This is a genomic window from Methylobacterium sp. C33D (assembly GCF_053345825.1).
The window spans coordinates 1-55,236 of the sequence record NZ_JBKFAV010000023.1; the positions used below are offsets into that span (position 1 = coordinate 1).

Annotated in this window: 51 protein-coding genes (1 of these 51 only partly in view); 26 read left to right on the plus strand and 25 right to left on the minus strand. The window is 71.6% G+C overall.

Translation table 11 applies throughout. The features are described 5' to 3' along the window. From ACLBXO_RS18780 to ACLBXO_RS18790, 3 genes are all read left to right on the plus strand, one after another. On the plus strand, positions 1-1,847 hold a 1,847-nt coding region (locus tag ACLBXO_RS18780; RefSeq protein WP_447686288.1), incomplete at its 5' end, for an OmpA family protein. Between the two features lie 91 nt (positions 1,848-1,938). Further along, complete coding sequence (locus ACLBXO_RS18785; protein ID WP_447686356.1) at positions 1,939-3,147, plus strand: MFS transporter; 1,209 nt, start codon at positions 1,939-1,941, stop codon at positions 3,145-3,147. A gap of 16 nt (positions 3,148-3,163) precedes the next feature. Then, positions 3,164-3,940 (plus strand): class I SAM-dependent methyltransferase, encoded by a 777-nt coding sequence (locus ACLBXO_RS18790; protein ID WP_447686289.1) that lies wholly within the window; start codon positions 3,164-3,166, stop codon positions 3,938-3,940. Positions 3,941-3,944: 4 nt separating this feature from the next. Here ACLBXO_RS18790 and ACLBXO_RS18795 read toward each other — a convergent pair whose 3' ends face one another. Beyond that, positions 3,945-5,285 carry a glutamate--tRNA ligase gene (locus ACLBXO_RS18795; RefSeq protein ID WP_447686290.1) on the minus strand — a complete coding sequence of 447 codons (1,341 nt, stop codon included), beginning with the start codon at positions 5,283-5,285 and terminating at the stop codon, positions 3,945-3,947. A gap of 147 nt (positions 5,286-5,432) precedes the next feature. Here ACLBXO_RS18795 and ACLBXO_RS18800 point away from each other — a divergent pair, with 147 nt between their 5' ends. Continuing rightward, positions 5,433-6,710, plus strand: a complete 1,278-nt coding sequence (locus ACLBXO_RS18800; protein WP_447686291.1) for an NAD(P)/FAD-dependent oxidoreductase — start codon at positions 5,433-5,435, stop codon at positions 6,708-6,710. 35 nt (positions 6,711-6,745) lie between these two features. Here the strand turns inward: ACLBXO_RS18800 and ACLBXO_RS18805 are convergent, their stop codons facing one another. After that, positions 6,746-7,216 carry a hypothetical protein gene (locus ACLBXO_RS18805; protein ID WP_447686292.1) on the minus strand — a complete coding sequence of 157 codons (471 nt, stop codon included), beginning with the start codon at positions 7,214-7,216 and terminating at the stop codon, positions 6,746-6,748. Further along, positions 7,213-7,623, minus strand: a complete 411-nt coding sequence (locus ACLBXO_RS18810; protein ID WP_447686293.1) for a hypothetical protein — start codon at positions 7,621-7,623, stop codon at positions 7,213-7,215. The genes ACLBXO_RS18805 and ACLBXO_RS18810 overlap by 4 nt, the downstream gene beginning before the upstream one ends. Positions 7,624-7,825: 202 nt before the next feature. Between ACLBXO_RS18810 and ACLBXO_RS18815 the strand changes: the two genes are divergently transcribed. From ACLBXO_RS18815 to ACLBXO_RS18825, 3 genes are read left to right on the plus strand one after another with little or no spacing between them, the layout of a single operon-like run. Beyond that, entirely contained in the window at positions 7,826-8,473 is a 648-nt protein-coding gene (locus ACLBXO_RS18815) for a TadE/TadG family type IV pilus assembly protein (RefSeq protein ID WP_447686294.1), read from the plus strand. After that, on the plus strand, positions 8,452-9,117 hold the full coding sequence (locus ACLBXO_RS18820; protein ID WP_331313030.1) for a TadE/TadG family type IV pilus assembly protein: 666 nt from the start codon (positions 8,452-8,454) through the stop codon (positions 9,115-9,117). The genes ACLBXO_RS18815 and ACLBXO_RS18820 overlap by 22 nt, the downstream gene beginning before the upstream one ends. Further along, positions 9,089-10,795: a TadE/TadG family type IV pilus assembly protein gene (locus ACLBXO_RS18825; RefSeq protein ID WP_331313029.1), complete on the plus strand. Its 1,707-nt coding sequence runs from the start codon at positions 9,089-9,091 to the stop codon at positions 10,793-10,795. Before ACLBXO_RS18820 ends, ACLBXO_RS18825 begins: the two co-directional genes overlap by 29 nt. A 47-nt stretch (positions 10,796-10,842) precedes the next feature. Here the strand turns inward: ACLBXO_RS18825 and dksA are convergent, their stop codons facing one another. From dksA to ACLBXO_RS18845, 4 genes are all read right to left on the minus strand, one after another. After that, positions 10,843-11,262 carry an RNA polymerase-binding protein DksA gene (gene dksA / locus ACLBXO_RS18830; RefSeq protein WP_012322444.1) on the minus strand — a complete coding sequence of 140 codons (420 nt, stop codon included), beginning with the start codon at positions 11,260-11,262 and terminating at the stop codon, positions 10,843-10,845. Positions 11,263-11,444: 182 nt separating this feature from the next. Then, positions 11,445-12,452: a hypothetical protein gene (locus tag ACLBXO_RS18835; protein WP_447686295.1), complete on the minus strand. Its 1,008-nt coding sequence runs from the start codon at positions 12,450-12,452 to the stop codon at positions 11,445-11,447. Positions 12,453-12,454: 2 nt separating this feature from the next. Then, positions 12,455-13,828, minus strand: coding sequence for an MBOAT family O-acyltransferase (locus ACLBXO_RS18840; protein ID WP_447686296.1), 1,374 nt, complete (start codon positions 13,826-13,828; stop codon positions 12,455-12,457). Positions 13,829-13,977: 149 nt separating this feature from the next. Next, positions 13,978-15,225, minus strand: a complete 1,248-nt coding sequence (locus ACLBXO_RS18845) for an Hsp70 family protein (RefSeq protein ID WP_331313026.1) — start codon at positions 15,223-15,225, stop codon at positions 13,978-13,980. A 309-nt stretch (positions 15,226-15,534) separates the two neighbouring features. Here ACLBXO_RS18845 and ACLBXO_RS18850 point away from each other — a divergent pair, with 309 nt between their 5' ends. Further along, positions 15,535-17,031, plus strand: coding sequence for a helicase HerA domain-containing protein (locus ACLBXO_RS18850; protein ID WP_447686297.1), 1,497 nt, complete (start codon positions 15,535-15,537; stop codon positions 17,029-17,031). Positions 17,032-17,094: 63 nt separating this feature from the next. On the opposite strand, the gene ACLBXO_RS18855 is transcribed toward ACLBXO_RS18850, so the two are convergent. Continuing rightward, the gene (locus tag ACLBXO_RS18855; protein ID WP_447686298.1) at positions 17,095-17,523 is read right to left on the minus strand and encodes a flagellar assembly protein FliX; all 429 of its coding nucleotides are present in this window, start codon (positions 17,521-17,523) and stop codon (positions 17,095-17,097) included. Positions 17,524-17,763: 240 nt separating this feature from the next. Here ACLBXO_RS18855 and ACLBXO_RS18860 point away from each other — a divergent pair, with 240 nt between their 5' ends. From ACLBXO_RS18860 to ACLBXO_RS18870, 3 genes are read left to right on the plus strand one after another with little or no spacing between them, the layout of a single operon-like run. After that, positions 17,764-18,900, plus strand: coding sequence for a flagellar basal body P-ring protein FlgI (locus ACLBXO_RS18860; RefSeq protein WP_447686299.1), 1,137 nt, complete (start codon positions 17,764-17,766; stop codon positions 18,898-18,900). A 25-nt stretch (positions 18,901-18,925) separates the two neighbouring features. After that, entirely contained in the window at positions 18,926-19,285 is a 360-nt protein-coding gene (locus tag ACLBXO_RS18865) for a rod-binding protein (RefSeq protein ID WP_447686300.1), read from the plus strand. Then, positions 19,272-19,745, plus strand: coding sequence for a hypothetical protein (locus ACLBXO_RS18870; protein ID WP_447686301.1), 474 nt, complete (start codon positions 19,272-19,274; stop codon positions 19,743-19,745). The genes ACLBXO_RS18865 and ACLBXO_RS18870 overlap by 14 nt, the downstream gene beginning before the upstream one ends. On the opposite strand, the gene ACLBXO_RS18875 is transcribed toward ACLBXO_RS18870, so the two are convergent. From ACLBXO_RS18875 to ACLBXO_RS18895, 5 genes are all read right to left on the minus strand, one after another. Next, on the minus strand, positions 19,742-20,077 hold the full coding sequence (locus ACLBXO_RS18875; protein ID WP_447686302.1) for a hypothetical protein: 336 nt from the start codon (positions 20,075-20,077) through the stop codon (positions 19,742-19,744). The genes ACLBXO_RS18870 and ACLBXO_RS18875 overlap by 4 nt on opposite strands. A 1-nt stretch (position 20,078) precedes the next feature. Continuing rightward, entirely contained in the window at positions 20,079-20,339 is a 261-nt protein-coding gene (locus tag ACLBXO_RS18880; RefSeq protein WP_447686303.1) for a hypothetical protein, read from the minus strand. 147 nt (positions 20,340-20,486) lie between these two features. Then, on the minus strand, positions 20,487-22,085 hold the full coding sequence (locus ACLBXO_RS18885; protein ID WP_331313017.1) for a flagellin: 1,599 nt from the start codon (positions 22,083-22,085) through the stop codon (positions 20,487-20,489). Between the two features lie 2 nt (positions 22,086-22,087). Further along, positions 22,088-23,971, minus strand: coding sequence for a flagellar hook-associated protein FlgK (flgK, locus tag ACLBXO_RS18890; protein WP_447686304.1), 1,884 nt, complete (start codon positions 23,969-23,971; stop codon positions 22,088-22,090). Between the two features lie 34 nt (positions 23,972-24,005). Next, on the minus strand, positions 24,006-25,391 hold the full coding sequence (locus ACLBXO_RS18895; RefSeq protein ID WP_447686357.1) for a flagellar hook protein FlgE: 1,386 nt from the start codon (positions 25,389-25,391) through the stop codon (positions 24,006-24,008). A gap of 310 nt (positions 25,392-25,701) precedes the next feature. Between ACLBXO_RS18895 and ACLBXO_RS18900 the strand changes: the two genes are divergently transcribed. Both ACLBXO_RS18900 and ACLBXO_RS18905 read left to right on the plus strand, forming a co-directional pair. Further along, positions 25,702-26,169, plus strand: a complete 468-nt coding sequence (locus ACLBXO_RS18900) for a BLUF domain-containing protein (RefSeq protein ID WP_331313014.1) — start codon at positions 25,702-25,704, stop codon at positions 26,167-26,169. A 7-nt stretch (positions 26,170-26,176) separates the two neighbouring features. Continuing rightward, positions 26,177-26,635 carry a response regulator gene (locus tag ACLBXO_RS18905; RefSeq protein ID WP_331313013.1) on the plus strand — a complete coding sequence of 153 codons (459 nt, stop codon included), beginning with the start codon at positions 26,177-26,179 and terminating at the stop codon, positions 26,633-26,635. Positions 26,636-26,645: 10 nt separating this feature from the next. Here the strand turns inward: ACLBXO_RS18905 and ACLBXO_RS18910 are convergent, their stop codons facing one another. Beyond that, complete coding sequence (locus ACLBXO_RS18910) at positions 26,646-28,259, minus strand: peptide chain release factor 3 (RefSeq protein ID WP_331313012.1); 1,614 nt, start codon at positions 28,257-28,259, stop codon at positions 26,646-26,648. Between the two features lie 181 nt (positions 28,260-28,440). Here ACLBXO_RS18910 and ACLBXO_RS18915 point away from each other — a divergent pair, with 181 nt between their 5' ends. Both ACLBXO_RS18915 and ACLBXO_RS18920 read left to right on the plus strand, forming a co-directional pair. Further along, entirely contained in the window at positions 28,441-29,970 is a 1,530-nt protein-coding gene (locus ACLBXO_RS18915) for a DUF1800 domain-containing protein (RefSeq protein ID WP_447686305.1), read from the plus strand. Next, the gene (locus ACLBXO_RS18920; RefSeq protein WP_447686306.1) at positions 29,967-31,154 is read left to right on the plus strand and encodes a DUF1501 domain-containing protein; all 1,188 of its coding nucleotides are present in this window, start codon (positions 29,967-29,969) and stop codon (positions 31,152-31,154) included. The genes ACLBXO_RS18915 and ACLBXO_RS18920 overlap by 4 nt, the downstream gene beginning before the upstream one ends. A 253-nt stretch (positions 31,155-31,407) precedes the next feature. On the opposite strand, the gene ACLBXO_RS18925 is transcribed toward ACLBXO_RS18920, so the two are convergent. Next, a complete protein-coding gene (locus tag ACLBXO_RS18925) occupies positions 31,408-32,454 on the minus strand; it encodes a threonine aldolase family protein (protein WP_331313009.1) in 1,047 nt (348 codons plus the stop codon). A 222-nt stretch (positions 32,455-32,676) separates the two neighbouring features. Between ACLBXO_RS18925 and rpsU the strand changes: the two genes are divergently transcribed. Further along, the gene (rpsU, locus tag ACLBXO_RS18930; protein WP_012322424.1) at positions 32,677-33,012 is read left to right on the plus strand and encodes a 30S ribosomal protein S21; all 336 of its coding nucleotides are present in this window, start codon (positions 32,677-32,679) and stop codon (positions 33,010-33,012) included. A gap of 366 nt (positions 33,013-33,378) precedes the next feature. On the opposite strand, the gene ACLBXO_RS18935 is transcribed toward rpsU, so the two are convergent. Next, positions 33,379-33,771 carry a response regulator gene (locus ACLBXO_RS18935; protein WP_331313008.1) on the minus strand — a complete coding sequence of 131 codons (393 nt, stop codon included), beginning with the start codon at positions 33,769-33,771 and terminating at the stop codon, positions 33,379-33,381. A gap of 320 nt (positions 33,772-34,091) precedes the next feature. Here ACLBXO_RS18935 and ACLBXO_RS18940 point away from each other — a divergent pair, with 320 nt between their 5' ends. Together ACLBXO_RS18940 and ACLBXO_RS18945 are read left to right on the plus strand one after the other, a co-directional pair. Beyond that, positions 34,092-34,877, plus strand: coding sequence for a class II glutamine amidotransferase (locus ACLBXO_RS18940; RefSeq protein ID WP_447686307.1), 786 nt, complete (start codon positions 34,092-34,094; stop codon positions 34,875-34,877). Between the two features lie 101 nt (positions 34,878-34,978). Next, the gene (locus tag ACLBXO_RS18945; RefSeq protein ID WP_447686308.1) at positions 34,979-36,412 is read left to right on the plus strand and encodes an NAD-dependent succinate-semialdehyde dehydrogenase; all 1,434 of its coding nucleotides are present in this window, start codon (positions 34,979-34,981) and stop codon (positions 36,410-36,412) included. Between the two features lie 39 nt (positions 36,413-36,451). On the opposite strand, the gene ACLBXO_RS18950 is transcribed toward ACLBXO_RS18945, so the two are convergent. Continuing rightward, entirely contained in the window at positions 36,452-36,658 is a 207-nt protein-coding gene (locus ACLBXO_RS18950; RefSeq protein WP_020092944.1) for a SlyX family protein, read from the minus strand. A 368-nt stretch (positions 36,659-37,026) separates the two neighbouring features. Here ACLBXO_RS18950 and ACLBXO_RS18955 point away from each other — a divergent pair, with 368 nt between their 5' ends. Then, entirely contained in the window at positions 37,027-38,502 is a 1,476-nt protein-coding gene (locus ACLBXO_RS18955; protein ID WP_447686309.1) for a methyl-accepting chemotaxis protein, read from the plus strand. A gap of 14 nt (positions 38,503-38,516) precedes the next feature. On the opposite strand, the gene ACLBXO_RS18960 is transcribed toward ACLBXO_RS18955, so the two are convergent. From ACLBXO_RS18960 to ACLBXO_RS18970, 3 genes are all read right to left on the minus strand, one after another. Further along, complete coding sequence (locus tag ACLBXO_RS18960; RefSeq protein WP_447686310.1) at positions 38,517-39,671, minus strand: diguanylate cyclase domain-containing protein; 1,155 nt, start codon at positions 39,669-39,671, stop codon at positions 38,517-38,519. 367 nt (positions 39,672-40,038) lie between these two features. Continuing rightward, a complete protein-coding gene (locus ACLBXO_RS18965) occupies positions 40,039-44,109 on the minus strand; it encodes a Pls/PosA family non-ribosomal peptide synthetase (protein WP_447686311.1) in 4,071 nt (1,356 codons plus the stop codon). A gap of 111 nt (positions 44,110-44,220) precedes the next feature. Then, positions 44,221-44,808 (minus strand): histidine phosphatase family protein, encoded by a 588-nt coding sequence (locus ACLBXO_RS18970; RefSeq protein WP_331313002.1) that lies wholly within the window; start codon positions 44,806-44,808, stop codon positions 44,221-44,223. 96 nt (positions 44,809-44,904) lie between these two features. On the opposite strand from ACLBXO_RS18970, the gene ACLBXO_RS18975 reads away from it, so the two are divergent. Together ACLBXO_RS18975 and ACLBXO_RS18980 are read left to right on the plus strand one after the other, a co-directional pair. Next, the gene (locus ACLBXO_RS18975) at positions 44,905-45,897 is read left to right on the plus strand and encodes a polyphosphate kinase 2 family protein (RefSeq protein ID WP_447686312.1); all 993 of its coding nucleotides are present in this window, start codon (positions 44,905-44,907) and stop codon (positions 45,895-45,897) included. A 16-nt stretch (positions 45,898-45,913) separates the two neighbouring features. Then, positions 45,914-47,068, plus strand: a complete 1,155-nt coding sequence (locus tag ACLBXO_RS18980; RefSeq protein WP_447686313.1) for an AAA family ATPase — start codon at positions 45,914-45,916, stop codon at positions 47,066-47,068. A gap of 54 nt (positions 47,069-47,122) precedes the next feature. On the opposite strand, the gene fabI is transcribed toward ACLBXO_RS18980, so the two are convergent. Then, positions 47,123-47,947: an enoyl-ACP reductase FabI gene (fabI, locus tag ACLBXO_RS18985; RefSeq protein ID WP_012322413.1), complete on the minus strand. Its 825-nt coding sequence runs from the start codon at positions 47,945-47,947 to the stop codon at positions 47,123-47,125. Positions 47,948-48,074: 127 nt separating this feature from the next. Next, positions 48,075-49,001, minus strand: coding sequence for a J domain-containing protein (locus ACLBXO_RS18990; RefSeq protein WP_331312999.1), 927 nt, complete (start codon positions 48,999-49,001; stop codon positions 48,075-48,077). 240 nt (positions 49,002-49,241) lie between these two features. On the opposite strand from ACLBXO_RS18990, the gene ACLBXO_RS18995 reads away from it, so the two are divergent. The 4 genes from ACLBXO_RS18995 to ACLBXO_RS19010 are packed head-to-tail and all read left to right on the plus strand — an operon-like array spanning position 49,242 to position 52,523. Beyond that, positions 49,242-49,625, plus strand: a complete 384-nt coding sequence (locus ACLBXO_RS18995; protein WP_447686314.1) for a VOC family protein — start codon at positions 49,242-49,244, stop codon at positions 49,623-49,625. Further along, entirely contained in the window at positions 49,625-50,689 is a 1,065-nt protein-coding gene (locus ACLBXO_RS19000; protein ID WP_447686315.1) for an iron ABC transporter substrate-binding protein, read from the plus strand. Before ACLBXO_RS18995 ends, ACLBXO_RS19000 begins: the two co-directional genes overlap by 1 nt. Then, positions 50,686-51,738: a FecCD family ABC transporter permease gene (locus ACLBXO_RS19005; RefSeq protein ID WP_331312996.1), complete on the plus strand. Its 1,053-nt coding sequence runs from the start codon at positions 50,686-50,688 to the stop codon at positions 51,736-51,738. Before ACLBXO_RS19000 ends, ACLBXO_RS19005 begins: the two co-directional genes overlap by 4 nt. Next, positions 51,738-52,523 carry an ABC transporter ATP-binding protein gene (locus tag ACLBXO_RS19010; RefSeq protein WP_447686316.1) on the plus strand — a complete coding sequence of 262 codons (786 nt, stop codon included), beginning with the start codon at positions 51,738-51,740 and terminating at the stop codon, positions 52,521-52,523. The genes ACLBXO_RS19005 and ACLBXO_RS19010 overlap by 1 nt, the downstream gene beginning before the upstream one ends. A 15-nt stretch (positions 52,524-52,538) precedes the next feature. Here ACLBXO_RS19010 and ACLBXO_RS19015 read toward each other — a convergent pair whose 3' ends face one another. Together ACLBXO_RS19015 and ACLBXO_RS19020 are read right to left on the minus strand one after the other, a co-directional pair. Then, positions 52,539-53,312, minus strand: coding sequence for a Crp/Fnr family transcriptional regulator (locus tag ACLBXO_RS19015; RefSeq protein WP_447686317.1), 774 nt, complete (start codon positions 53,310-53,312; stop codon positions 52,539-52,541). Positions 53,313-53,445: 133 nt separating this feature from the next. After that, positions 53,446-54,330 (minus strand): glycoside hydrolase family 25 protein, encoded by an 885-nt coding sequence (locus ACLBXO_RS19020; RefSeq protein ID WP_447686318.1) that lies wholly within the window; start codon positions 54,328-54,330, stop codon positions 53,446-53,448. Positions 54,331-54,532: 202 nt separating this feature from the next. Between ACLBXO_RS19020 and ACLBXO_RS19025 the strand changes: the two genes are divergently transcribed. After that, the gene (locus ACLBXO_RS19025; protein WP_447686319.1) at positions 54,533-54,967 is read left to right on the plus strand and encodes a DUF488 domain-containing protein; all 435 of its coding nucleotides are present in this window, start codon (positions 54,533-54,535) and stop codon (positions 54,965-54,967) included. 7 nt (positions 54,968-54,974) lie between these two features. Here ACLBXO_RS19025 and ACLBXO_RS19030 read toward each other — a convergent pair whose 3' ends face one another. Continuing rightward, a protein-coding gene (locus ACLBXO_RS19030) for a DUF6894 family protein (protein WP_447686320.1) crosses the window boundary here: on the minus strand, positions 54,975-55,236 show its 3' portion. It continues 116 nt past the right edge of the window; the window shows 262 of its 378 coding nt (coding positions 117-378); its start codon lies beyond the right edge, outside the window; its stop codon occupies positions 54,975-54,977.

Sequence of the window (55,236 nt, forward strand, 5' to 3'; positions counted from 1 at the left end):
CCCAGCGCCAGCCGCAGGCCGAACCGCCCCAGCGGGAGCGCGCGCCGGAGCGCCGGCCGGAGCCGCCGGCGGCCCGTCCGCCGGCGCCGGATCGGCCGGACCGCCAGCCGGACCGCCAGCAGGACCGGCGGGATCAGCAGCCGGATCGTCCGGATCGCGGGCCGCAGGAGCGGCCGCCCACCGGGCGGCCCGCGCCCGAGCGTCAGCAGGCGCCGGATCGCGATCAGGCCGCGCCGCCTCAGGGGCGGCCCGGGTCAGAACGTCCGCCGGCCCCGCCGCAGCAGCGCCAGGCCCCCGACCGCGAGCGCCCAGGCCCCGGTGACCAGCCGAACCGTCCCGCGCAGCGCGACGCGGCCCCCGATCGGTCCGCGCCGGATCGCGGACCGCCCGGCCAGCGCCCGGGTGGCCCGGTCGCCCCGGGCGATCGCCCGCAACAGACGAGCACGCCTCCCGGCGCGCCCGGTCGGCCGGCCCAGCGCCTCGACGCGCCGCCCGAGAATCGCCAGCCCGACAATCGCCAGCCCGACAATCGCGCCCAGCCGAATGGCACCCCGGGCGCCGGTCCCGGCGCCGAGCCTGGACGGCCGCCGGCGCCCAACGCGGCCCCGGGGGTTCCGGGACGGCCGTTCCAGCCGCAGGGGGCCCAGCCCGAAGGGCGGGCGCCGGCCCAGCCGAACGCCACTCCCGGCGCGGAGCCTGGACGGCCGGTCCCGCCCAACATGGCACCCGGGATTCCGGGCCGGCCGTTCGTGCCGCCCGGGCAGGCGCCGGCTCCCGGCCAGGCCCCGCCGCCCGGCGGGGCGCAGCCGGGAATGCCGCCGGGACGGCCTGGCCAGCCGCCCGCGGCCGACCCGAACGCCTTCAACCGGCCGGGGCAGCCGGGCTACGTCCCCGGCGGCTTCCGTCAGAACGACGGTGTGCGCGACTTCGAGCAGGTCCGCACCGACCGGCGCGAGTTCCGCGAGGATGGCCGGACCTATTACCGTGAGCCGGGCCGCATCATCGTGCAGGACCGCGACACCTACCTGATCCGTCACGACGAGAACGAGCGCCTCCGCGCGCTCGACCCGCGCGGCTACCGGTTCGAGCGGCAGGGTGGGGACTTCTACAGCTACGTCGACCGGCCCGGCGGCGCGCAGATCGTCACCGTGACCAACGACGACGGACGGATGCTGCGCCGCTATCTCCGGTATCGCGACGGCCGCGAGCTCGTGCTGATCGACAACAGCTATGGCGGCCCGCTCCGTCCGATCTACGAGGACGTGGTGGTCCTGCCGCCTCCGGAGATCCGCATCCCGCGGGACCGGTACGTCGTGGATTACGCCCAGGCCGACGAGTCGGAGGTCTACGAGGCGCTGACGGCGCCGCCCGTGGTGCAGGTCGATCGCCGGTACACGCTCGATCAGATCCGCTACAGCCCGGATCTCCGCGCCCGCCTGCGCTCCGTCGACATCAACACGATCACCTTCGACACCGGCTCGTTCACCGTCACGCCCGACCAGGCGGCCAAGCTGTCGGTCATCGCCGCCGCGATGAACCGCGCCATCCAGGCCAACCCGCGGGAGGTGTTCCTGATCGAGGGCTTCACCGACGCCGTCGGCTCCGCGCTCGACAATCTGTCCCTGTCGGACCGGCGTGCCCAGTCGGTGGCGACCGTGCTGACCGAGCAGTTCCGCGTGCCGCCGGAGAACCTGACCACCCAGGGCTACGGCGAGCAGTACCTCAAGGTGAACACGCAGGGCCCGTCGCGGGAGAACCGCCGCGTCGTCGTCCAGCGGATCACGCCCCTGCTGCAGCAGGGGCAGGATCAGGGACAGGCAGCGCCTCCACCGCCTCCGCCGCGTTGAGGCGGCCGCCGCGCGGGCATGTCCTGCGCGGCAGTTGACCGTGCGGCCGCTGCGCCTCACCACCGGTTGAGGACAGCGGCACGGAGCGATGATGGACAGCGAGGCGGATGGCGGGCTCATCCGGTCGGGCACACCGGTCTTCCGCCGCACGGCCCTGGCTCTGGCGGCGGCCGGATTCTCGACCTTCGCGGTGCTCTACGCGGTCCAGCCGCTGCTGCCGATCTACGCGGAGGATTTCGGCGTCTCGCCGGCCGTCAGCAGCCTCGCGCTGTCGCTGCCCTGCGGTCTACTGGCGGTGGCGCTGCTGGTGGTCAGCCCGCTCTCGGAGATCTGGGGCCGGAAGCCGGTGATGCTGGCCTCGCTCGTCGCCTCGGCGCTGCTCACGGTCGTGGCCGCCCTGGTCCCTGGCTGGTACGGCTTCCTGGCGCTGCGCGCGCTCACGGGGCTGACGGCCAGCGGCCTCCCGGCCGTCGCCATGGCGTATCTCGCCGAGGAGATGGACGCCAAGGCCATCGGCCTGTCGATGGGCCTGCTCGTCGGCGGCAACGCGCTGGGCGGCATGTCGGGCCGCCTGATCAGCGGCGTGATGGCGGATTTCGTGAGCTGGCGCGCCGGGCTCGCGGTGATCGGCGGCCTCGCGCTCGCCGCCGCGCTGGCGTTCTGGCGGTGGCTGCCGCCCTCGCGCCGCTTCGTGCCGCGCCGGCTGCGCTGGGCCGAGGTGCCGGGCAGCTTCACCCACCATTTCCGCGACGCCGGCCTGCCCTGGCTCTTCGCCGAGGCGTTCCTGCTGATGGGCGGCTTCGTCTGCATCTACAACTACATCGGCTTCCGCCTGCTCGATCCGCCCTACGGGCTGAGCCAGGCGGTGATCGGGCTGATCTTCTCCGTCTATCTCGCCGGCATGGTCAGCAGCCCGGTCACCGGCGAGCTGGCGAGCCGCTTCGGCCGCCGCCGCGTCCTCTGGATCGCCACGGCCGTCGGCCTCACGGGCATCGTGATGACGCTGGCGGACAACCTGCTGCTGATCCTGGCCGGCATCGTGGTGACGACGGTGGGGTTCTTCGGCGCCCACGCGGTCGCGAGCAGCTGGGTCGGGCGGCGGGCGCTGCGTGACCGGGCCCAGGCCTCGGCGATCTATCTCGGCCTCTACTATCTGGGCTCGTCGGTCCTCGGGACGGCGGGCGGCTGGTTCTTCGCCCATTCCGGGTGGAACGGCGTGGTGCTGTTCGTGGGCGGGCTGTACGGTCTGGCGCTGATGATCGCTCTGCGGCTGTCCCGCCTGAAGCCGCTCGCGACCTGACCCGGGAGATCCGCCGATGAACGCCCGCAGCCACGCCCACCACGTCGTCGACCAGTTCGGCGCGCAGGCCTCCGCCTACGTGACCAGCGCCGTCCACGCCGCCGGCGCCGACCTCGACCGGATCGGCGCGCGGGTCCGCGCGCGGCCGGGTCTGCGGGTGCTCGATCTCGGCTGCGGCGGCGGCCACGTCGCCTTCGCGGCGGCGGCGGCCGGGGCCGCCGTCACGGCCTACGACCTGTCGGCCGAGATGCTGGCGGCCGTCGCCGCCGAGGCGGCGCGGCGGGGTCTCGACCGGATCGGAACCCGGCAGGGCGGCGCCGAGGCCCTGCCCTTCCCGGACGCGAGCTTCGACGCGGTCCTGACCCGCTACAGCGCCCACCACTGGCGCGACGTGCCGGCGGCCCTGGCGGAGGCGCGGCGGGTGCTGCGGGCGGACGGGTTCCTCATCGTCAGCGACATCGTCGCGCCCGAGGATCCGCTGCTCGACACGCACCTTCAGGCGGTCGAGTTGCTGCGCGACCCCTCGCACGTGCGCGACTACCGCGTCTCCGAGTGGCGGACCCTGCTGGAAGCGGCCGGCTTCGCGCCCGGCGACGCGACGGCGAGCCGGCCGCGCATGGAGTTCGCGAGCTGGATCGCCCGGATGCGGACGCCGGAGACCCACGTCGCGGCGATCCGGGCGTTGCAGGTCGCCGCGCCCGCGGAGGTCGCGGCGCATTTCGGCATCGAGGCCGACGGCAGCTTCCTGCTCGACGCCGCGCTGATCGAGGCGCGCCCGAAGCCCGGCCGCTGATCGCTCAGGCGGCCGCGCCGGAGAGCCGGCGCGCCGCCCGCTCCCGCCCGATCAGCGGCAGCAGGCCGGCGAGGTCCGGGCCGTGCTCCAGGCCGGTGAGGGCGAGCCGGAGCGGCATGAACAGGCCGCGGCCCTTGGCGCCCGTGCGGGTCCGGATCTCGGTCGTCCACGCCTTCCAGGTCTCCGGGCCGAAGGGCTCGGGCGGCAGGGTCTCCCGGGCGGCCGCGATCACGGCCGGCTCGGTGAGCACCGGCTCGACCGGGCCGGTCACGACCCGCCACCAATCGGCCGCCTCCGCGACGCGCCCGAGATTGGCCCGCACCGCGAGCCAGAACGCCTCGGCCCGGTCCTCCGGGATCCCGAGTGCCGCGAGGCGCGCGGCCGCCTCCGGGTACGGCATGGCGTGGATCAGGCGGGCGTTGAGGCCGTCGAGTTCCGCCGGATCGAACCGCGCCGGCGCCCGCGAGATCTCGCCGAGGTCGACGAGGCCCGCGAGGGTGTCGAGGTCGGGCACCGCCCGAATTGACTCGGCCGAGCCGGTCAGCACCGCCAGCGAGCGCACCGCCGCGGGCTCGTAGCCGGCCTCGCGCAGGCCGCGCAGCGACAGGTGGCCGAGGCGCTTCGATAGCCCCTCCCCGTCGGCCGTCGTCAGCAGGTTGTGGTGGCCGAAGACCGGAACGGCCTTGCCCAGGGCCTCGAAGATCTGCACCTGCACGCCGGTGTTGGTGACGTGGTCCTCGCCGCGGATCACGTGGGTGATGCCGAGATCGGCGTCGTCCACAACCGACGGCAGCGTGTAGAGGTAGCTGCCGTCGGCGCGGATCAGCACCGGGTCCGACAGGGACGCGCAGTCGACATGGGCCGGCCCGCGGACGAGGTCGTCCCAGCCGACGGTCCGTGCCTCCAGCAGGAACCGCCAGTGCGGCCGGCGGCCCTCGGCCTCCAGCGCCGCCCGCTCCGCGGCGGTGAGCCGCAGCGCCGCCCGGTCGTAGATCGGCGGCTGGCCGCGGCCGAGCTGGCGCCTGCGGCGGCGCTCCAGCTCCTCCGGCGTCTCGTAGCAGGGGTAGAGCCTTCCCGCGGCGCGCAGGCGGTCGGCGGCGGCGTCGTGCTGCGCCGTGCGGTCGCTCTGCCGGGCGAACAGGTCGGGCACGATGCCGAGCCACGCGAGATCCTCGCCGATCGCCTCGGCGAAGGCCGACGTGGAGCGCTCCGCGTCGGTGTCGTCGAGGCGCAGCAGGAAGCGGCCGCCGGTCCGACGGGCGAACAGGGCGTTGAGCAGGGCCGGCCGGGCGTTGCCGATATGAAGGTAGCCTGTCGGCGAGGGAGCGAAGCGGACGAGAGTCATGGACCGCTCTCTAACCGATCTCCGCGGGAATGTGCGCGGGACTTCGCGAGCGCACCGACCGGATGCGCGACCCCGCGAAGACCGCTACCCAGGACATCGGAAACCGGCCAGAAGGGCGCGCGTGGTGCGGTGCGGGACGTGAGCGGCATGGCGACGGACGAGACGGCCGACATCGTGGTGGTCGGCGGCGGGATGGTCGGCCTCGCCAGCGCCGTCGCGCTGAGGGACCGCGGGCTCGACGTGGTCCTGCTGGATCCCGGCGAGGCGCGGGCCCGGACCTCCTACGGCAATGCCGGCGTGGTCAGCCGCGGCTCGATCCTGCCGATGTCGAGCCCGGCCCTGTGGGGCAAGCTCCCGGCCTACCTGCGCAACGCCGATCGCGGCCTGCGGCTGCACTACGCGCATCTCCCGCGGATCGTACCCTACACGGCGCACTTCCTCGCCGCCGCGCGCGCCTCGCGCTGGCGCCGCACCGCGGCGGCGCTGCTGCCGCTGACCAGCGCCGCCTATCCGGCCCACGAGCGCCTCGCGGCCCGGGCCGGGACCGGCGGCCGGCTGCAGCGGACGGGCTGGATCAAGGCCTACCGGACGGAGGCGGCCTTCGCGTCCGCCGCCCTGGAGCGCGAGATCCTGGCCTCGCACGGCGTCGCCTTCGACATCCTCGACACTGCGGCGCTGCGGGCCCTTGAGCCGGCGCTGGTTCGGCCCTACGCGCGGGCCATGCTGCTCACCGAGACCGGATCGGTCCGCGAGCCCGGCCGGCTGATCGAGGCGTGCGAGACCCTGTTCACCGGTCTCGGCGGCCGCCGCCTGCGGGGCAGCGTCGCCCGGATGGAGCCCGAGGCGGGCGGCTGGCGCGTCGATCACGACAGCGGCACCGTCCGGGGCCGCCAGGTCGTCCTCGCGGCCGGCGCCGCCTCCGGGGCGATCGCCCGGACCCTCGGCTACCGCTTCGCGGTGGCGGCCGAGCGCGGCTACCATCGCCACTACGCGCTGCATCCGGACAGCCCGCCGCTGACCCGTCCGGTCCTCGACACCGGCGCGGGCTCGATCCTGTCGCCGATGGGCGAGCACCGGGTCCGGGTCCTGTCCGGTGTCGAGCTCAACGCCCGCGCCGCTACTCCCGACCACACCCAGATCGAGGCGGCGTCCCGGGAGGCGGCCGGAACCCTGCGGCTCGGCGGGCCTCTGGACAACGCGCCCTGGCTCGGCTCCCGCCCGTCGACGCCCGACGGGATGCCGGTGATCGGCCGGGCGCCCCGGCACGACGGCCTGCTCTTCGCGTTCGGCCACGGGCATATCGGCCTGTCCACCGGCCCGGTCACCGGCGAGATCGTCGCCGACCTCGCCACCGGCCGGACCCCGGCGGTGCCGGTCGCGGCCTTCGCGCCGGAACGGCTCCTGCGCTGGCCGCGGCTGCTCTGACGGCTGTTGTCCCGTGCCCCGAAGGGTGTCCGCCCTCAGCGCCAGTCGTAGGGGTTGTAGGGCTCGAGCGCGGCCTCGACCTTGCGCAGGAACTCCGGCTGGCGCTGGAGATCGGCTTCCCGGGCGAGCGCCCGGAGGAACGCCTGCGGGCCGTGCTCCAAGTCGCGCGTCAGACCGTTGTAGCGGTCGGCCGGCTCGACATGGGCGGGATCGACCGCGACGCGGTAGGCGAGGCCACAGGTCGGCGGATCGATCCCCAATCGATAGCAGATCCGCACCCGGGCGAAGGGGACGTCCGGGCGGAAATCGACACGATAGCCGCCGAACCGGAAGGCGCCGCCGGTCGCGCGCTCGGCATAGGCGAGTGTCCGCGCCACGGTGGTGAAGCCGGCGGTGCGCCGGTCGCGCACGAGTTCGATCGCCGCCCGCTCGGTGGGCACGAAAGTTTGCGCGCAGGCGGGGCCGGACGCCAGCGCGGCCAGAAGAGCGGGGACGACGGATCTCATGGCTTCTTCATGCAGACCGCGACGGGCTGGGCATCCTTGGCAGCCTTGGCGGTCATGTCGAGGCAGCCGACCGTGGACACACCGTCCGTGACGGTCACGGACGGCACAACCGCCATGCCGCGGCAGTAAGCGCCAATCAATTCCTCGTCACGGCGGCACGCCACGTCGAGGCGGACTTGGCTGTTCAGCGACGGTCCCGGCGGACCGGCGGGCCCGGCAGGGCCCGTCTCACCCGCGGGTCCGCGTGCCCCGGTCGCGCCGTTGACTCCGGCCGGCCCGGCCGGCCCGGGCGGTCCGCGGTCCCCCTTCGCACCAGGTGGCCCGGCAGGCCCCGGCTTCGGCGCGTCGCAGGCGGCGAGCACGAGCGCCAACGCACCGGCCACGAGCGCGATCAGGGATGATCTCATGCGGTTCTCCGGCCACGCCTGCGCGCGGTGAACTGGTGCGCCCCCGCGGGGCGTCAACCGCGCATCGCCGAGCAGGCCACACCAGCGCAACCCAAAGTAGCAGCCGCTTGATAAGTCTGTTCTAGTCGATCGAGTTAAGAGTTTCGCAAAAGCTTGGCGTCACATCGAACGTGATGGCTACTTCCGACTGATCTGCTCGCCCATGAACGGCCAAGGACTTTCAAGCGCGCAGTATAGAGTGACGCCGGGGTGTCTCCTGGAGCGCCTCCGGCGCGACACCGGCGGCGCGGCCGCGGTGGAGTTCGCCCTGGTAGCCCTGCCCTTCCTGGCGCTGTGCGGCGCGATCATCCAGATCGTCTTCCAGATGTGGGCGGCGCAGAACTTCGATCGCGCGCTCCAGAACGCGGTCCGGACGATCTTCACCGGCCAGTTCCAGCTCGACACCGCGGGGCAGACCGATCCGGCGACCGTGCTGGCGACCCTGAAGGCACGGATGTGCGGACCGGCCAGCAGCCCCGTCGCCACCGTCTTCAACTGCCAGAACGTCAAGATCGACGTGTCGACCGCGAGCAGCTTCTCCGGCGCCGCCGCGGCCAAGCCGATCGACACCGCCACCGGCACGTGGAGCACGAGTTTCGGCTCCAATTACAAGTGCGCGTCGCCCGGGACGATCGTGGTCGTCACGGCAGCGGTGCCGTTCCCGACCTTCTTCAACCTGATGGGCACGAAGACGAAGCAGTTCACCAGCGGGCCCGCCGAGGGATCGAGCCTGCTGACCTCCACCGCGGTATTCCGCACCGAGCCCTATCAGATCGTCGGAGCGAGCCCGTGCCCGTCCTCGCCGTCCTGACCCGGCGGGCGGTGCGGCTCCGGCACGACCGGCGCGGCGGCGCGGCGGTCGAGTTCGCCGTCATCCTGCCGATCCTGCTCGCGATCTGGGCGGGCATGACCGAGGTGGCGCACGCCATCGACGAGTGGCGCAAGCTGACCCAGCTCGGCCGCACCGTAGCGGACCTGACGGCGCAGGGCGACACGCAGAACCCGATCAGCACCGCCGTGATGACCGACATCCTCGCCTCCGCCACGGCGGTGATGCGCCCGTTCGACACGTCGAGGGTCAAGATCGTGGTCAGCGCCATGGGCATCGACGGGAAGAACCCCAACGGCCCTCCGGTGGTCTGCTCCAGCGTCGCCAACGCCAGCGGGACCGCGCGGAGTCCGGGCTCCGCGGCCGGCCTGGCAGTGCCGGACGGCTACCGGATGCCGGGCATGCGCTACGTCCTGGCCGAGGTCAGCATCAGCTACACGCCGATGGTCGGGAGCGCCCTGGTCAAGCTCGCCAGCGGCGTGAGCAACGCGATCACGTTCACCAGCAGCGCGCCGTGGCCGACCCGCGGCGGGCAAGCCTACGGCACCAGCACCTACACGGAAGTCGTCCTGCCGGACGACCAGCACGCGAATTGCGATGGCACGAAAATCGACCGCAAGTCCTGACGGCCGTCCCGGGCGCCGCCGCGACGTCCTGCGCGACCGCGGCGGCAACGTCGCCCTGCTGTTCGCTTTCCTCAGCGTCCCGATGGTGATGATCGGCGGCGCGGCAATCGATTACGGCTTCGCCACGCGGCTCGAGACGAAGCTTCAGGCTGCCACCGACGCCACGGCGCTCCTGCTCTGCCAGACGCCGCTGACGACGTCCGAGGCAGAGCTCAACGCCCTGGCGCAGACGACGCTGACCGGCGCCATGGGCGGCGGGAACCTCGTGGTCGATCGGCTGGCCATCACCAGCAGCCCGCGCAAGATCACCCTGACCGCTCACAAGCAGTCGACGACCTTCTTCGGAGGTCTGACCGGCACCCAGCGCATCAACCCGGGCGCCGTCTCGCAATGCGCCACGCCGCTGCCCAAGACCTTCGAGATCGCCCTGGTACTCGACAACACCGGCTCGATGGCCGCATCGAGCGGGGGACAGTCCAAGCTACAGGCTGTCCAGACGGCCGCGACCGATTTCGTCAACTACGTCTACACCAGCCCGGCCTTCTCGAGCGCGACCAAGGTGGCGATCGTGCCCTTCGCGGCCGCGGTGGCGGTCGACCCGGCCGCCTACCGCTACGCGAGCTGGATCGATCAGAACGGCCTCTCCAGCTATCACTGGACGAACATCATCCAGACGAGTCCGGCGCCGTTCAAGAATCGCTTCGACGTCTTCGCGAAGCTGCAGGCCGCGAACCGGAACTGGGGTTGGGCCGGCTGCCTCGAGGCGCTCCCCTACCCGTTCAACGTCCAGGACGGCGCGCCCACGACCAAGGATTCCTTCTACGTCCCGCTGCTCGCACCCGACGAGCCAGGTGACGGCACCTCGGGCGTCGCGCCCTTCCCGGTCGGCGCCTCGCGGGCGACGGCCTACAGCTACAACAGCTACATCGACGACGAGACCGGCCCCGCGTGCCGGAACAGCAGCACGTACAACACCGCGCTCGGCCAAGCCTGCAAGTACATCACGCCCAAGGACCCCGCCTCCGGCGCCCCGCTGGGGATCCCGAACGGTCCGAATTTCGGCTGCACGACCCAGCCGCTCCAGCGGCTGACCAGCGACACCGGCGCGCTGAAGGCCCTCATCAGCAAGATGGCACCGTCCGGGTCGACGAACATCCACGAGGGTTTCATGTGGGGCTGGCGCACGCTCTCGCCCAACAGCGTCTTCGCGGACGGCCAACCCTACGCGTCGAGCGCGAACAGCTCGAACGCCACGACCATCAACAAGATCATCATCCTGATGACCGACGGCACGAACAGCTGGGGGACCAATTCGAGCGCGCCGACCGGCTCGCTCTACTTCGCCGACGGCTATTTCCGGAACGCCAACGGCTCCACGCCGAACCCACGCCTGACGACGGCGTACCAGAACACGACCGTCGCCGACGGCAATACGGCGCGGAAAGCGCTCGACGCGCTCACCGCCGAGGCGTGCGCGAACACGAAGGCGGTCAACATCTCGATCTACACGATCGGCTTCAGCATCCCGACGGATCCGATCGATTCGGCCGGACAGACGCTCCTGAGGAACTGCGCCTCGTCGCCGGACCAGTTCTACCTCGCCAACTCGTCCGACGACCTGATCAAGGCCTTCAAGTCGATCCAGGCGAGCATCGGCGCGCTGCGGCTCACGCAGTAGGCGTCGCGCCGGCGGGAAGCGGGATCCGGCGCGCGGCCGGGTCCCGATCAGTCGTCGCGGTAGACCCGCTCGCGGCGCTCGTGCCGCTCCTGCGCCTCGAGCGACAAGGTCGCGATCGGGCGCGCGTCGAGGCGGCGCAGGGAAATCGGCTCGCCGGTCTCCTCGCAGAACCCGTAGGATCCGTCCTCGATGCGGGCCAGCGCCGCGTCGATCTTGCCGGTGAGCTTGCGCTGGCGGTCCCGGGCGCGCAGCTCGATCGCCCGGTCCGTCTCGGACGACGCCCGGTCGGCGAGGTCCGGGTGGTTCTCGTTCTCGCTCTGCAGCGCCACCAGCGTATCCTGCGCCTCGCGCAGGATGTCGTTCTTCCAGCTCAGCAGCTTGCGCCGGAAATATTCGCGCTGCCGGTCGTTCATGAAGGGCTCGTCGTCGGACGGGACGTAGCCGTCCTCCAGCTGCACCTTCGCCATGCGTCACCCTCGCTGGATGGTAAACCGCCCACCAGGGGATGGCCGGTGTGCGGCGATAACGTGAGGTGCCGTATAGTCGAGGTGCCTCAGCGCCACAACGCACACAGATGCAGGGGCTGTAACCGGCTGTCACTGCATCGCCGCGTGCGGCAAACAGGCCACGGTACAGATGTTTTACGCTGTCATCTGGTCCGCAACCGTACGATGGCGTCCCCGATCTCGGTCGTCAGGCTCCGGGCGATCGGCAGCCTGTAATGGGTCTGGTCGAAGAACTGATCGGGATCGGCCGCCGCCGGGCGGCCGTCGCGCCAGTCGACCACCGTGCTGAGGGCGTGGGTCGCCAGCACGGCGCGCACCGTGGCCCGGCAGGACGCCTCGGCCCGCGCCCGGGGACTGCCGGGCGGCGCCTCACCGCGGGCGTAGACGGGCGGGAACACCACCACGACCGGCGTCTCCGCCGGGATCCGGGCCAGCTCGGCGCGCAGGCGCGCCGCGATCGGGAACGGCCCGCCGTGGCCCGGCTCCGGTTCGGGCCCGACCGGCTTCTCCAGCGCCGCCTTCTTGGCTGGATCGACGCCGAAGCCCTGGCTCAGGTAGTTGCGCTCGTAATCCCACCAGCCGTCGACCGCGGCGGTCTTGCGGCGCGGGTTCAGGAGCCAGCCGATGCGGTTGACCGTCTCCTGCGCGGCCGAGAAGCGGACGAGGCCCCGCAGGTAGGCGGGCCAGTCGCCCACGAGCCAGTAGGGAAAGCCGTGCTCGCTCGGGAAGGACGGGTCGTCCGCGCACCAGAACGAGTCGGCCGAGAGCACGACCGCGGCGGGTCGGGCATGGTGCTGCAGGTACCAGCCGAGCAGGGCGAACTGCTCGGAGGGACCGGTGGCCGGCACCGAGAGCTGGAGGAACGGGATCCCGGTGAGCCGGGTCAGCGCCGCCGGCTCGATGAGCTGGACGTGCGAGTTGCCGATGACCACGCCCGCGTAGGCCGGGTCGCGGCCGCGGACCGCCGACGCGGTGCGGGGTCCCTGCGGCCGCACGGCGCCCCGGGACAGCAGCGTCGAGCGGCCGGTATCGTAGGGATCGATGAGCACCGCGAGCGCCAGGTAGCCCGCGGACAGGAAGACCATCGACAGGATCAGGGTGCGGGCGAAGCCGCGCCAGTCCCGGTCGGTCGAGGGGGTCGGGGGCGCCATCCTCAGAACTGAAAGTAGATGAACTCGTAGTTCGCGTCGTCGCCGATCTTGAGCAGGACGAGCACGAACAGCAGCGCGAAGCCGAAAGCGAGGAGCCGCCGCGGCGGCAGCCGGTGCACCGCGTTCCATGCGGTGGGCCCGACCGTCGCGACCAGGGCGGCGACGGCGATGGTCCGCCACTTGAAGCCGGAGCCCCTGGGCGCGAGCCCGAACAGGCCCTTGAAGATCACGAGCGCCGCCTCGAAGCTCGTCGCCCGGAACAGAACCCAGGTCAGCACGACGAACAGGCTGGTGAGCGCCCAGCCGAGGGGTGCAGGGATCGCGATCCGGGCCCGGCGCGCCAGGACACCGGCCCCGAGGCCGATCCCGTGCAGCGCGCCCCAGGCGAGGAAGGTCAGGCCGGCCCCGTGCCAGAGGCCGCCCAGCGTCATCGTGGCGACGAGCGCCCCGACCTGCCGCGGCAGCCCGCGGCGGTTCCCGCCCATCGGGATGTAGAGGTAGTCGCGCAGGAAGCGCGACAGGGTCATGTGCCAGCGCCGCCAGAACTCCCGCAGGGAGGTGGCGCGGTACGGGACGTCGAAGTTCTGCGGCAGGACGAGGCCGAACAGCAGCGCGATGCCCAGTGCCATGTCGGTGTAGCCGGAGAAGTCGAAGTAGATCTGGAAGGTGAAGCCGAGCGTGGCCTGCCACGCCTCCACCACCGTGACGGCCTTGCCGGCGGCGGCGGCCTGGAACACCGGGTTCACGTACGCCGCGAGCGGATCGCCGAGAAACACCTTCTTGGCGAGGCCGACGGTCAGCAGCAGCAGCCCGCGGGCGAAGCGCTCGGCGGCGTCGGGCCGCGCGTAGGGCGCCTCGTCGAACTGGTGCATGATCTCGCTCCAGCGCACGAGCGGGCCGGCGAGAACCTGCGGGAAGAAGGCGATGTAGAGGGCGTACTTCACGAGCCCGAAGCCGGGCGCCCGGCCGGCCCGGAGGTCGGCGAGATACATGATGTGGTGGAAGGTGAAGAACGAGATGCCGAGCGGCAGGGCGAGGCCGAGGCGCTGCGCCTCGAGGCCGGGGATCAGGTTGGCGAGGTCGGCCGCGAAGTCGAGGTACTTGAACACGCCGAGCAGCGCGAGGTTGGCGGCGATCGCCGCCGGGATCAGCCAGCGGCCCGGCCACCGGCGATAGGCCCGGGCCACGCACCAGTTCGCGAGGATCGACCCGGCCAGCAGCGGCACGAACCGGATGTCCCACCAGCCGTAGAACACGAAGGACAGGGCGACGAGGAGCGGCAGCCGCCACGCGGGCGCGGCGCGCGCCACCAGCCCGTGCAGGATCAGCGCGGCCGGCAGGAAGGCGAGAAGGAAGACGAAGGAGTTGAACAGCATCGGGCGGGGCGGCGCGGAGGAGCCCGGGTGGGCCGCCGTTGTCTCCGAGCGGGAGGGACGGCCTTGTCGGGGATCGGGGCCGGCCCGTCAATCGCCGCGCCGCGTGCAGGACGTGCCCGCGGCGGCCCCGGCAGGCGCCGCGCGCGGCCTCAGGCCCCGCGCCGGGCCGCCTCGATGGTCAGGCCCAGACCCACCGAGCCGAACGTGTCGCCCTCCACCACCCGGGCGGACGGCAGCGCGGCCGTCAGCGCGGCGCGCAGGTGCGGCAGGCCTGTGGAACCGCCGGTGAGGAACAGGGCGTCGACCCGATCGGCCGCCAGATCCGCCTGCGCGAGGCAGCGCGCGATCCGGGCCGCCACGGCGCGGGCGAGGTCGCCGGTCTGGGCGGCCAGGGTCGCGCGATCCACCGGCACCGCGAGCCCGGGCTCCAGGAGTTCGAGGTCGAGCACCGTGGCGTCCTGCTCGGAGGCCGCGATCTTGGCCCCCTCGACTGCCCCCGCCAGGGCGTGGCCGCGCTCGCCCTCGACGGCCTCGCGCAGCCGCGCGAGCAGGTCGGGCCGGGCGCCGTCGCGGATGACCTCGTCGATCTCGCGCAGGGTCTTCTGATTGTAGAGGCGGTTGATCGCCGACCACGTGGCGAGGTCGTGATAGTAGGCGTTCGGCACCGCCAGGTCGCCGCGGCGCATCGGGCTGCCGAGCCCCAAGAGCGGCATCACCGTGCCGAGGCTGAGCTGGCGGTCGAAATCGGTGCCGCCGATCCGCACGCCGTCGTTGGCCAGGATGTCGCCGGCGCGGTCCGGCCGCCCCCGGCGCTCGGGCGCGAGGCGCACGATCGAGAAGTCCGAGGTGCCGCCGCCGATATCGGCGACGAGGGCGATCTCCTCTGCGCGGACCTGCCGCTCGTAGTCGAGCGCCGCGGCGATCGGCTCGTACTGGAACGACACCTCCCGAAAGCCGACGTCGCGGGCGATGTCGCGCAGCGTGTCCTCCGCGCGGCGGTCCGCCTCCGGGTCACCGTCGACGAAGTGGACCGGGCGGCCATGGACCACGCTGTCGAGGCTCTGGCCGCTGGCGGCCTCCGCCCGCGCCTTCACGGCGGTCAGGTAGCGGGCGATGACGTCGCGCAGGCGCAGCCGCTGGCGGCCGACCGGGGTCGCCTCCTCCATGAGCGGCGTGCCGAGGACGGATTTCAGCCCGCGCATCAGCCGGCCGGACCGGCCCTCGACGTAGGCCGCCGTCGCGGCCCGGCCGATGATCGGCTCCCGGCCGAGCTCGAAGAAGATCGCGCTCGGGATCGTCCGGTGCGCGCCCTCCAGGGGCAGCAGCGTCGGACCGTCCGGGCCGTCATGCCCGAGGGTGGTGTTCGACGTGCCGAAATCGAGGCCGCAGGCCGCCATCGTGTCGTGAGTCCGGGAATGGGGAGAAGGGTCGTGGGCCTACAGGGCCGACATGCCGGGGTCCAGGCCGGAGGAGCAGGGCCCGGGGCTTCCGAACGGGGGTTGACGGCACGAACGCCCGTCGCCGGCTCTCGTCGGGCGGATCGACCCCGTCGTCCCGGGGCCGCGGGCCGGCGCCCGGCCCCGACGGCAGGACGCCGCGCGGCGCGGTGCCGTGCGACAGTCGACCGCCCGGGCGGTCCTATGCGGGAAGCGTGGACAGTGCCCCGGCGGCACACCCGGACCCGCCGGGCCGTGCTATGAGGCGCCATGCGTTCCGACATCGATCTCGGCCTGACGGGCGAGCGCCCCGCGCTCCTCGACCTCACCGAACTGCTCGCCACGCGGCTCCTGGTCCAGGGCAATTCCGGGTCCGGCAAATCGCACCTGCTGCGGCGGCTGCTCGAGCAGAGCGCCGGCCTGGTGCAGCAGGCGATCATCGACCCGGAGGGCGACTTCGCCAGCCTCGCCGACCGCTACGGCCACGTCGTGGTCGAGGCCGACGGCGACGACGTCGCCCTGCAGCGCATCGCCGCCCGGGTGCGGACGCACCGGGTCTCGGTGGTGCTGTCGCTGGAGAATCTCGACGCCGACGGTCAGATGCGGGCCGCCGCCGCCTTCCTGGGCGGCCTGTTCGACGCCGATCGCGACCACTGGTACCCGATGCTGGTGGCGGTGGACGAGGCGCAGCTCTTCGCGCCCGCGGCCGCCGGCGAGGTCTCGGACGAGGCGAGGCGCCTGTCGCTCGGCGCGATGACCAACCTCATGTGCCGCGGCCGCAAGCGCGGCCTCGCCGGCATCATCGCCACACAGCGCCTCGCCAAGCTCGCCAAGAACGTCGCGGCCGAGGCCTCGAACTTCCTGATGGGCCGGACCTTCCTCGACATCGACATGGCACGCGCCGCCGACCTCCTCGGCCTGGAGCGGCGGCAGGCCGAGACGTTCCGCGACCTGCCGCGCGGGCATTTCGTGGCCCTGGGGCCGGCGCTGTCCAGGCGCCCGCTCACTATCGCGGTCGGGCCGACCCAGACCGTGAGCCGGAGCTCCTCGCCGGTCCTCGTGCCCCTGCCCGACGCCCTTGAGGATGCCCGCGCGCTGATCCTCACGGCGAGCCCCGCTGAGACCGTCGCGCCGCTGGCGCCGCGGCCGAAGCCGCGCCCCGCGCCGGCACCGGACGTGCTCGTCCAGCTCGCCAATTACCGCCCGCCGGCGCCGGCCGAGGAGCCGGAGGAGGAGATCATGGACCCGGAGGCCCGCGAGGCGGCGCTCGCCGAGGTGCTGGCCTCCGTGCTGGCGGATGCCGACGCCGCCGCCTGCACTCCCGCGACGCTCTATCAAGACTTCACGGTCCGCTGCCGCATCCGGCGCCTGCGCGGCGACACGATGGGCCTGCCCGAGTTCAAGCGGCGGCTCGCGGTCGCGCGGGCCGAGGCCGGGGGCGCGGTGGCGGACAATTCCGGCTGGGAGCAGGCGCAAGCGATCGCGGCCGGCCTGCCGGACGACCTCGCCGGGCTGTTCCTCGTGGTCGCGCGGGCCGCCATCGAGGGCGCGCCCTGCCCGACCGACACCATGCTGGCCGAGGCCTACGGCACCAGCTCGGGCGGACGGGCGCGGCGGATGCTCGCCTATCTCGAGGAGCGCGGCGCCATCGTCACCCGCAAGGACCTGCGCGGCGCGCCGATCATCGCCGTGCCGGATCTCGGCGTCGAGACCGGACCGGGCGAGCCGCAGATGCTGCCGACCGGGCCGAAGCGGCGGGTCGTCTAGCGGAATCGGGCGCCGGTCGGTCCCGCCGCAGGGACGTGCCCGGCGTGGGTCGCGCTATCCCGGTCAGACGCGCCGGGCCATCTCCAGCTTGGCGAGTTCCACGGCGGCCCGCAGCTCGATCTCGGCCATGAGACCGTCGAGCCGCGGATCCCCCGAGAGGCCGGCGCGCTCGTTCAAGCGGCCGGCGATGGCGCGCAGATCCTGCGGCGCGACGCGGCCGCCGAGCAGCGCCGCCTTCAGCCGGTCGAGGCCGTCGAGAAGGTCCTGGCCGCGCTGGGCGGAGCGTCGGCGCCGCTCCTGGGGCGTGTCGGCCTCGGCCTGGAGAAGCAGGACCGCGTCGAGCCCGGCGAGCGTCGCGGCGGCGGCCGGCGCGCCGGCCGAGGTCGGCGACGACGGGGCCGCGCCGAGGCTGAAGGCCGCGCCGCCCTCGGGCTTCCGGGCGGACGCGACACTGCCGGCGCTCTGGATCGGCTGGCGAGTCTCGACGCGCATGATCCGGTTCGCGTTGCTCCAAGCGCCCCCGCGCAGAACCGGAAACTCGGCCGCCAGGGTTAAGCCCGGGTAAACAAGCCGGCAGAAGCTGCCGGGTCGGCAGGTTCGGTGCCGGTGCCGCGGAACGCGCGGCCGGAAAGAGCCCGAAAAACGTTATTCTTCTCCAATGACTTGCGCAGATATGGCGGATGGCACGACCCTGGCAGGATGGCGTCAGGTCCGTCACGGTCGAAACACGGCATGCGCCCGCGTCACGCGTTCAGTCCTCTCCGGTCTCTCCTGGCGGCCCTCTCGGGCGCCTTGCTGCTCGCCGCCCTGACCGTGCCGGCGCTCGCCCTGTCGCGGGTCAAGGACCTCGCCTCCATCGAGGGTGTTCGCCAGAACCAGCTCGTCGGCTACGGCATCGTGGTCGGCCTCAACGGCACCGGCGACACGCTGAACAACATTCCGTTCACCAAGCAGTCCCTCCAGGCCATGCTGGAGCGCCTGGGCGTCAACACCCGGGGCGCGACGATGCGCACGCAGAACCTCGCCGCCGTGATGGTGACCGCGAACCTGCCGCCCTTCGCCGCGCAGGGCACCCGGATCGACGTGACGGTCTCGTCCCTGGGCGACGCCAAGTCCCTCCAGGGCGGCACCCTGCTGGTCACGCCGCTGCTGGGCGCCGACGGCGAGGTCTACGCCCTGGCGCAGGGCTCGGTGGCGATCGCCGGCTTCGCCGCCGAGGGCGACGCCGCCAAGATCACCCGGGGCGTGCCGACCAACGGCCGGATCTCCAACGGCGCCAATATCGAGCGCGAGATCGCCTTCAAGCTGAACGACGCGCGCTCGCTCCGGTTGTCGCTGCGCAACCCGGACTTCACCACCTCGAAGCGGATCGCCGCCGCGATCAACGACTTCATGGGCGCCGACACCGCCGAGCCCACCGATCCGGCCACCGTCACGATCCAGATCCCGGCCCGCTACAACGGCAATATGATCCGCCTCATCACCGAGGTGGAGCAGCTGAAGGTGGAGCCCGACCAGACCGCCCGGGTCGTGGTCGACGAGCGCTCCGGCATCATCGTCATGGGCCGGGACGTGCGCGTGTCGACGGTGGCGATCGCGCAGGGCAACCTCACCGTGACCATCACCGAGCAGCCGCAGGTCAGCCAGCCGGCGCCGCTCTCCAACGGGCGCACCGTCGTGGTGCCGCGCACGGGGGTGAAGGTCGATACAGGGGACGGCAACAAGCTCGCCCTGGTGAAGGAGGGCGTCAGCCTGCGCGAACTGGTCGACGGCCTCAACGCGCTGGGTGTCGGCCCGCGGGACCTCATCTCGATCCTCCAGGCGATCAAGGCCGCGGGCGCGCTCCAGGCCGATATCGAGCTCATGTGACCGACCCGACGCGAAGGAACGATCCATGCTGCAACTCGCCAGTCTCGCGGCCAGCGCCGCCGCCAGCGTCGGAACCGCGGCGGCCGGGAGCGCCGTCGACGGGATCCTCAAGACCGCCAACAAGGCCAAGGCCCTGAAGACGGCGACCGAATTCGAGTCGATGTTCCTGGAGTACAGCCTCGACCGGCTGACCCAGTCGGAGGGCACCGACGGACCGCTGGGCGAGAACGGGACCGGCGGCGGCATCTACCGCTCGATGCTGACGAAGGAATACGCGAAGCAGATCGTGAAGAGCGGCGGCGTCGGCATCGCCGACTCGGTCTTTCGTGAGATCATGAAGATGCAGGGTGCGGCGAGCGAGGGAGCGATCCATGCACAGGGCTGAACCCCTCCGCGTCGGAGACCGGGTCACCGCCGAGGCGCTGGTGGCGGGCGTGCTCGGCAACATGGCCGCGCTGGAGGCCGTGCTCGCCGAGGAGGCGGCCTACGTCCGGGAAGGGCGGCTGCAGGAGGGCGTTGCCGCGGCCGAGCCGAAGGCCGCGCTGGCCGCCGCCTACATGCAGGGGCTCGAGGTGGCGAAGGCCAATGCCGTCGCGCTGAAGCGCTTCCATCCCGACGGAGTCGAGGCCCTGCGCGCGGCGCACCGGCGATTCACTGCAGCCGTGGAGGCGAACCAGACGGTGCTCGCCAGCGCCAAGACCGTCTCGGAAGGGCTGATCAAGACCCTGGCGGAGGAGATCGGCCGGGCGCAGCTTCCCTCCGGCTACGGGCGGCAGGCGCCGGCGCCCTCCCCGTACGGCCGCGGCGTGCGCAGCGGGCCGCTGGTCCTCTCGCGCAACCTCTAGAGCCCGCCCGGACGGCGGCCGGCGCCGATCCGGACGAAGGTCCGCACCTCGCCGAGATCGGTGTCGGCGCGGTTGTCGACCGCGATTCGCCCGGCGACGGCCGGCGCCGCCGCGACGCCGCGGCCCGCCGCGAGATCGGCCCCCGCGACGACGCGGCCCGAGACTCGGACGCAGCTGTCGCTCCCCGGCAGGCGCACGAAGCCCTGGCCCTTGGACGGGCACGGCACCGGACCCGGGATCACCGGCAGATCCCGCAGGTCGAGAGCCGCGGCCGGTCCCGCGCAGGACAGGATCGCCGCGAGGGCGGTGCAGCGCCGGAGGCGGCCGCCCATCTCAGGCGGCCTGGCGGGCGAGATCCCGGTGCAGCAGGTCGATGTAGAGCTCGACCTCGCCGATGAATCCGTCGAGATCAGGCTCGTGGATGCGCAGGCGGGCGAGGTCGCGCAGCAGGATGTCGAGGGCGATGGCGCGCTCGTCGGGATGCGCGTAGCCGGCGAGGTAGGTGTCGACGGCCTGCTCCACCAGGACGATCGCGCCGACCCGCGGGGCGGCTCCGAGGCGCAGGACGAGTTCGATGGGTCCGGACAGCGCCATGCCGACCTCTCCTCAATCGAATGACGGCGCGTCAGCGCGTCCGCACGCTGCGCTTCATTCCCGGAAAGCGGCAAGACTATGGTGAATGCGACCGGTCACAAAATTTTTCAAACGTCAGGCGCGCCGTGACGGGTCACCGCCTTCGGCTCAGCCGATGTAGTTGACGAGCGAGAGCTTCGAGAGCGTCGCGGTGACCTGATAGCTGGCCTGGAGCCGGTTCTGCACGTCGAGCAGCTTGGTGATGACCTCCTCGGGGGAGATCTGCTCGATCCCGTCGAGGGCATTCTGGACCGTGTTCTGGGTGGCCTTGTTGGTCGTGCTGGCGTTCGACAGCCGGGTCGACGCGACGGTCAGCTGGGTGATCGTGTCCTGGACGCTGGGGGTCTGATTGGCCGAGGCGAGCAGGCTGCCGGCCTTCGTCGCCACAGTCTGGTAGGTGTTGTAGGTGTTGGCGTCGTTCGTAGTGGGGAGGCCGAAGGCCATCGTCGCCAGTCCAGCGAGCACGTTCTGGACCGTGGGATCGTTGGCGCGGGCACCGGTTCCGACGCTCCCGGTCGCGCTCACCTGGACGGACTGCGTGTCGATCGCCGAGGTCGGCTTCCCTGTCGCGGGATCGTAGGTGTTCTCGCCCTGGTACCACAGCACCGTGTTCTGGGCCGTTGCCGGCGTGTAGCCGATCGGGTTGTTGTTCCCGTCATACGCGATGCGCTGCGGCATCACGCCGGTCCCCGACGGACCACCCTTCGCCGAGCCCGTGAAGAAGTCCGACGCAGTCGCCGCGGTGGCGTTCACCGCCAGCGTGCTGTTGGCCGCACCGGTGAGCGCGTTGTTCAGCGTCGTCGACAGGTTCGCCATCGTCTGGGCGGGCGTCGAGCCGATGGCGAAGCTGGTGATCGATTTCGGGTCCGCGCTCGTCGCGGCCGTGAGGGTGATCGTCGTCGAGGTCCCGTCCGCCATCTTCAGCGCGAACGACACGGTGTCGCCCGCGCTCGGCTGCGTCGTCATGCTGAGGGTGAAGCTGCCCGGGCTCGTGGCCGTGCCCGCCGTGTAGGTCGCGCCGATCGCCGTGCCGGTCGTCGTGGGCGCGCCCGCCAGGGTGAAGCCGAACTTCCCGCGCGTCGCGTTGTTCGCCTCCTCGGTGATCTGCACGGCCGTGGTCGGACTGGCCGGCGTCTGCGTCAGGCGGCCGTTGCCCCCCGTGCCAAGCTCGGCGGTGACCCGCTGCGAGATCAGGGTCGAGAGCCCGTCGAGCTTGTTGCCGCTCGCGTCGGTCGTGCCGTTGAGGATCTTGCTCGAATCGACCACCGGCTGGGTCGTCGTGTTGCTGCCGCCGAACAGGTAGTTGCCCGCCGCCGATTCGTTGAGCGTGTCGAGCGCCGTCTGCAGGTTGGCGAGCGCCGTCGACCGCCCGGAGACCGAGTTCGCCGCCACGCTCTGCAGGCCGTTCTGGAGCATCGTCCCGGTGGAGGTCGCGAGGGTCGACACCTGCGTCAGGCTCGTGACCGCGAGGTCGGTCCGGGTCTGCGCGGCCGTGATGCCGGCGGCGTAGCCGGTGAGCGCGCTCAGGGTGGCCTGGGCGGACAGCGCCGTCGACCGTCCGGAACCGAGGCCGCCGTAGGTCTGCGAGACCTGACCGCTGGAGAGCTGGTTGGTCAGGTCGTTGAGCTGACCCTTCAGCGCCTGGAGCTGCGAGGCGTTGCGGGTCGTCAGGTAGGAGCCGGCCGCGAAGGGCGTGATCGTCGTCATGATCAGATCTGCAGCAGCTGGGTGAGCATGTCGCGGGCCGCGGTGAGCACCCGGGCGTTGGCGCCGTACGCGGTCTGCAGGGCGATCAGGTTCGACATCTCCTGGTCGATATTGACGCCCGCCCCGGCGGAGAACCGGCTCTGCGCGGTGGAGAGCGCCGTCTGCTGGGTGGCGTCGAGGGCCGACGCGTTCGACGCGTTGGCGCCCTGCGTGGAGACGATGTCCTGCGCGAATCCGATCACGGTGGCGCGGTAGGGCGCCGAGACGCCGCCGATGCCGCTCGACGACGAGAAGGTCTGCTGGCTCGCGGTGAGCGCCGAGAACAGCTTCTGGGCGCGGGCGCCGGAAGCGCTCGTGTCCGTGGCGCTCGTCGCCGTCAGCGCGGCCGTGTTGCCCGCCAGGGCGCCGTTGACCGTGATGCGCTGGGCGAAGCCGGTGAGCTGCGAGCTGCCGTCGAACGAGCCGGTGTACAGCTTGTTGCCCGTGCCATCGACGAACATCGCGAGCGACGGGTTGCCGGTGTTCAGGTCCGTCGCTGAGACGGCCGAGACGCTGGCGCTGGCCGCGCCGGCGACCTTGCCGGCCGCCCCCAGCGTCAGCGTCGCGCTGGTGGCGGTCGAGGAGACCGGCGTCGCCGACAGGGTCGGCAATTTGTAGGCGCTGCCAGAGGCGTTGAATGTCGCAAATGCGGACTGGATCGCCGACGCGTAGCTGCCGGGCCCGCCGCTGGCGTTGAAGGTCAGGGTGAGACCGCTGGCATCCGTGGTCTGCGAGGCCGGCACGATCGTGCCGCTGGATGTCGCGGAGGCCACCAGCGTCACGTTGCGCACGGCCCCGGTGTTGTCGGTGACCGGGAACGTGATCGTGTTGCCGGGCTGCATGGTCGACACGCTGATCTGCGTGTCGGTCCCGCTGTACGTTCCGGTGGTCGCGGTGTTCGTGAGCGCGGTCGAGAGCCCGGCCGCCAGGTCGTCGAGCTGGCGCTGCGCCTGCGGCAGGGTCTGGTCGCGCATCTCGATCTCGGCGGCCAGACTGCCGGAGCGCAGCACGCCGGGCGCACCGAGGTCGATCTTGCCGCCGCCCGGCAGCGTCGCCGTGATGGTTCCGACCGTCCGCTGCGCGGGATCGGTCGCGTAGCTCGCGGTGGGGCTGAGCACGCCGCGACCGTCGAAGGTCAGGGTCGCGGCGTTCCCGCGATCGACCAGCGTCACGCCCGACTGGGTCATGACGGAGACAGTCCCGTCGCGCTGCGCGACCGTCTGCACGTCCATGTAGCTCGACAGGCTGTTGATCGCCTGGTCGCGCTGGTCCTGGAGATCGGTCAGCGAGGTGCTGTCGGTGGTGTTCTGGATCTTGCCGTTGAGCGTCGCGATGTTGGACAGGATGGTGCTCGCCGCGCTCGTGTCGGTGCCGAGCTGCGACTCCAGGCCGGTGCGCAGGTTCTGAACCGTGCCGGCGGCGCTGTTGATGAGGCTCGCGACGGCCGAGGCATTGCCCAGCACGGTCGTGCGGGCGGCCGCCGAGGTCGGGTTGGCGGCGAGTTCCTGAAGCGACTCGGTGAAGGTGTTCAGCGTCCCGTCGAGGGACGTGGAGCTGCCGGGCACACCGTACAGCGCGTCGAGCTGGGTGGCGATTCCGGACTTGGTGCTCGTGTAGGCGGCGCCCGAGGTTTCCAGCCGCAGCTGGTTCAGCGCCGCCGCGTCGAAGCTGCGGGTGATCTGCCCGGTGGCGACACCGGAATTGTTCGGGCCGTTGGCGACCGTCGAGAGCGTGCGCTTGACGTAACCCGCCGTCCCGGCATTGGCGACGTTCTGCGAGACGATGTTGATCGCCGCCTGCGTGGCGGCGAGGCCTGCGGTCGAGGTGGAGATCGCATTCAGCGACATGTCACGGCCTCCGCGGCTCGATCCGCACCCTCATTCAGCGGATCACGTTGAGCAGATCAGACATCATCGTCTGGGCCGTCGACATGACGCGCGTGTTCGCAGAGTAAGCCTGCTGGGTTACGATCATCTTAGAGAATTCGCTCGCAATGTCGGTGTTGGATTGCTCGTTGCTGGCCCCCGAGATCGTGCTGCCGTTGAGGCCCGAGAGCGGCGGCCCCGAATCGACGGTCTGAAGATAGTTCCCGTTCGTATCGGCCTTCAGCCCGTCCGCATTAGCGAACTGGACCACACCGACCGAGGCGAGAGCCACCACCGAGCCGTTGGAGAAGGTGCCGTTGACCTTGCCGTCCGGACCGACGGCCACGCTCGTCAGCGTGCCGGAGCTGTTGCCGTTCTGCGTCAGCGCGTTGGTGGTCGCCGCCCCGGTCGTGTCGGCGTACTGCGTCAGGCCGGACGCGCCGAGATTCATGGTGAGGCTGGGGAACGTGTAGTCGCCCATGGTGACGGGCCCGAGCGCGATCGGGTTCGTCGAGGGCGAGGTGAGCTTGCCGGTCGAGTCGAAGGTGAAGGCCGTGCCCACGTTGTTCCAGTCGGACGTGCTGAGCGCGCTCGGATTGGTGGAGTAGTACAGGTTCCACACGGCCGGCTGAGCCGGCGTCGTCGTCGCGTCCTGGACCTTGGCCCAGCGGGTCGTCAGCGTGAGCGGCGCGCCGGTCGACGTGTAGACCGGCAGCGACGGGCCGGCGATGCTGTTGCTCATGAAGGTCGAGACGGCGCCGGTCTGGGTCGAGTCGACCTTGACGCCGGTCTTCCCCGATCCGGAGGTCACGACGGCCGCGGAGTTCTGATTGTAGAGATCGGAGCCCGACGTCGCCGAGGCCGAGGTGCTCGGCGTCGAGGGCAGATTGGCGGCGTACGTGATCGTCGTGGTGGCCTGCGCCGGCAGCGTCGAGTTGCCGATCTTGATCGGACCGATGCTGGTCGTCTGTCCGGTGATGGGATCGAGGTTGGATCCGGTCAGGTATCCGCCCGCGCCGTTGACGAGGTAGCCGTCCTTGTCCTGGGCAAAATCGCCCCGGCGCGTGTACAGGTCCGTGCCGCCGAAGGTCGTGGCGCCGTTCGCGTCCCCGGTCTTCTGCACGACGGTGAAGAAGCCCTGGCCGTTGATGGCCATGTTGGTGGGCACGCTCGACGAGACGATGTTGCCGGCCAGCGTGTTGGTGAGCTGCGACTTGGCCAACACCGAACCCGCGACCTCTCGGTCGGGCGTCTTCTCGGACATCAGGTCGACGAAGCTGGTGTCGATACGCTTGTAGCCGGTCGTCTGCGAGTTCGCGATGTTCCCGGAGATGTTGCTGATCGCGTAGGACTGCGACTGGAGTCCGGAGACCGAGGTCTGCAGCGCGGAGAAAAGATCCATGGCGAACGATCCCGATGCGCGCCGCACTGGCCCGCAGGACCGACGGGCCGCAACCGCCGTGCCACGGCTAAGCCCTTGATGAATCGAGACCGGTCCGTCATCGACCCGGCAGGGTTCGCCGGTCACGGCCACCCACCCGGCAGATCCTGCCGGGTGGGGCTCGCAGGAGGCCGGATCCGGGCGGGAAGTCCGGTCGGCCGCGTTTACGCGGTGTTATTCGACACGCGCGAAGATGCCGCCGGGCGGGGGCCACGCGCGGTGAGTCCTGTCCGGAAGCGCTGAACGGGTACGGATTTCGGATCTCGGGATCATGCGGGCGAAACGGACAAGCCTCGTCCACATCATCTACTTCTCGCGTCTCAATCTGTCGTCGGACGCGGCGAAGAGATCCGAGCAGATCAGCGAGATCGGTCGCATCGCTCAGAAGAAGAACGAGTTCGCGGTGATCACGAGCTTCCTGGTCATCGAGGGCAACTTCGCCTGTCAGGTCATCGAGGGCGAGCGGACGTCGGTGCACGAGACCTTCGATCGGGTGAGTGCCGACAGCCGCCACCGCGACGTCCAGATCAGCGAGTGGCGCGAGATCGCCAAGCGCGAGTTCGTCCACTCGTTCAAGAGCGCGCAGCGCACCGCCGGGAACGAGACCCTGTTCGCCAAGGCCAACCTGCTCCCGATGCTCCAGCGCGGGACGCCGAAGGCGTCGGCGATCCACGGGCTGTGCCTGTCGCTCCAATCCGACGCGATGTCCCGTCAGGGCATCGATCACCTCTTCATCTGAGCCGCCGATGTCCGAGAGCGATACGCCCCCGATTCTCATCGTCGACGATCAGGAGAAGCTCCTGCGGCTGATCGTGATGCTGATGACCCGCATCGGCTTCCCGGACGTCGAGGGCGTCACCAACGCGCCCGAGGCCCTCGAGCGGATGCGGCAGCGCCGCTACGCCCTGGTGATCTCCGATCTCGACATGGAACCGATGGACGGGATCAGCCTGCTGCGCGAGATCCGGGCCGACGACGCGCTGATGAACACGCCCTTCATGCTCACCGAGTCGTCCTTCGACTTCGAGGACATCAACCTCGCCCACCAGGCGGGCGCGGACGCCTTCATCCTCAAGCCGTTCGACATGGCGGTGCTGAAGACCAAGCTGAAGCAGGTGCTCAACCGCAAGCCGCGCAAGCGCGAGGCGCCGATCGCGTCCGAATCGACCCTGAGCGTCGAATTCCCGATGCTCGGGAAATTCTGACGCCGACGCGTCACCCCGCCCGCTTCTGGTAATCCTTCACGTCGGTGAAGCGCACGGCCGGGTAGCGCTCCTCCTCGTAGCGGAGCGAGAACGCCGTCGTCGCCATGAAGACCGGGGCCCCGTCAAGGTCCCTGGCCATGGCCGATCCGTGCGAGTCGATGAACTTGTCGAGCTCGGCCTCCGAATCGGACGACACCCAGCGGCAGACCGCGAAGCGCGAGGTCTCGTAATCCACCGGCAGGCCGTACTCGGCCTGGAGCCGCTCCTTCAGCACGTCGAGCTGGAGCGCGCCGACCACGCCGACGATCGCCTGGCTGCCGTCCTGCGGCACGAACACCTGGACGACGCCCTCCTCTCCCATCTGCTGGAGCGCCTCGCGCAGCTTCTTGGCCTTCATGGCGTCGGTGAGCTTGATCCGGCGCAGGATCTCGGGCGCGAAGCTCGGCACGCCGCGGAACACGATGTCCTCGCCCTCGGTGAGGGTGTCGCCGATCCGCAGCGTCCCGTGATTCGGGATGCCGACCACGTCGCCGGCATAGGCCTCGTCGGCGATGGCGCGGTCCTGGGCGAAGAAGAACTGCGGCGCCGAGAGCGAGATCGGCTTGCCGGTGCGCACGAGGCGGGCCTTCATCCCCCGGTTGAGCTTGCCCGAGCACACCCGCATGAACGCGATCCGGTCCCGGTGGTTCGGGTCCATGTTCGCCTGGATCTTGAACACGAAGCCGGTCATGCGCGGCTCGGTCGGCTCCACGAGGCGCTTGTCGGCGTCCTGGCCCCGGGGCGGCGGTGCCACCTTGGCGAGACCGTCGATCAGGTCGCGCACGCCGAAATTCCGCAGCGCCGAGCCGAAGAACACCGGCGTCAGGTGGCCCTCGCGGAACGCGTCGAGGTCGAACGGCTTCAGCCCGCCCTCGGCGAGCTCGACCTCCTCGCGCCACGCGTCGGCCGCACCGTTCTCGGTGAGCAGCTCGTCGAACAGCGGGTCGTCCGGGCCGGACACCGCCACCATGCCGGCATCCTCGGCGGCGTCGAGCCGGCGCACGCGGTTGCCGCCGAGTTCGTACGTGCCGGAGAAATTGCGGCCAGTGCCGATCGGCCACGTGACCGGGGCGACGTCGAGGGCCAGCGTCTTCTCGATCTCGTCCAGAAGCTCGAACGGGTCGCGGGCCTCGCGGTCGAGCTTGTTGATGAAGGTCACGATCGGGATGTCGCGCAGGCGGCAGACCTCGAACAGCTTGCGCGTGCGCGCCTCGATGCCCTTCGCGGCGTCGATCACCATGACGGCCGAATCGACCGCGGTCAGCGTCCGGTAGGTGTCCTCCGAGAAGTCCTCGTGGCCGGGCGTGTCGAGGAGGTTGAAGACGCAGTCGCCGTACTCGAAGGTCATCACCGAGGTGACGACCGAGATGCCGCGCTCCTTCTCGATGCCCATCCAGTCGGAACGGGTCGACACCCGGTTGCGCTTGGCCTTGACCTCGCCGGCGAGCTGGATCGCGCCCCCGAACAGCAGCAGCTTCTCGGTGAGCGTGGTCTTGCCCGCGTCCGGGTGGGAGATGATCGCGAAGGTGCGCCGCCGCGACACCGGATCGGCCGGCCTCGCCTCGGTCTTGGTCTGCATCAGCATGGAGCGAACGCTCTGGATCGGCGGAACGTGTGGGCGCGGCCTCGGGCGCGCGGTCTCGGGATCGTGTAGCCGCAAGCCCCGATATTGGCAAAGACGGCGGCAGAATGGGGCCGCCTTTCAGGCACCGTACAGGGGCGCGGCACCACGCTTCCCCGGTCGATTTCCGCTTCGCGAGGCCCCGATGTCGCGCGCCGCAACACGCTGCTGCTTGGTCACCGTCCTGCTGCTCGCCGCGGCCGGCCACGCCCCCCACGCGGAGGAGGCGCCGTCGCGCGCCGCCGCGGCCGATGCCGCCTTCCTCGATGCCCTGACGTGGGGCGCCACGCCCTCGTCCTACGCGCGGCTCAACGCGGAGGGGCGGGCGCGCTGGCTGCGCGCGCAGCTCCACCCGCCGGCCGAAACGCGGCTGCCCCCCGCGGCCCAGGCGCAGGTCGACGCGCTGACCCCGCCGGGCAGCCTGTTCGAGCGGGCCCAGGCGCTGGACGCGCAGGCCAGGGCCGCCAAGGACATTCCGGACCCCGAGGCCCGGAAGGCCGCGCAGCAGGCGTTCCAGGGGGCGCTCAACGCGGCCGCGCGGAACGCCGCCTCCGCCTGGGTGCTGCGGGCGCTCTACAGCCCCGACCAGCTGCGCGAGCGGCTGACGTGGTTCTGGTTCAATCGTCTGAACGTCCACCAGGGCAAGTCGACCCTGCGCGCCGCCGTGGGCGACTACCTCGACACGGCGATCCGCCCGCACGTGCTCGGGCACTTCCGCGACCTGCTTATGGCGAGCCTGCGCCACCCGGCGATGCTGCGGTACCTCGACAACGACGCCAACGCCGCCGGTCGCCCGAACGAGAACTACGCCCGGGAGATCATGGAGCTGCACACGATGGGCGTCGGCTCCGGCTACACGCAGGGCGACGTCGAGGCGCTGGCGCGGATCCTGAGCGGGGTCGGCATCGACATGAAGCCCGAGACCCCGAAGCTCCGCCCCGAGCACGCCGCCGACTTCCGCCGCGACGGCCTGTTCGAGTTCAACCCGAACCGGCACGATTACGGCGACAAGGTCTTCCTCGGAACGCGCATCCGGGGAAGCGGCTGGCCCGAGGTCGAGGAGGCGGTCGACCTGATCGCCCGCAATCCCGCCACCGCCACCAGCGTCTCCCGGGCACTGGCCACCTACTTCGTCGGCCAGCCGCCCGACGACGCCCTCGTCGCCCGGCTCGCCGCCGTGTTCACGCGGACCGACGGCGACATCGCCGCGGTGATGGAGGGGCTGGTGCGCGAGCCGGCCCTCACGGCCGAGCGCGGCGGCGCCTTCAAGGACCCGGTCCGCTACGTCTTCTCGGCCCTGCGCATGGCCTACGACGCGCGCGTGATCCGCAACGCCGGCCCGGTCCTGGGCTGGCTGAACCGCCTCGGCGAGGGCCTGTTCAACCGCTCGACGCCGGACGGCTACCCCCTCGACGCCGCCGCCTGGAGCGGGCCCGGGCAGCTCGCGACGCGGTTCGAGATCGCCCGGCAGATCGGGTCCGGCTCGGCCGGCCTGTTCAAGCCGGCGCTGCCCGATCAGGCCGAGGAGCCGGCCTTCCCGGTCCTCGCGAACGGGCTCTACTTCGCGGCTTTGTCCGGCACCCTGTCGGCGGCGACGCGGGCGGCCCTCGCCCAGGCGGTCTCGCCGCAGGACTGGAACACGCTCTACCTCGCCTCGCCGGAGTTCATGCGATGAACCGTCGCGATCTGCTCCGCGCCTCGGCGGCGCTCGGCCTGTCCACGGTGGCCGGCCGCGTCTGGGCCGCCCCGAAGGCCGACGCGCGCCTCCTCGTGGTATTCCTGCGCGGCGCCTACGACGCCGCCAACGTGGTCATCCCGACCGGCAGCGACTTCTATTACCGGTCGCGGCCGAGTCTCGCGATCGCCAAGCCCGACGCGTCGGACCCGAAGGCGGCGCTGGCGCTCGACGCCGACTGGAGCCTGCACCCGGCGCTGCGCGACACGCTCCTGCCGCTCTACGCCAAGGGCCAGGCCGCCTTCGTGCCGTTCGCCGGCACCGACGACCTGACCCGGAGCCATTTCGAGACGCAGGACACGATCGAGATGGGCCAGACGGTCGGCGCGGCCCGCGACTACAATTCCGGCTTCATGGCCCGGCTCGCCGCGGAGCTGACCCGGGTCCGTCCGATCGCCTTCACCGACCAGATGCCGCTGATCTTCCGGGGCGGCGAGACGGTCCCCAACATCGCTATCAACGGCGTCGGGAAGCCCGGCATCGACGACCGGCAGGCCCGCCTCATCGCCGCCATGTACAGCGACACCAAGCTGGCCGCCGCCGTGACCGAGGGATTCCGGGTGCGCGACGCGGTCTACCAGACGATCTCCGACCATGCCGGCCAGGCCGACCGCGGTGCGGTCTCGCCCAAGGGCTTCGAACTCTCGGCCCGGCGGATCGGCCGCCTGATGCGCGAGAATTTCAACCTCGGCTTCGTCGATGTCGGCGGCTGGGACACGCACGTGAATCAGGGTGCCGGCACCGGCTACCTCGCCGACCGGCTCGGCGAGCTGGGGCGCGGCCTCGCGGGCTTCATCGAGGAGATCGGCCCCGGCTGGTCCGACACGGTGGTGGTCGCGCTGTCGGAGTTCGGGCGGACTCTCAGGGAGAACGGCAGCCGCGGCACCGACCACGGCCACGGCAGCGTCTACTGGATCCTCGGCGGCGGGGTGCGCGGCGGCCGGATCGCGGGGCCGCAGGTGCGGGCCGACGAGGCGCACCTGTTCCAGAACCGGGACTATCCGGTGCTCAGCGACTACCGCGGGCTGCTGGGTGGCCTGTTCCGGCGGCTCTACGGGCTCGACCAAGCGAGCCTGCGGCGGATCTTCCCCAGCGCGGACCCGGCGGATCTCGCTCTGTTGTAGGGGGCGAGCCGAAGGATCGCGCCGTCCCATCCTCCCGGCCCGGGCTTCGGGCCCTCCGTCATCGCGAGCGCAGCGAAGTAACCCAGGGCTGCACGACATCGGATGGCGTCGCGCGACACTGGATTGCTTCGCTGCGCTCGCAAGACGACCGGGCGCCTGTCGCGCCAACATTTTGATCCGACCCAGCAGATGCCAACATCAGCGCGCGCGAAACACCTTCGGTGGGCGGCTGTACACCCTTGTGTCCACCGGATCAGGCCGCGGCGGCCGCCAGCGCGCGCAGGTCGCCGACCAGCTCGTCGACCCGCTCGGACCGGGCATCCCAGGCGAACATGAAGCGCGCCCCGCCGCCGATGAAGGTGTAGAATCGCCAGCCCCGGGCGCGCAGGCCATCCATCGTGGCCGCCGGCATCGTCAGGAAGACCGCGTTCGCCTCGACCGGAAACAGCGCCCGCACCCCCGGCAGCCCGGCGACGGCCTCGGCGAAGCGCCGGGCGCAGGCATTGCCGTGGGCCGCGTTCCGCAGCCACGCGCCGCTCTCCAGCATGCCGACCCAGGGGGCGGCGAGGAAGCGCATCTTCGAGGCGAGCTGGCCGGCCTGCTTGCAGCGGTAGCCGAAATCCTCCGCGAGCTTGGCGTCGAAGAACACCACCGCCTCGCCGGCATGCATGCCGTTCTTGGTGCCGCCGAAGCACAGGACGTCGATGCCCGAGCGCCACGTCATGTCGGCGGGGCTGCACCCGAGGCTCGCGCAGGCATTGGCGAAGCGCGACCCGTCCATGTGCAGGGCGAGGCCCAGCTCGCGGCAGGTTGCCGACAGGGCCCGCAGTTCGGCGAGGCTGTAGACCTGCCCGGTCTCGGTGGGCTGCGTGATCGTCACCACCCGCGGCCGCGGGAAGTGGATGTCGCTGCGGTTCTGCGCGAGCCCGCGGATCGCCTCCGGCGTGAGCTTGCCGCCCTCCGTCCGGACGGTCAGCAGCTTCGAGCCGTTGGAGAAGAATTCCGGCGCGCCGCACTCGTCGGTCTCGACATGGGCCGAGTCGGCGCAGATCACGCTGTGGTAGGACTGGCACAGCGCGGCCAGGGCCAGCGCGTTGGCCGCCGTGCCGTTGAAGGCGAAGAAGACCTCGCACGGGGTCTCGAACAGGTCCCGGAACGCGTCGGCCGCCCGGGCCGTCCAGGCATCCTCGCCGTAGGCGGGGGCGTGGCCGCGATTGGCCGCTTCCATCGCCGCCCAGGCCTCCGGGCAGATGCCGGAATAGTTGTCGCTGGCGAATTGCTGCGAGTCGTCGTGTCTCATCCGCGCAACCTAGCACGGCGCAGGCGCGGATGGATCGCGTGGACAGGTTGGAACTGGTGCGCGCTTGGTGTAATAGCCCCGTCAAGGCGTGAGCTCCACGCCGATTCGGAAACCGACGTTCCCGTCCCTCCCGGGTTCAAACCGGGCGAGGGACGTTGCCGGTTTCCAGATCGGCGGCGGGCCGCGTGAACCCAGAACTTCAGGTCCAGAGGATCAAGTCCGTTGCAGGTACTCGTTCGCGACAACAACGTCGATCAAGCGCTCCGCGTCCTCAAGAAGAAGATGCAGCGCGAGGGCATCTTCCGCGAGATGAAGCAGCGCAAGGCTTATGAGAAGCCGTCCGTGCGCAAGGCTCGCGAGAAGGCCGAGGCCGTCCGCCGCGCCCGCAAGCAGGCCCGCAAGACCGCGATCCGCGAGGGCCTGATCGCCGCGCCGAAGCCGAAGCCCCGCTTCCCCGCCGGCGGCCGTCGTCCCGGCTTCCCGTCGCCGTCCGCCGCGCAGGGCCAGGGCGGCAACGCCGCCGGCCAGACCCCGGTCAGCCCGGCTCCCGCCGCCTGAGCGACACCACCTCAGTCTTGAGAAAGCCCGGCCTGCACGCGCAGGCCGGGCTTTTTCTTTGGGTCGCGGCCGGATGAGGCGTCCAGTCACGCGAGCCGCACGTGGCGCGGGTCCCCTTTCCACCCAGGTCGGGCTTGCCCGACTCGGACTTCTCAGGACGGATCTCGGGCAGGCCCGAGATCCGTCGGGAGGAGACAGAGTGAGGGATGCGACCTCCCCGGAAAAAACGGGTCCGTCACCCCAACCCTCTCCCGCACGGGAGAGGCGGCGGGTCGCGGCTGTAGCGCCGGGCCAGGACTCGGCGCTCGCGATGACGTGAAGAGCGTCGAGCGCCGCGCGCTCAGGCCGCCAGCTCAGGCCGCCAGCTCAGGCCGCCTTGGCGGCTATCGTCGCGCGCTCGGCCTGGACCAGCACGTCGAGGGCCCGCCAGGGCTTCTGCATGTAGACCGCCTGATCGGGGAGCCGCGCGTCCCGGCTCGCGCCCGAGGTGACGACCACGCGCACGTCCGGCCAGCGCCGCTTCACCGCCTGCGCCAGCGACACGCCGTCCATGGCGCCCGGAAGGCGCACGTCGGCGAACAGCAGCGCCACCGTCACGTCAGCGCGCTCCAGCACCGAGAGGGCCGCCTCCGCGCTCTCGCAGGCGATCACGCCGAGGTCGGTCTCCTCCAGCACCGCCGTCGCGAGATCGCGCACAGCCGCATCGTCCTCCACGACGAGCGCCACGGGGGCGGAACTATCGGGCGTTGCGCGATCCATAAAAGTCTCCTGCTGACGGTGCCGTGCCCCGCGTCGGGCGGTCGCCTGGAGGGCGAGCTTCTGATTCCCCGATTCGGCCATGCTGACCCTTCATGAGGCGGCTCACAAGAGTCGCGTCGCTCCGGCGGCGAATGCCTGCCCTGCGGACAGGCGGCACCATTTTCATGCGGAACGCACGAAAATGGCGCAGTTTCCGGGCGGTTAAGAAACTGTTCACCGGCGTGGACCGACTGTTAACGTCCTGCGGCGGAACGTCTCCACCCGCTCGGAGCGTTTCGCCGGATCGAACGCGGCCCAGAGCTGAAGGATCATCGTCCGACATGTGCCGTTTCCTCGCCTACAGCGGTGAGCCGGTCTTCCTCTCCGACCTCGTCTGCGCGCCGACCCACTCGCTGGTGCACCAGTCGCTGCACGCCGACGAGGGGAAGACCGAGACCAACGGCGACGGTTTCGGCATCGGGTGGTACGCCGAGCGGCCCGAGCCGGGTGTCTACCGCGACATCTCCCCGGCGTGGTCGGACGAGAACCTCGTGAACCTCTGCGGTCAGGTGCGGGCGCGGACGTTCTTCGCGCACGTGCGCGCCTCAACCGGGACGGCCACCGCCCGGGCCAACTGCCACCCCTTCGTGTTCGGCCGCCACCTCTTCATGCACAACGGCCAGATCGGCGGTTACCACCGGATCAAGCGTCGCCTCGAGGCGCTGATCCCGGATTCCTACTACGACCATCGCCGCGGCAGCACCGACTCGGAGGCGATCTTCCTCCTGGCGCTCGCCAACGGCCTCGAGGCGGACCCCGTCGGCGCGATGGCGCGGACGCTGAAGACCGTCCGCGATTTGATGGAGGCGGCGAATGTCTGCGAGCCGCTGCGCTTCACCGCGCTGCTCACGGACGGCGAGACGCTGACCGCCTATCGCTGGGCCTGCGACGGCCGGCCGCCGAGCCTGTATTACCGCGAGGGGCCGGGCGGCATCGTCGTCGTCTCGGAGCCCATCGACGGCTGCCGCGAGGGCTGGCGGGTGGTCCCGAAGGGCGCGACCCTGCGTGCCCGCCACGGGACCGCGACCATCGTCGAGGCGCCGGAGCCGGCCCGCGCCGCGGCCTGAATACAGTCGGCGCCAGCCATGCCGCCGCGGGGATTGCCGGGGCGCGCCACATCGCCACATTCCGCCTGCGGCCGATGGTGCGGCCGAGCGGGAATCGACCGATGTATCCGGATACCGAGCTTCACATCGCCGGGCGCTGGCGCGCGGGTGGCGACCGGGACACCCTGGGGGTCCTGAACCCCGCCACGGGCGAGACGATCGGCCAGTGCGCGGTCGCCACCACGGCGGATCTCGACGAGGCCCTGGCTGCGGCCGCCCGCGCCTTCCCGGCCTGGCGCAAAGTCGCCCCCTTCGAGCGCGCCAAGGTGATGCGCAAGGCGGCCGACCTGCTGCGCACCCGGGTCGACGAGATCGCCCGCATCATGACCCTGGAACAGGGCAAGCCGCTGGCCGAGTCGCGGGTCGAGACCCTCGCGGCGGCCGACATCATCGACTGGTTCGCCGAGGAGGGTAAGCGCGCCTACGGCCGCGTCATCCCGGGCCGCGCCGACGGCGTGCTGCAGGCGGTGGTCCGCGAGGCGGTCGGCCCCGTGGCCTGCTTCACGCCCTGGAACTTCCCGATCAACCAGGCGGTGCGCAAGATCTCGGCTGCGCTCTGCACCGGCTGCACGGTGATCCTGAAGGGCCCCGAGGACACGCCGGCGAGCTGCGCCGCCCTGGTTCGCGCCTTCCTGGATGCCGGCATCCCGGGCGACGCGCTCTCGCTTGTCTACGGCGATCCCGAGACCATCTCGGCCTACCTGATCCCGCATCCGGTGATCCGGAAGATCTCGTTCACGGGCTCGACCGTGGTCGGCAAGAAGCTCGCGGCGCTCGCGGGCGAGCACATGAAACGCGCCACGATGGAACTCGGCGGCCACGCCCCCGCGATCGTGTTCGGCGACGCCGACGTGGAGAAGGCGGTGGCCGTCCTGGCCCCCTCGAAATTCCGCAATGCCGGCCAGGTCTGCGTCTCGCCGACCCGGTTCCTCGTGCACGATTCGGTCTTCGACCGCTTCGTCGAGGGCTTCACCACCTTCGCCAAGTCGGTGAAGGTCGGCGACGGGCTCGATCCCGACACCAAGATGGGGCCGCTGGTTCACGGCCGGCGCCTCGACGCCGTCACGGCGCTGGCGGCGGACGCCGAGGCGAGCGGCGCGACGCTCCGCGCCGGTGGCAAGCGCATCGGCAACCGGGGCAACTTCTTCGAGCCGACGGTCTTCACCGAGGTACCGCTGACCGCCCGGATCATGAACGAGGAGCCCTTCGGCCCCCTGGCGCTGATCAACCGGTTCTCCGACGACGACGAGGCGCTCACCGAGGCCAACCGCCTGCCCTACGGGCTCGCGGCCTACGCCTACACCCGCTCCGCCGAGCGGGCGGCGCGCGTTTCGAGCGCGGTCGAGAGCGGCATGATCTCGATCAACCACCACGGCCTCGCCCTGCCGGAGACGCCGTTCGGCGGCGTCAAGGATTCGGGCTACGGCAGCGAGGGCGGCCCCGAGGCCCTCGACGCCTACCTGGTCACCAAGTTCGTCACGCAGGCGAACTTCTGACGCCCCGGCCGGCGCGCCACCGCGCGCCGGCCCCGCCCCTCAGTAGTGCGGCGGCGGCGGCTCCGGCCCCCGCGGGGCCGCCCGGGCGGCCGCCTCCTCGACCTGCTCCCGCAGCGCGTCGAGCTGCCGGACGAGTCGGTCGATGACCCGCCACTGCTCGGTCACGGTCCGGTTCAGGTCCTCGATCGTCGCGTCCTGCTCGGTCAGGCGCATCTCCAGGCGGTCGATCCGCGTGGCCTCGTCCATCTCGGGTCTCCCGTCAGTGCCGTGCGGCGAATCGGCATCACGCGCGTCGTGCCGCCGGCTCCCGGCCCTCCTCCTAGCGCGGGCCACGCGCCGGGCAACCGGAGCGGCAGCGCCCAGGCATGACCGGCCGCGGAATCCAAGTCACGCGATATAGAGAGACAATACACCGCGATCGACCGAGCGCGGTTTATACGCCGATAGGGTTTGTCTCACCGGGAAGTACATCTCTCAACGATCGACGCGGGCTACACAGATTTCCAGGGTCGCGCGCTAGCCCACACCCTGAAATGAGCGTGCCATTGACAGATTTTTAAGCGCGTCTCCTCATGCTCGTCGCGACTCTACAGATCAGGCGGGCACGGGCTCCGATGGCGATGTTTGGTTCACGCGACGACGCTCTGCTCGCGGCGATCGACCGGACGATGGCGCGCGTGGAGTTCGACCTCGACGGCACCGTCACGGACGCGAACCCGCTGTTCCTCGACCTCCTGGGCTACACGCGCGACGAGGTGCGCGGCCAGCACCACCGGGTTTTCGTTCCGGAGGACGATCGCGCGGGCCGGGACTACGCCGCCTTCTGGGACCGGCTGCGGGCCGGCCAGCACGAGGCCCGCGCCTTCCGCCGCGTCACGAAGTCCGGCCAGATCGTCTGGATCCAGGGCTCGTACAACCCGATCCTCGACCGGCGCGGCCGGCCGACCAAGGTCGTCAAGCTCGCCACCGACATCACCGAGGAGCGCGCGCGCAACGCCCGCCACGCCGGCCAGATCGCGGCCCTCGACCGGTCGCAGGCGGTGATCACCTTCGCCCTCGACGGGACGATCACCGACGCCAACGCCAATTTCCTGGCCACCATGGGCTACACCCTGGACGAGATCCGGGGGCGGCATCACCGGATGTTCCTGCCGCCGGCCGAGGCGGCGAGCGCCGGCTACACGGCGTTCTGGACCGCCCTCGGCAACGGCGAGTATCAGGCCGGCGAGTTCCGGCGGATCGGGAAGGACGGCCGCACCGTCTGGATCTTCGGTGCCTACAACCCGATCCTCGACGCCGACGGCAAACCCTGCGCCGTCGTCAAGTTCGCCACGGACGTCACCCGTCAGGTCGAGGACCGGCAGCGCCGGGCCGACGGCCAGCGCGCCATCGATGCCGACATCACGGCGATCCGCGACTCGATGAGCCGGGTCGTCCGGCAGGCCGACGAGACCGCCGAGACGTCGAGTCAGACCGCGCAGAACGTCGAGGCGGTCGCCGCCGGCTCCGAGGAGTTCGCCGCCTCGATCGAGGAACTGAGCCGCCACGCCCTGCAGGCGAAGTCGTCCGTGGACCTCGTCGTCACCCGCGCCGGGGAGGCCGGGGCGATCGTCGTGGGCCTGACCGGCGCCGCAGACCGGATCGGCGCGGCGGTGAACCTGATCCGCTCGATCGCCGACCAGACGAACCTCCTGGCGCTGAACGCCACCATCGAGGCGGCCCGGGCCGGGGTCGCCGGCAAGGGCTTCGCGGTCGTCGCCGCCGAGGTGAAGGCCCTGGCCGAGCAGACCGCCAAGGCGACCGGCGAGATCGGCACCCAGATCGCCGCCGTGCAGGCCGAGACGTCCCGGGCCGTCGCGGCGATCGACGGGATCGGTGCCACGATCGAGCAGCTCAGCGCGATCTCGCTGAGCGTGTCGTCGGCCGTGACCGAGCAAGCCGCGGTGACCCGGGACATGACCGAGAACATGCAGTCCGCCGCGCAGAGCGTCGCCGCCGTCCACGCCGCCATGGCGGAGATCGCGGCCTCGGCGGGCGTGGTCGACGCCTCGGTTCGCAAGGTCTCGGAGGCCGCCCGCGCCCTCGCCTGAACGGCCCGCAGGCCTCAGGCGGCGCGGATCGCGGCCTGCCCGGCCACGGCGACCCGGTCGCGCCCGCCATCCTTGGCGGCGTAGAGGGCGGCGTCGGCCCGCCGCATCAGCTCGTCGAACGCGATCCCGGCGCGGGCCTGCGCGATCCCGATGCTGACGCTGACGCGCAGGGCCGGCAGTTCGGGAACCTCGAGCTGCGCGAAGGTCCGGCGCAGTTCCTCGGCCCGGGCCAGGGCCTCGGCGGGCGACACGGCCGGCAGCAGGCAGGCAAACTCCTCCCCACCCAGGCGGCCCAGCAAGGCCTCGCGGGGCAGCAGCGTCGTCGCCACGGCGCAGAAGCCGACGAGGACCGCGTCGCCGACCCCGTGGCCGAAGCGGTCGTTAACGGCCTTGAACCGGTCGAGATCGAACAGCAGCAGGGCGGCGTCGCCGTGCCGCGCGATCGCGGCCTCGGCGGCCTGCGCGAAGGCCCGGCGGTTGCGCACGCCCGTGAGCGCGTCCGTGGAGGCGGCGATGCGCTGCTCGCGTTCCGCCCGCTCCTTGACCAGCGCCATGAAGGTGAAGGCCGAGGCGATCGAGAACATCAGGGTGACGAAGCACAGGATCGCCACCCAGGGCGACGTGAGCGGGCTCGGACCCGGCTGCAGCGGCGCCACCAGCGTCGCGGGGATCCGCACGATGTAGAAGGTGCCGTGCAGCCCCAGGATGGTGGCGGCGGCGATCCGGGAGGCGAGCCGCTCGGCGCGGCCGCGCCAGATCTCCGCCGTCGCCGCGCAGCAGTAGAGCGCCGCCGCCGCGGAGGCGTAGATGATGCGGGCCTCGATCGACGCGTAGAAGGTCGGGATGAGGCAGAGGACGCACCAGCCGAGAGCGCCCGCCATCGCGACGCCCACCCGCGGCTCCCGCCGCTCGAAGGAGCGGACGCCGCTCCAGATGAGGCCGTAGGCGGCGAGCACCACGGCGTTCGCCAGGCCGACCGAGATCAGGTCGGGGATCTGATTGCGCAATGCGAGGCCCGCCGAACCGGCAGCGCCCACGAGGTGCGCCACGCCCCAGAAGGCCAGCACCCGGGATTCGGGCGCCTGCCGCCACGAGGCCATGAACAGCGTGCCGACCAGGAAGGTCGTCGCCGCGCTGACGACCAGCAGGGTGGCGGGATCAAGCTGCACGGATGATCGTCAATCCTCCACCCGGACGTCGGCGCCGTCCCCTTCCCCGAATCGTGCGGCAGCACGGTCGTACGAGCCCGGTGACGATAACACTATAGCTCATCCGGAGCCACAATAAGCTAGATTATAATGACCATAAGGGGCGAAGGTACTAGTTCACCAGCATATTCATCGCACAATCCAGCCGGCGTCCCGGACCGGTTGCAGCAGGGCCCCGGCTCTGACCTTGGTGCGGTCTCCTCCACGCGCGCGACCGGGATGGCGGGGCCGGACAGGGCGCCGGATTGCCGCCCCCCCCCCCCGCGGGTCGAGCCCCGGCGTTTCGAGCCGATGCAGGCGAGTCCGGACCCGGGGAGCGCCTCGCCCGTCAGGCGCGATGGATCACCGGGACCGCGGGCGCCCCCTCCCACTCGGTGTTGGCGGGGATCGACTCGCCCTTCATGACGATGGTGAGCGGCCGGAGCCGGGCGTAATCCCCGACCTTCGTGTCGTACAGCACGGTCGAGAACGATCCCACCGAGACGCCCCGCCCGACGACGACGCGACCGATCTTCATGATCCGGTCCTCGTAGAGGTGCGTCTGCAGCGCCGAGACCCGGTTGATCGTGGCGTAGTCGCCGATGGTGACGCAGTCGAACTCGGTGATGTCGGTGGTGAGCATGCAGACGCCCTTGCCGACCTTCACGCCGAACAGCCGCAGCACCCAGGGCAGGAACGGCGTGCCCTGGAGGTGTTCGAGGAGCACCTTGCCGGCGAGCCCCCAGTAGGCCACCGCGATGGCCTCGGTGCGCATCGCCCACCACGACCACATCGGCTGCATGCCGGGCTTGTAGACACCCATCAGCAGCCACTTCATGGCGATGACCGCCGACGACTGGATCAGCGCGATCGCGACGCTCGCCACGACGAAGCTGTAGGCGAGCCCGGACCAGTCCTGCTCCAGGATGGCCGGGTAGAAATACCAGTCGATCACCGTGATCGCGAGGGTGATGTACAGCATCGGCGAGAACGAGGTCGCGAAGGCCTCGAAGATGCCGCGCCGGATCTTCGGCCACGCGCCGGGCTCGTAGGTCTGGGCGGTCGAGCCGAGATCGACCTTCTGGCGGGCCGGGAGCCGGATCGGCGGCGAGCCGAACCACGTCTCGCCGGGGCTCATCGCGGCGTTCTCGGGCGGCTTCGACTTGATGCCGATGAGCACGTCGTCGGGAATGACGGCGCCCGGCGGCACCACGGCGTCGTTGCCGACGAAGACCCGCGCTCCGGTGCGGGTCGGCTCCAGGTGCATCCAGCCGCGCCGGATCTCCTCCTCGCCGTACACAACCTCGTCGGCGACGAAGTTCTTCGCGCCGACGTCGGCGAGGTCGTAGCGGCCCGCGAGGTTGGTCGAGATCTCGGCACCGTAGCCCATATTGGCGCCCATCAGCCGGTACCAGGCGCGCATGTAGACGGTCGCGAACAGCGACGAGAGCGTCTCCAGGGTGACCTCGACGGCGAGGGCCAGCGACCACTTCCGCAGGTAGAACAGCGAGTGGACCGAGTAGGTGCCGGAGCGGGTCCGCGGCAGCACTACCCAGCGGATGCCGGCGATCAGCAGCACCGTGCCGGCCGTCATCAGCATGGCGGTGGGCCAGGTGAGGATCGGCAGGTACCAGTGGTAGTCGATGTCGGTGATGTCGGAGAGCGAGTCCGAGATCTGGTCGAAGATGAAGAAGGCCGGGAAGATCGGCAGCAGGCCGACCGCGGGGATCGCGCCGAGCAGCACGACGTAGGCCGCCAGGAAGGCCGCGCGGCGCGCGAACGAGGCCTCGGCGGGCGCGGGCAGCTCCGACGGGTCGGCCATGCCGACCTTGCGGCCGGGCGACCCGTCCCAGCGCTCGGCCGCGCCGACCCGCGAGCCCGCCGGAATCGTGGTCAGGTCGGCGATCTCCGCCTGCGGCCCGATCACCGTGTCGTGGCTGATCACGCAGGAGGTGCCCACCGCCGCGTCCGCGCCGATCTCGGCCGTGCCGATGACCAGCTCGTTGCCGACGATCTCGGCGTTGGCGATCACGAGGCGGCCACCCAGGGACGCACCGTCGCCGATGGTCAGGAGGTCGGGCGCGCCGATTTCGATGTCGGAGATCAGGGTGTCGCGGCCGACCTTGGCGCCCATGAGCCGCAGGTAGATGGCGATGGCCGGCGAACCCTGCAGCCACTTCACGTGGACGAGGGGCGCCAACCGCTGCGCGAGCCACCAGCGGTAATAGTAGGTGCCCCAGAGCGGGTACCGGCCCGGCCTGGTCCGGCCGAGGATCAGCCACTTGCCGGCCACCGCCGCCACCGCGGTCACGCCGTTGATCGCCACGTAGACGAGGAGCAGCACCCCGAGCTCGGCGAAGAAGCTGAGCCCGCCGCCGGTGAGCAGCAGGTAGGTCACGAACATGCCGAGCCACTGCGCCGTGGCCAGCGCGATCACGAAGGGCAGCGCGACGAGCTGCGCGAGGCCGCACAGCGCCCGGCGCAGCAGCGGCGGCGGCTCGAAGCTCAGGTCGCGGGTCGCGGTGCCGGCGCCCATGCCGCCCGTCCGGGCGATGAGCGCGTCGGCTATCGCCCGTACGGTGCGCAGGGCGTAGACGTCCGGCAGCGTGATGCCGGCGAGCGGCGGATTCTCGCGCACCGCCGAGACGAAGCGGGCGGCCAGCAGCGAGTGCCCGCCGAGATCGGAGAAGAAGTCGCCCTCGAGGGCGATCGGCTGGTTGCCGAAGACCTGCTTGGCGGCGGCGACCAGGGCCGACTCGGTCTCGTTGGCGGGCGGCTCCTGCTCGCCGTCGGCGGCGACCACGGTGAGCGGGGCGATCTTCAGCGCCTTGCGGTCGACCTTGCCGGAGGTCAGGCGCGGGAGGGTCTCGGCCACCTCGAAGTGGCCGGGGACCATGTAGGGCGGCATCTGCCCGGCGAGGGTCCGGCGCAGGGCGGCGGCGTCGATGGACCGGCCGCGCTCCGGGATCAGGAAGGCGACGAGCCGGTCGACGCCGTCGTCCTTCCGGAGCACGACGGCGGCTTGGTTGATGTCGGGCACCGCGCGGATCCGGGATTCGATCTCGCCCAGCTCCACGCGAAAGCCGCGGATCTTCACCTGGTCGTCGATGCGGCCGTGGAACACGATCCGGCCCGCGGCATCGAGGGAGACCGCGTCGCCCGAGCGGTACAGGACGGGGTCGGTCCCGTCCGACGGGAAGGGGTTGGGAATGAACTTCTCCGCCGTCAGCTCGGGACGGGCGAGGTAGCCCCGCGCCACGCCGGGACCGCCGATCAGCAGCTCGCCCTGCTGGTCGCGGCCGAGCAGGGAGAGGTCCTCGCCGGCAACGTAGACGGAGTAGTTCGGGATCGGGCCGCCGATGGTCACCGGCTCGCCGGGACGCATCTCCGCCGCGGTCGCCACCACAGTGGCCTCCGTGGGCCCGTAGGTGTTGAACAGCTGGCGGCCGCCCGTCGCCCAGCGGGCGATCAGCGGCTCCGGCAGCGCCTCGCCGCCGAGCAGGACGAGGCGGACCCGCGGCAGGTCGCCGGAGATCATCGCCAGCAGCGTCGGGACGGTGTCGAGCACCGTGATCCCCTCGGCTTCCAGGATGCCGGGGAGCGATTCCAGGTCGCCCATCATGGCGGGACTGGCCACGAACAGGGTCGCGCCGACGAGGTACGGGACCCAGATCTCCTCCATCGACAGGTCGAAGGCCACCGAGGCGCCCTGGAAGACCACGTCGTCGGCGCGCATCCCGTAGAGGGCGTTCCCCGAGCGCAGGAAGTGACAGATATTGGCGTGGCTGATGACGATGCCCTTGGGCACGCCGGTCGAGCCGGAAGTGTAGATCAGGTAGGCGGGGTGCTCGGGCGTCAGCCCGGCCGCGCGCGGATCCGGTACCGGCGCGTCGGCTGGCGTCGCGGCGGCGAGGTCGGCGGGCGTCAGGGCGGGCGCGGCGTCGGGCGCCGCGGCGGCCAGCGCCGGGGATACGAGCAGCGCCTTCGCGCCCGCGTCGGTGAGGCACACGCCCACACGGTCGGCCGGCGCCTCGGCGTCGAAGGGCAGCCACGCCGCCCCCGACATCGTGATGCCGATCTGCGCCACGAGGAGGTCCGGCCCGCGCGCCATCCACAGGCCGACCACGTCGCCCGGTCCGATGCCGCGATGGGCGAGGCCGGCGGCGATCCGGCCGGCCCGGACCGCGACGTCCGCGTAGGTCAGGTGCGGGTGCACGCCCCCGGCCTCGACCCGGGACCCGTCGACGAGGCAGGGATGATCGGGGCGGGTCTCGGCCGCATGGAGGAAGATCTCGGCCAGGACCTCGTCGCGGATCAGGTCGGGCCGGTGGTCGCCGCGCAGGATCGCCGCCGCGTCCCCGAGAGGCGCGGGCTCTCCGGCCGCCGGGCCGGGCCGGGTCTTCTCGGCGAGGTCGCTCATCCGCTGCTCCGCTGGCCGGCCGCTCGTGCCGGCGCCTGTCCTGGCCGCCGCCCTATAGCCTGCCGATCATGCCGTTATCGAGGCGGCTTTGCACTGCGCGGGCGCACAGGATCAAGCCCAGCGCCAGCCTCCGGGCTCGAGGATCAGGACCTCGCCCTGGCGGATACCGAGGCGGGGCGCGGCGTAGATGTCGAGATGGCCGAGGGCCACGAGGGCGGCCCGGGCGACGCCGCCATGGGCGACGATCACCGTGTCCCGCTCAAGGCCCGCGATCATCGGGCCGACGCGCTCCACGAGGCCGGCATAGCTCTCGGCACCGAGGCCGGGCGGGCGGTAGTGCCAGCGGTCGCGGTCGCGCCCGGCCGCGCCGGCCGGGTCGCGGCGCCGGATCTCCGCCCAGGTGGAGCCCTCCCAGCTGCCGAAGCCGATCTCCCGCAGGCGCGGGTCGGTGCGGTACGCCTCCGGCGGCAGGCCGAGGGCGGTCCGGAGGATCTCCATGGTGCGCCGGGTGCGCTTGAGCGGGCTCGCGACGAAATCGGCGGACGCCAGCGCCGGCCCCGCCGCGGCGGCGAGGCGCTCCGCCACGGCCGCGGCCTGCGCCTCGCCCTGCGCGTTGAGGTCGGTGTCGCGCCCGCCCTGGAGGCGTCCCTCGGCATTCCAGGCGGTCTGGCCGTGCCGGATGAAGTAGATCGTACCCAACCGTCTCAACCCCGTCCTGCACAGGCGTCCGGAACAGCCTGGGATACCGGCCGTTCTCGCCGTCGGTCGGCAATATCCGGAAACAGGTCCTGCCCCATGTCCAAGAAGCACGGCAAGCATCATCGCGGCCACAAGCGCGGTGACGGCATGACAGGTGAGGCCGATCTGCACGATCCCACCGTGGATCACCGCCCGTCGACGGCCCGGTGGGCCGGAAGCGTCGACGCCGTCGCCGAATCCGTGCCGGCAGCGCTCGGCCAGCACGAGCCGGTGCCGATCCGCCCCGCGCCGGGCATCGTGGCGGTAGAGCCGGGCGCGCCCTTCGATCTCGCGGCGGTCGATCCCGACGACGTCGGCGACCTCGACAAAGACTGGGCCAAGGACGCCCTCGCCGAGGAGCGCGAGCGCATCGTCGCCCTCCAGGAGCGCCTCTACGCGGAGCGGGCCCGGAGCCTGCTGCTGGTGTTCCAGGCGATCGACACCGGCGGCAAGGATGGCACGATCCGGTCAGTTCTGAAGGGGGTGAACCCGCAGGGCTGCGCGGTCGCCTCGTTCAAGGTGCCTTCGAGCGAGGAACTCGATCACGACTTCCTGTGGCGCTACCACGCCCGGGTGCCGGGGCGCGGCATGATCGGGGTGTTCAACCGCAGCCACTACGAGGACGTCCTTGTGGTCCGGGTGAAGGGCCTCGTGCCGGATGCTGTCTGGCAGAGCCGCTACGGCCGGATCAACGATTTCGAGCGCCTGCTCGTCGAATCGGGCACCACGGTCCTCAAGTTCTTCCTGCACATCTCCAAGGCGGAGCAGAAGAAGCGCCTGGAGGACCGGATCGCCGATCCCGAGAAGCACTGGAAGTTCGACCCTGCCGATCTGGTCGAGCGGAAATCCTGGGACGCCTACCAGCAGGCCTTCGCGGACGCCCTCGGCCGCTGCTCGACGTCCCGCGCGCCCTGGCTGGTGGTGCCGGCCAACCAAAAGTGGTTCCGCAACTACGTGATTGCCCGCACCGTGGCGGATACGCTGGAGGCCATGGATCCGCGATTCCCCGAGGCCGCCAGGGGCATCGCGGATCTGACGGTGCCGGACTGACGCGGGAGGAGCCGGGATGCTGGTGGTTCGGGAGGTCGCGGTCTCGGGCTACCGCTCTCTGCGGCGGGTGAGCTTCCCGGTCGACGCGCTGTCGGTCTTCGTCGGGGGCAACGGTACCGGCAAGACCAACCTCTACCGCGCCCTGGAGCTGCTGCAGGCCGCAGCTCGGGGCACCTTGACCCGCGACCTCGCCGCCGAGGGCGGCATGGATTCGGCCCTCTGGGCCGGCCGCCGGCGGCAGGGCGAGGCGGCGCGGATCTGCCTGTCGGCAACCCTCCGCCACGACACGATCGGGCAGGACTTCGTCTACGCGGTCGAGATCGGGCTGGTGCAGCAGGTCGGCGGAACCACCTTCGGCGCCGCCTTCCGCAAGGAACCGCAGGTCAAGATCGAGCGCCTGACGGTCCGCACCCGCGGCCGCACCGCCGTGATCCTCGATCGCGACGGGCGCAGCGGGTTCGTCCGCGACGCGGAGGGCCGCAAGCGCGGCCTCGGCGGGGACCTGCTTCCGACGGAGACCGCCCTCGGATGCCTCCTCGACGCCACCGCCCATCCGGAGATCGCCGCGGTCCGCCTCGCCCTGGCGGGGTGGCGCTTCCACCACGATTTCCGGACGGATGCCGAGTCGCCCTTGCGCCGACCCTGCCTCGCGGTGACGACGCCGACGCTCGCGTCCGACGGCACCGACCTCGCGGCCGTCTTCGCCACGCTGGCGCATATCCGGCAGGACACGACCGAGATCGACGCGGCCGTCGACGGCGCTTTCCCGGGCGCGGAGCTCGTCCTTCCGGAGCCCGGCCGTCACGCGAGCTTCGGCCTGCGCTTTCCCGACTTTCCCGCCCGGACCTTCGATCCGCCGGAACTGTCGGACGGCACCCTGCGCTACCTCGCGCTCGCCGGAGCGCTGCTCGGCTACCGGCTGCCGCCGTTCATCGCGCTCAACGAGCCCGAGACCAGCCTGCATCCCGATCTCATGGATCCCCTGGCGCGGCTGATCGCGCGGGCCGCGGAGCGGACGCAGATCTGGCTCGTGACGCATTCGGAGCGACTGGCAGCGGGGATCGCGCGGCACGGCAACGTCCGGCCGCGCACCGTCATTAAGCGCGACGGCGAGACCTGGATCGACGGGCTGAAGCTCTCGGGCGAGTTCGAAGAGGCGGAAGACGCGTGAGGATTGTCTGCCCGATCGCGCCGCACGCCCTGCGGGCGCGACGAGCGAAGAATCTCAGTCCTTGTCGAGGGTGAGGTCGGGCGCCTCGGGGTTCTTCATGCCGACGACGTGGTAGCCGGCATCCACGTGGAGGATCTCGCCGGTCATGCCGGCCGCCATGTCCGAGACGAGGTAGGACGCGGTCTCGCCGACCTCCCCGATCGTCACGGTCCGGCGCAGGGGCGCGTTGTACTCGTTCCACTTCAGGATGTAGCGGAAATCGCCGATCCCCGAGGCCGCGAGGGTCTTGATCGGGCCGGCCGAGATCGCGTTGACCCGGATGTTCTTCGGGCCGAGATCGGCCGCGAGGTAGCGCACGGACGCCTCCAGCGCCGCCTTGGCGACGCCCATCACGTTGTAGTGGGGCATCCACTTCTCGGCGCCGTAATAGGTCAGGGTCACCAGCGACCCGCCCGGGCGCATGATCTTCTCGGCGCGCTGGGCCACGGCGGTGAACGAGTAGCACGAGACCAGGAGCGACTTGGTGAAATTGTCCTCGGAAGTCTCGATGTAGCGGCCGGTCAGTTCGTCCTTGTCGGAGAAGGCGACGCAGTGGACGACGAAGTCGATGCCGTCTGGGAAGACCTTCGCGGCTTCCGCGAAGACCGCGTCGATCGTGGCCGACTCGGTGACGTCGCAGTGCCCGATCACGTGGGCGTCGAGTTCCTTGGCGAGGGGCTCGACGCGCTTGCGCAGGGCGTCGCCCTGGTAGGTGAAGGCCAGTTCGGCCCCGTGGGCGCGGGCGCTGCGGGCGATGCCCCAGGCGATCGAGCGGTTGTTGGCGACCCCGAGGACGATGCCCCGCTTGCCCGCCAGAAGGCCCTGCCCGTGTTCCGCCATGATCGATCCCGAAGCCGCGCGCCCCCTTTCGGGGCCGGGGGGCCTCCTTAGCGGAGGCGGCCCGGCGACGGAAGTCCGGGACGCCGCCGGGCGCCTTCATGCGCGTCCCGGAGGCTACACCCGCCGGTCAGGCCGCGTTGGCGGCCCTGCGGCCGCGGGCGAATTCGGTCAACGCCGCGTCCTCGCCCTCCGGCAGGACGATCGCCGTGGTGGCGAACAGGTCGCCGCGGGTCCCGTCCTTCTTCGGCAGGCCCTTGCCGCGGAGGCGGAAGGTCCGGCCGGAGCTCGTCATCGCCGGGATCTTCATCTCGACGGCGCCGGTGAGCGTCGGCACGCGGATCGTGCCGCCGAGCACGGCATCCTCCAGCGGAACGTCGACGCTGGTGCGCAGGTCGGCCCCCTCCACGGTGAACCGCGGGTGCGGACGGATCCGGATGGTGAGCAGAGCGTCGCCCGGCTCGGCCCGGGGCCCGCCGCTCTGGCCGAGGCCGCGCAGCCGGATGGTCTGGCCGTCGACCACGCCGCGGGGGATCACGACGTCGACCTCCCGGCCCGTGGGCAGGGCGAGGCGCAGCTTCTCCTCGCTGGCGACCTGCTCCAGCGTCACCAGCAGCTCCGCGGCGACGTCCTCGCCCTTGGCCGCCTGGCGCTGGCCGCCCGGGCCGGCGCCGCCGGCGCGGAAGGCCTCGCCGAAGATGTGCGAGAAGATGTCCTCGCCCATCCCGCCGCCCATGCCGCCGCCGCGCTGGGCGCGCGCCATGTTCTCGAAGTCGAAATTGCCGCCGCGCCCGCCGCCGAAGCCGCCGAACCCCTCGAAGCCGGTCGCGCGCGGCTTGCCCTCGGCGTCGATCTCGCCGCGGTCGAACTGCTTGCGCTTCTCGGAATCGCCCAGGATCTCGTAGGCCGAGTTCGCCTCGGCAAAGCGGTCCTTGGCCTTCGCGTCGTTCTTGTTGCGGTCGGGGTGGAAGTCCTTGGCGAGCTTGCGATAGGCCTTCTTGATCTCGGCCTCGCTCGCCCCCTTGGCCACGCCCAGCACGTCGTAGGGATTGCGCATGGATCTCTTGGCTGTGCGGTTGGCTGTGCGATGTGCATTCGCAACCGGGATGTGGGATGGATGTTGCATCCCTGCAACGGTCCTGGCGGCGAAAGTCTGCGGGTTCGCGCCGAACGTCAAGCGGCCGGTCTCGCCGCGGCTCCGCGCCGGCCCTATCGTCGGACGCGGCGCGTGGCGGCGCCTCCGGCGGGACGGCGCCGGAGGCCGCTCGCGACGCGATCACCCGGGGCCGGAGAGCCGATGCACTACGCCTGCGACCACCTCCACCTGCGCAGCCGCGACGCCGTCGCGGCCGCGTCCTTCTACGTCGAGACCTTCGGGGCCCGGGAGGTGAAGCGCGTCGGCGCGGACCCGGTGCAGCGCGTCGTGCTCGACCTCGGCGGCCTCGCCGTCTTCATCGAGCAGGCCCCGGATGAGATCGCGCCGGCGACCGCTACGCCCTGCCTCGGGATCGAGCATGTCGGGCTGCGCGTCGCCGACATCGAGGCCGCGATGGCCGATCTCGAAGCCCGCGGCGTCACGGTGCGGACCGGCATCACCGAGCGCGGCCCCGGACTGCGGATCGCCTTCGTGGAAGGGCCCGACGGGGCGCTGATCGAGATCCTGGAGCGGAAGCCCGCCTGATGGCGCGGAGACACGGCCGCCGCCGCGCCCTGACCGCGGCGCTGATCCTGCTGCTGGCGGCGTCCGGCGGGGCGGCGGCGCGGCCGTTCACGGACGCGGCCGGCCGCACGGTCGAACTCCCCGAACGGGTCGGTCGGGTGCTCGCCGCGGGACCGCCGGCCGCGGTGCTGCTCTACACCCTGGCGCCCGACCTCATGGCCGGCTGGGTGAGCGCCCCGCATCCCGAGGCGCTGCCCTTCCTCGAGCCCCGGACCCGGGCCCTCCCCGCCTACGGCCGCCTGACCGGGCGCGGCGGCACGGCCAACGTCGAGGCGGTGCTGGCCGCCAAGCCGGATCTGATCGTGGATTCGGGCAGCCTCGGGCCGACCTACGCGTCGCTAGCCGACCGGGTGCAGGCCCAGATCGGGATCCCCTACATCCTGCTCGACGGCAGCCTCGCGAAGACTCCGGAAGCCTATCGGCAGCTCGGCGCGGCCCTGGGCCGTCAGTCCGACGCGGACGCCCTGGCGGTGGAGGCCGAGCGTCTCGCCGGCACGGTGGAGCGCGCCGTGGCGACCGTTCCGGAGGAGAAGCGGCCTCGGGTCTACTACGCGCGCGGGCCGCGCGGGCTGGAGACGGGGTTCGCCGGATCGATCAACACCGAGCTGATCGAGGCCGCGGGCGGCCGCAACGTCGCGCGGGACGGCGGCGGTCGCCTCGGCAACGTCTCGCCGGAGCAGGTTCTCGCCTGGAACCCGGACGTGATCGTCACTCTCGACCCGGTCTTCGCGGCCGGGTCGCGCGCCGACCCGCTGTGGCGGGACGTCCGGGCCGTCCAGACTGGGCGGGTCTACGTGGCGCCGCTCCAGCCGTTCCCGTGGTTCGACGCCCCGCCGGGGGTAAACCGGCTGATCGGCCTGCGCTGGCTGGCGGCCCGGCTCCATCCGGACCTGTTCCCGGAGCCGATGCCCGACGTGGTGCGCGCCTTCTTCAGCCGCTTTTACCATGTCGACCTCGACGCCGGTCAGGCCGCCGCCCTCCTCGGCCCGCCGGCCCCGGGCTCATCCCCGGGCCCGTCCCGGTGAGCCGCGTCCCGGCCTCCGCCGCGACGATCCGGACGCGCACCCGCCTCCCCCTGCCCGCGGCGCTGCTGTCCGGGCTCGCCCTTCTGGCGCTGACCGCCCTTGCGCTGGCCGTCGGCAAGTACCCGGTCGCGCCCGCCGACCTCGCCGCGATCCTCGGCCACCGTCTGCTCGGGCTGCCCCTCCGGGTTCCGGCGACGGCAGAGACCGTCGTGATGCAGGTGCGCCTGCCCCGGGTGCTCGCCGCGCTGGTTGTCGGCGCGGCCCTGTCGGCGGCCGGAGCGACCTACCAGGGCCTGTTCCGCAACCCGCTGGTCTCGCCCGACATCCTCGGCGTCTCGGCCGGGGCCGGCCTCGGCGCCGTGCTCGGGATCTATCTCGGCCTGCCGGTGGCGCCGATCCAGGCCCTGGCCTTCCTGGGCGGCCTCGGCGCCGTCGCGGCGGTCTACGGCGTCGGCCTCGCCGTGCGGCGCCACGATCCGGTCCTGACGCTGGTCCTCGCCGGGGTCGCGGTCGGGGCAGTTCTCGGGGCGGGCATCTCGCTCCTCAAGGTTCTGGCCGACCCCTACAACCAGCTCCCGGCGATCACCTTCTGGCTCCTCGGGAGCCTGTCCTCGGTCACCCTCGGCGACGTCGCCGCCACCCTGCCGATGATGCTGCTCGGCCTCGTGCCCCTGGTGCTGCTGCGATGGCGCATGAACCTGATGAGCCTCGGCGACGCGGAGGCGCGGGCCCTCGGGGTGGAGACGCGGGTGCTGCGCCCCGTCCTGATCGCCGGCGCGACGCTGATTACGGCGGCGGCCGTCGCGATGACCGGGGTCATCGGCTGGATCGGTCTGATCGTGCCGCACGTCGCCCGCCTGCTGGTCGGGCCGGATTATCGCCGCCTGCTGCCCGCCTCGCTGGTGCTCGGGGCGGGCTACCTCGTGCTGGTTGACCTGATCGCGCGGAACCTGGGCACCGTCGAGGTGCCCCTCGGCATCCTGACGGCCCTGGTCGGGGCACCGTTCTTCCTCTGGCTGCTGGCCTCCGGGCGCCGGGGCTTCAGCTGATGCTGCTCCGGGTCCGGGACCTCGCCTTCGGGTATGGCAGCCGCCCGGCCGGCCGAACCGTCGGCCACGGCGTCTCCTTCGACCTCGCCGCGGGCGAGGTACTGTGCCTGGTCGGGCCGAACGGCGGCGGCAAGACCACGCTGTTCCAGACGCTGCTCGGCCTGCTGCCTGCCCGGGCCGGGCGGGTCGACCTCGACGGCGCGGACCTGGCGCGTCTCTCGCGGACCGCTATCGCCCGCACGATCGCGGCCGTGCCCCAGGCGCACGCGGCCTTCTTCCCGTTCACGGTGCGCGAGGTCGTCGTGATGGGCCGGGCGAGCCGGCTCGGTCCGTTCACCGCCCCAGGCCCGTCCGACGTCGCGGCCGCCGAGCGGGCGCTGGCCACCCTGGGGATCGGGCATCTCGCCGATCAGGTCTACACGGAGATCAGCGGCGGCGAGCGGCAGCTCGCGCTGATCGCGCGGGCGCTCAGCGGCGAGCCGCGGCTCCTCGTGATGGACGAGCCGACCGCCAGCCTCGATTTCGGCAACCAGGCCCGCGTCCTCGGGCAGATCCGCCGCCTCGCGCAGGCCGGCATCGCCGTGCTGTTCTCGACGCACGATCCCGGTCACGCCCTGCTCTGCGCCGACCGCCTCATCGCCCTGCACACGGGCCGCCTCGTCGCCGACGGGCCCGCCGCCGCGACGATCACGCCGGAGCTGCTGCGCCTGATCTACGGGATCGACGTCGTCGTGGCGCCGGTGCCGGGCCTCGCGGCGCCGGTGTGCGTGCCGGTCGTCGCCTGACCGCGCGGCGATGCCTCACCCGGCCCGCGAGAGCATCTCGACCGGCTGGGTCCGGCGCGGCTCCTCGGGTCCGAAGACCGCGCCGAGCACCGCCTCGCACTGCATCCTCACGCGGGCGTGGCACTCGCAGGCGGCGTTGGAGACTGCCCGGCGGTCGAGGATCGTGATGCGCCCGCGGCCGACCCGGATGAGGCCCTGCTCCTGAAGCACCCGCAGGATGCGGGTGAGGTAGGTCCGCTGCACCCCCAGCATGGAGGCCAGCAACTCGTGGGTGATCGGGAGGGTGTCGCCGCCGGTCCGGTCCTGCAGCGACAGCAGCCAGCGCAGGCAGCGCTGCTCGATCGGGTGAAGGGCGTTGCAGGCCGCGATCTGGAACAGCTGGGCCAGGAAGCAGTTGGCGTAGCGCGCGAACAGGTCGCGCAGCGTCGACGACTCGAGTTCGGCCTGTCGCAGCCGATCGGCGTCGAGGCGCAGCGCCGCCCCGCCGACCTGCACCAACCCGCTGACCGCGGGCGGCATCCGCCCCTCGCCGATGATCCCGCCGATCGCTCCCTCATGCCCGACGCCCGCGATCTCGGCCGTCCGTCCGTCCCGCGTGGCGACGATCAGCGCCACGACGGCCTGTTCGCGCGGGAAGATCACGCGGCTCGCCGCAGCGCCGGCCATCAGCGCCGTGTCCCCCTTGGCGAGGGTCACCGGCTCCAGATGGGGCGCGATCAGGGCGCGGTCGGGGCCCGGCAGCGCGTCGAGGAGCAGGTTGCCGGTAGGGGCGGCAGAATCGATCGGCATGGGGACGGAGAGATGCGGGAGGAGAGTCTCCTTTCAGGATCCTCTCGGGCTCGCCCGCCGGTGCGCGGGCCCGTCAGCCATACCCCGCGCCCTACGTCCCTGAACTAACCTAGGTTTCGCCGAAGACGTTCATCTACTTGTCCGTGCATAGACCCTGCTCGGAGAGCCGCTTGTGCTCGCGCGGATCGCAGTCGGTCGTCAGGAACGAGGCCCATTCGGACGGGGTGCCGTAGAAGGCGTTCCGGTCGACGTCGCCGCGCACGCCCGGCACCCGGCCCGTCGAAGTGAACTGCCACAGCATCCACTTGCGGTTGACAAAGCGCTGCTCCGGCTCGGCCGCGGTGGAGCGCAGCCAGTGGGGGTAATCGGGGAGCTCGCCCTCCAGCACGTCCTTGTGGAAGGTGATGTCGGTGTAGATGATCGGGCGCTTGCCGGTGTAGCGCTCCATCTCCTCCAGCATCTCGGTGACCATCGCCAGGGCCTGGGCCTTGGGCAGCTTCTTCGGGCAGGTCTGCGAGTGGCCGTTCCACTCGACGTCGAGGACCGGCGGCAGGGCGGTGGGGTCGTTCGGGACGTTCTTCTTGAACCAGTCCATCTGCTCCCGGGCGGAGCGGCACCAGAACACGAAGTGGTAGGCCCCGCGGGGCACGCCGGCCCGGGCCGCGCCGTCCCAGTTGGCCCGGAAGCGCTCGTCGACGTGGTCGCCGCCCTCGGTGGCCTTGATGAAGGCGAACTGGGTCCCTGCGGCGCGGACCGAGGCCCAGTCGACGTTGCCCTGCCACTTCGAGATGTCGATGCCCTGGATCGGGTGAAGCTTGGCCTTGGCCACGCCCGGATGGGGCTTGGCGTCGCCCTTCGTCGGGTAGAAGTCGCTGTTCGACGCGCAGGCCGCGAGTCCGGCCAAGATCACGGCGGCGGCGAACCGCCCGGCGAGGCGCCGTGCCGGCCGCAGGCGACTGGTCAGGCCCCGAGCGAGATCTTCGATCAGTGACCGCGAAGGCGTGTAGATCCGCGACATCAGTGTTTAGCCCGCCACCGAAGATGCGCCACAGACAGGCGTATTCGATGGCCCTGGCGCGGTTAACGGAGCTTTGCGATCATTGCGGCGGAATTCCGGGACGCGTTGCATCCCCGCGACATACGACGCCGATCCCCGGCTGGTTCACAGGGCCGCATACGGCTAAGTCGCGGTCCCGCAACGCGAGTCCGCACGGGGCACCGTGAGTAAGCAACTCTTCACCATAGGCTACGAAGGCCTCGACTCGGAGCGCCTCGTTGGCTTCCTGCGCTCCGCCGGAGTCGCGGTACTGGCGGATGTCCGGGCGGTGGCGAACTCGCGCAAGCGCGGCTTCTCGAAGGGTGCGCTCGGCACCTCCCTGCGCGCGGCCGGGCTCGGCTACGCGCATCTGCGCGGCCTCGGCACGCCGAAATCCGGCCGGCAGGCGGCGCGGGCCGGGGACGCGGCCCTGATGCGCCGGATCTACTGCGAGGAGGTGCTGGAGACCGCCGCCGGGATGGCGGCGCTGGACGAGCTCGCCGAGGCGTCGCCGATCTGCCTGCTCTGCTTCGAGCGCGATTCGGCGGGCTGCCACCGGCGCGTGCTGGCCGAGCGGCTCGCGCCGCGGGGCTTCGTGGTCAGCGATCTCTACGGCTGAGCGGGTGTCAGCGCCCCGACAGGGGCTGCTGCGCGCGCATGCCCAGCGCGCCGGCGAGGCGCCGGACCGGGCCGAGGGCGGCCGTCAGCCCGAGCGGCGCGGCCCTGCGCGGCGCGCGCGGCCGGCGCCGGTCCGCGTCGGGGACCGGCTCGACCGGCAGGTACAGCGTGTCGAAGAAGGACATTTCCAGCAGCACGGCGCCGCCGTCGTCGGTGATCACCATCGCGGCCTCCATGAGGCGCGAATCGCCGCCGTGCTGACGCATCAGG

Coding starts and splice junctions, on each gene's coding strand:
- ACLBXO_RS18785 (WP_447686356.1), top strand. CDS start 1,939: ATGGACAGCGAGGCGGATGGCGGGCTCATCCGGTCGGGCACACCGGTC.
- ACLBXO_RS18790 (WP_447686289.1), top strand. CDS start 3,164: ATGAACGCCCGCAGCCACGCCCACCACGTCGTCGACCAGTTCGGCGCG.
- ACLBXO_RS18795 (WP_447686290.1), bottom strand. CDS start 5,285: ATGACTCTCGTCCGCTTCGCTCCCTCGCCGACAGGCTACCTTCATATC.
- ACLBXO_RS18800 (WP_447686291.1), top strand. CDS start 5,433: ATGGCGACGGACGAGACGGCCGACATCGTGGTGGTCGGCGGCGGGATG.
- ACLBXO_RS18805 (WP_447686292.1), bottom strand. CDS start 7,216: ATGAGATCCGTCGTCCCCGCTCTTCTGGCCGCGCTGGCGTCCGGCCCC.
- ACLBXO_RS18810 (WP_447686293.1), bottom strand. CDS start 7,623: ATGAGATCATCCCTGATCGCGCTCGTGGCCGGTGCGTTGGCGCTCGTG.
- ACLBXO_RS18815 (WP_447686294.1), top strand. CDS start 7,826: ATGAACGGCCAAGGACTTTCAAGCGCGCAGTATAGAGTGACGCCGGGG.
- ACLBXO_RS18825 (WP_331313029.1), top strand. CDS start 9,089: ATGGCACGAAAATCGACCGCAAGTCCTGACGGCCGTCCCGGGCGCCGC.
- dksA (WP_012322444.1), bottom strand. CDS start 11,262: ATGGCGAAGGTGCAGCTGGAGGACGGCTACGTCCCGTCCGACGACGAG.
- ACLBXO_RS18835 (WP_447686295.1), bottom strand. CDS start 12,452: ATGGCGCCCCCGACCCCCTCGACCGACCGGGACTGGCGCGGCTTCGCC.
- ACLBXO_RS18840 (WP_447686296.1), bottom strand. CDS start 13,828: ATGCTGTTCAACTCCTTCGTCTTCCTTCTCGCCTTCCTGCCGGCCGCG.
- ACLBXO_RS18845 (WP_331313026.1), bottom strand. CDS start 15,225: ATGGCGGCCTGCGGCCTCGATTTCGGCACGTCGAACACCACCCTCGGG.
- ACLBXO_RS18850 (WP_447686297.1), top strand. CDS start 15,535: ATGCGTTCCGACATCGATCTCGGCCTGACGGGCGAGCGCCCCGCGCTC.
- ACLBXO_RS18855 (WP_447686298.1), bottom strand. CDS start 17,523: ATGCGCGTCGAGACTCGCCAGCCGATCCAGAGCGCCGGCAGTGTCGCG.
- ACLBXO_RS18860 (WP_447686299.1), top strand. CDS start 17,764: ATGCGCCCGCGTCACGCGTTCAGTCCTCTCCGGTCTCTCCTGGCGGCC.
- ACLBXO_RS18865 (WP_447686300.1), top strand. CDS start 18,926: ATGCTGCAACTCGCCAGTCTCGCGGCCAGCGCCGCCGCCAGCGTCGGA.
- ACLBXO_RS18870 (WP_447686301.1), top strand. CDS start 19,272: ATGCACAGGGCTGAACCCCTCCGCGTCGGAGACCGGGTCACCGCCGAG.
- ACLBXO_RS18875 (WP_447686302.1), bottom strand. CDS start 20,077: ATGGGCGGCCGCCTCCGGCGCTGCACCGCCCTCGCGGCGATCCTGTCC.
- ACLBXO_RS18880 (WP_447686303.1), bottom strand. CDS start 20,339: ATGGCGCTGTCCGGACCCATCGAACTCGTCCTGCGCCTCGGAGCCGCC.
- ACLBXO_RS18885 (WP_331313017.1), bottom strand. CDS start 22,085: ATGACGACGATCACGCCCTTCGCGGCCGGCTCCTACCTGACGACCCGC.
- flgK (WP_447686304.1), bottom strand. CDS start 23,971: ATGTCGCTGAATGCGATCTCCACCTCGACCGCAGGCCTCGCCGCCACG.
- ACLBXO_RS18895 (WP_447686357.1), bottom strand. CDS start 25,391: ATGGATCTTTTCTCCGCGCTGCAGACCTCGGTCTCCGGACTCCAGTCG.
- ACLBXO_RS18900 (WP_331313014.1), top strand. CDS start 25,702: ATGCGGGCGAAACGGACAAGCCTCGTCCACATCATCTACTTCTCGCGT.
- ACLBXO_RS18905 (WP_331313013.1), top strand. CDS start 26,177: ATGTCCGAGAGCGATACGCCCCCGATTCTCATCGTCGACGATCAGGAG.
- ACLBXO_RS18910 (WP_331313012.1), bottom strand. CDS start 28,259: ATGCTGATGCAGACCAAGACCGAGGCGAGGCCGGCCGATCCGGTGTCG.
- ACLBXO_RS18915 (WP_447686305.1), top strand. CDS start 28,441: ATGTCGCGCGCCGCAACACGCTGCTGCTTGGTCACCGTCCTGCTGCTC.
- ACLBXO_RS18920 (WP_447686306.1), top strand. CDS start 29,967: ATGAACCGTCGCGATCTGCTCCGCGCCTCGGCGGCGCTCGGCCTGTCC.
- ACLBXO_RS18925 (WP_331313009.1), bottom strand. CDS start 32,454: ATGAGACACGACGACTCGCAGCAATTCGCCAGCGACAACTATTCCGGC.
- ACLBXO_RS18935 (WP_331313008.1), bottom strand. CDS start 33,771: ATGGATCGCGCAACGCCCGATAGTTCCGCCCCCGTGGCGCTCGTCGTG.
- ACLBXO_RS18940 (WP_447686307.1), top strand. CDS start 34,092: ATGTGCCGTTTCCTCGCCTACAGCGGTGAGCCGGTCTTCCTCTCCGAC.
- ACLBXO_RS18945 (WP_447686308.1), top strand. CDS start 34,979: ATGTATCCGGATACCGAGCTTCACATCGCCGGGCGCTGGCGCGCGGGT.
- ACLBXO_RS18950 (WP_020092944.1), bottom strand. CDS start 36,658: ATGGACGAGGCCACGCGGATCGACCGCCTGGAGATGCGCCTGACCGAG.
- ACLBXO_RS18955 (WP_447686309.1), top strand. CDS start 37,027: ATGGCGATGTTTGGTTCACGCGACGACGCTCTGCTCGCGGCGATCGAC.
- ACLBXO_RS18965 (WP_447686311.1), bottom strand. CDS start 44,109: ATGAGCGACCTCGCCGAGAAGACCCGGCCCGGCCCGGCGGCCGGAGAG.
- ACLBXO_RS18975 (WP_447686312.1), top strand. CDS start 44,905: ATGTCCAAGAAGCACGGCAAGCATCATCGCGGCCACAAGCGCGGTGAC.
- ACLBXO_RS18980 (WP_447686313.1), top strand. CDS start 45,914: ATGCTGGTGGTTCGGGAGGTCGCGGTCTCGGGCTACCGCTCTCTGCGG.
- fabI (WP_012322413.1), bottom strand. CDS start 47,947: ATGGCGGAACACGGGCAGGGCCTTCTGGCGGGCAAGCGGGGCATCGTC.
- ACLBXO_RS18990 (WP_331312999.1), bottom strand. CDS start 49,001: ATGCGCAATCCCTACGACGTGCTGGGCGTGGCCAAGGGGGCGAGCGAG.
- ACLBXO_RS18995 (WP_447686314.1), top strand. CDS start 49,242: ATGCACTACGCCTGCGACCACCTCCACCTGCGCAGCCGCGACGCCGTC.
- ACLBXO_RS19000 (WP_447686315.1), top strand. CDS start 49,625: ATGGCGCGGAGACACGGCCGCCGCCGCGCCCTGACCGCGGCGCTGATC.
- ACLBXO_RS19010 (WP_447686316.1), top strand. CDS start 51,738: ATGCTGCTCCGGGTCCGGGACCTCGCCTTCGGGTATGGCAGCCGCCCG.
- ACLBXO_RS19015 (WP_447686317.1), bottom strand. CDS start 53,312: ATGCCGATCGATTCTGCCGCCCCTACCGGCAACCTGCTCCTCGACGCG.
- ACLBXO_RS19020 (WP_447686318.1), bottom strand. CDS start 54,330: ATGTCGCGGATCTACACGCCTTCGCGGTCACTGATCGAAGATCTCGCT.